Below are 57,671 nucleotides of genomic sequence, written 5' to 3' on the forward strand. Positions count from 1 at the left end.
TTTATTAGTCACGATAGTATATAAATCTCCATTAGAAAATGCTGTTTCATCTATGGAAAGATAGCTTCCAGTATTTTTAGGAAAAAGCAACCATTGTTCAGCATGTGGTTTTTGGTTCCATTGCTTAAAATCACTTAATTAATCTTTGTATTGTCTTACTCCGTAAAAGGTTGCTACAACAGATGTACTTGTAGCATTATTACAGACTGATTTGTTTTAAAAAAGCAGCAAATTCACGAGTAATTCTAGTGCCTTTTGCTACTAATTGCCAATCTCTTATCACTAATTTTTTAGAATTATCATCAATCCAACGCCATCTAATAACATGTAGAAAAACGTTTTTACCTCGAATAGAAAAATCTTGAATAGTGGCTTCTGGAAAAAAGCCTTTAGAACTTAATTTAAGTGTTTTAATTTCTTCTGGAATTGTGTTTAACTCAGTGAAATAGAAATGGAGTTCTTCATTTTTAACTTCGTGTTTGGTAAGTTTAAAATAGTTAACAAGTATTTCTGGTAGTAATAATTTAATAAGCTCAATTGAAGTATCCAAAATAGAAGTAATTTAAAAGTCAAAGTTCTTCCTTTTTATTTTACTCCACAACTTTTTGTGTTGATGCTATTTTGTCTATCTAAATTTATTTAATATTCAGATAATTATTTTGAATTGTTTTTTTTGTTATAAATTGAAATCATGGTAATTTTTTTGTAATCTATGTATTAGATAAAACCAACTAATTGGTTATTTATACTGAAGTAGAAATCTCATATGCTTGATTACACAATATTTTACATTATTATGTGATTTCTCCGTAAAATGTAGAAATTATAAAGTGGTGTATAATGTGCTAATTTCGATTGACTTTTTAGAAATGATGACTAACCTTACTTAATCATTGTTATCTTTAGTAATCTGGTTTTATTTAAATTTTTTAAAGGATTGTATTTAATTATGTTGTGATGTTGAAATAAGTTTAGTCTGATAAAATTTTCTCTTTTATGGGCTTAAGTTGATTTATTCAATAAATTTATGAAATACAAGTAAAAACAAGAGCTATAATGATATTCTAACAGGTGTAAAGGATTCTCCTACTTTGTGTTAATTTTTTAGTTGTATTTTTTTGCGTGAAGGATATTAGTGAAAAGCCCACAGTGAGGTACGAACGAGGACTTGTAATGGATAGCCTGACCATGCTTTTTTTGCATGGGCACGCCATAATTATTTTTGTATTAATGTTTTATTATGTTTTGTTAAATAGTACCCGTTATTAAGATGCTTTATATTTAATATAAAAACGTATATTTGGTTTACCAAATTGGTAAACCAATTAATCTGCACTTATTTTTTATTTATGAAGAAAATAGCCTCAATATTTTTTACTGTTTTAATTTTTATTTGTTTTAAAAGTAATGCGCAAGATATTTTAGTATCAAACATTACGGAGTATAATAATGCTATTAAGACGGTTAAACCTGGTACTGCTATTATTCTTAAAAATGGTATTTGGACTGATGTTGAACTGAATGCTTATGGAAAAGGAACCGCTAATAATGTTATAAATATTAAAGCCGAAACTGCGGGTAAAGTTATAATTAACGGTAATTCTACATTAAATATTTATGGTGAGTATATAATTGTAAGTGGTCTATGGTTTAAAGATGGTCATTCTTCTTTTAAATCGGTTGTGCAGTTTAAAAAAGATTCAAATACATTTGCTAATCATTGTCGTTTTACAAATTCTACAATTTCATATTTTAGGGTAGATACTGGTATAAAAGATCATTGGGTAGATCTTTGGGGTAAAAATAACAGAGTAGATCACAATAATTTTACTGGTAAAACGAGCCCTGGAACTACGTTGGTAGTTTGGTTAAAAGGAGAAGAACACATAGAAAATAATCATAGAATTGATCATAATTTATTTGGTTCTAGAGAGGAATTAGGTACAAATGGTGGTGAAACAATTAGAATTGGTACGAGTACCAATTCTAAAAAATCTTCTAAAACATTAGTAGAAAAAAATGTTTTTGAAAGTTGTAATGGAGAAATAGAAATTATTTCAAACAAATCTGGTGATAACATTTATAGAGACAATTTATTTATTGGTAGCAAGGGAGCTTTAACTTTAAGACATGGTGATAATGCTTTGGTAGAGAGAAATGTTTTTTTAGGAAATGGTGTTTCTAAAACAGGAGGTATTAGAGTTATAAATTCTAATCATATTATTAGAAATAACCTATTTGTAGGTCTAGAAGGTGATGGTTATAGAGGCCCTATTGTTGTTATGAATGGTGTACCAGATTCTCCTTTAAATAGATATGAACAAGTTAAAAATGTAGATATTCAGAATAATACCATTATTAATTCTGGTCCAATTTCTTTTGGTGCAGGAATGGATGCTGAAAGAACATTAGCTCCCATTAATACTAATTTTTCTAATAATTTAATATACAGTACTAAGTTGGGGCGTAATATTTTGTTTGTTGATAGTGTAAAGGGAATTACTTTTAATAATAACTATATAGATGCTTCTACAGCTCAAGTTTTACAAGGTTTTAATACAACAAAAATAGATTGGAATAAAATAGGTTCCCTTTCAATTCCCTCTGTAAATAATAGTGATTTGTTACAGGTTACTAAAAACGATAAAAGTTATGATAAAGACATTACTAATGCTATAAGAGAACTATTTAATGCCGGTGCTTTTAATTTAGATTCTAAAAAATTACCTAAAGCTTTAAAGTTAAGGGCAGGTACTGGGTGGACACCAAAAATAGTTTTACCAATTGTTAAAGCTATAGAAATTAGTGTGGAACCAGGTATAGAAACTTTAAGAAAAGTAATCGAAAAGGCATCAACTGGTTCTATCTTATATTTAAAAGACGGAACATATTTCTTAGAAAAGAAAATTAAAGTATCTAAAAATATTACCATTATCGGGACAAAAAAAGGGACGACTATTATTAAAGCAAAAAACGATTTAGAAAAGCCAATAGATTACCTCTTCAGAATAAATGAAGGTGTTACTTTAAATATAAGTCATATTACTTTAGACGGAGAAAATAGCAATTTAAAGTATGCTATTGTTTCTCCGGATAAACAAGAAAAAGGACTTTATAATTTATTTGCAGACCATATTGTTTTTCAGAATTTTACAAATACCAATGGAGGTAGTGTTTTTAAAGCCTATAATGGTACTAAAGCAGATACTTTGAGTTTTATAAACTCAAGATTCGAAAATAATTATAGGGGTTTAAATCTTTCTTATGATAAAGATTTAATGGGCATATATAATGCTAATACTATTATTTTAGATAATTCTGTTTTTTTAAATATAGAAGAAGCTGCAGTAAATTATATTAGAAAAACACCTAGTTCAGAGATTCCTGGAGGAAATTTATTGATTAAAAATTGCATTTTTAATAAAGTATATAATCAAGAAAAAGGAAAAATTATAAAAGCAGATGGAATTTATAAAGTTGAAATTTTAAACTCTGTTTTTGAAAACAATTATAAAGTAAAAACACCTGTAAGCTTAGTTGGGTCCCATAATTTTATATCTAACTGTTTAATACATAACAGTGGTTTTGTTGAAGTAAATAAAAGAGCTACAAAGAGTAATATTATTTACAAAAATCCTAAATGGAAAGATAATGTTCTTTTTATTCCGAGTGATAAGTCTGAATTATTAAAGAAAAATAATACGATTGATACCATAGGTTTAAAATTATAATTTAGGATTTTATCAACATGAATAAATATTTTTATCTTAAATTAATATTTCTATTAGTTGCATAACTTTCTTTTAGTCAAACGGTTTTAAATGCTGATGGATCTGGTAATGCGTAGGAGTTTATAAATGCCATTTTTGCACTACCAAATAGAAATATTATTGAAACTCCAGGTTGTAATCATACTGCTTTTGGTAATCATATTGATGAAATTTTTGACATAGAATTAAGTCAGTTTGTATTTTGGACACTTCTATCGCTATGATTTCTTTAACTTTAATAAAATTTAGTTTAGATAAACTAGAATTGAGATACACTGTAACAAAAAAAGAAAAAATGTTAAAAACTGTAAATCTACGGTTGTTTAGAGGCAAGTGGATAGCTGTATCAGAAACAATTTATTTTGATAATCTTGGAAGTTATTCAATAGAAATAAAAAATATAGCTACTGATAAAGTCATTTTATTTATCAAAATATACAAACTCCATATTTATTAAAAAGACACTTATAATTAGGTGTCAACAGGTTAAAAAGCAAAAATAAACCATTTATTAATTTACTGCTGGTTTAAGTTTATCAATCTAAATTTTTTAAAATCAAATTAAGTACATATATTTGGTAAACCAATTTGGTTTACCAGTTTATTTTAATGTATATGATTTTAAAAAATATAGTTTTATATTTAATGGTATTATGCTTCTTTTCTTTTATTTCTTGTAATACTAAAGAAAGCACACTATTAGAGCCAGAGGTTATAATTGATAAAGATGAAACAAATTCTATAACTTATGCAGATATAGATTTTACAAACTGGAAAGTAACCTTGCCTGTAGATGCGGATGGTAACGGAAGTCCGGATGAATATAAACCCAACGTTTTAATAAACGGAGGCTACAGAAATATAGATGCAGTAAAACCATATATGTATGATGATACTTCGCATGCGTCAATTGTGTTTTACACATTTCCAAAAACATCTACAGCAAATAGTTCATATTCTAGAACAGAATTAAGAGAATTAATTAAGCCAACAGACTCTAAAGTAAATTGGACTTTAGATACCGGTGGGACTTTAAAAGGTAAACTTAAAATATTAGAAATCTCTAAAGACAATTCTTCTTCTAGAGAATATCACAGAGTAATTGTTATGCAAATTCATGGAATTATTTCTATTGATGACATGAAAAAGCATGGTTTTTCGTCAAACAATGGGCCACCATTAATTAAAATGACTTGGATAGATGGCGACTTGTGGGTATATAAGAAGTCTTTAAAAAATGAAAGTACTTCTGGCGATGATTTGTTAGATGTTTCTAGCGATACTTGGACAGATGAAAAATACAATATGGGAACTGTTGGGTTTAATGAGTTTGAGTTTAGAATTACAGCTACAAAAGGAAAAATAGAATTACAATTAAACAATGAAACGCCTTATATTTATGAAGATCTAAGTTTAGATAAATGGCCTTTCGAAAATTATTACAAAGCAGGCAATTACTTAACAACAACAAATGCGGGTGCATTTTCTAAATTAAAATATTACTCTTTATCAGTATCACATTAAATTCAAAATTATTATGAATAAATTATTTTTAACTATCAGTTTATTTTTAACACTAATTTCTTGTAATGAAAAAGTTACAAACAGTATTTTAGTAAGTAACAATATAGAACTTAAAGAGGCTATCGAAAATGCAAAAGCAGGAGATGATATTGTATTAAAAGAAGGAATTTATAAAGACATAGAAATTAAATTTTATGGTGAAGGAACCAAAGAAAGTCCAATAAGTTTAAGGGCAGAAACAGTAGGTAAAGTTTTTATTGAAGGAGTATCTAACTTAAGAATTGGTGGAAACTATTTAGAAGTAAGTGGTTTGTTTTTTAGAAACGGATATACACCAACTAAAGATGCAATAGCATTTAAAATTAATAATGATACAGTAGCAAATTACAGTAGCGTAACTAATTGTGTAATTCTAGATTACAACCAGTTACAAAGAGATAAAGACGATCTTTGGGTTCAGTTTTATGGTACACACAATAAATTAGCAAACTGTTATATTGCAGGAAAAACAAATGGTGGGCCAACGGTTAGAGTAGATTTAAAAGGAAACCAAAGTATTAGAAATTATCATCAAATTGTAAATAATCATTTTGGACCAAGACCTAGAAAAGGTGGTGCAAGAGGAGAAACTATTCAATTAGGTAGTAGTTTTACTTCTATGTCGCCAAGTAATACAAACATTGCAAACAACTTATTTGAAGAATGTAACGGTGAAGTTGAAATTATTTCTAGTAAAACAAATTTCAATTTAATTAAAAATAATGTCTTTTATAAAAGTGAAGGATCTGTTGTTACACGTCATGGAAATTATGCCACAATTGATGGGAATTATTTTATTGGTGATGGAGAAAATAAACAATTTGGGGGCATTAGAATTGTAAATACAGGGCATACTATTATCAATAATTACTTCTACAATATTATTGGCGAAAACTTTAGAAGTCCGTTAGCAGTTATGAATGGTATACCTAAATCACCATTAAATAGATATAACCAAGTTACAGATGTTGTAGTTGCATACAACACATATATAAACTGTAAATCTCCTTGGCAATTTGGTGTAGGTACAAATATTGCACAAGCTGCTGTGTTACCAAAATCGGAAATACGTTCTGCAAGAGCGCTAAGAACAGTAGTTGCAAATAATGTAATTTATAATAAAGAAGGAGATAAAAATCCTATTATAGAACATGATAAAGCAGACGGTGTAAAATTTAAAGATAATATTATTAACAACCAAGGAGTGGATTATGCAGACTCTAAAAGAATAAAAGCTACAAGTTTCGAATTAACCAAAGTAGCAGAGCAGGTTTACTTACCTAAATTAAAAAGCGATTTAGATATTTATACTGGTTTTGGTTTTAATACCATAACAGAAGATCTTTTTGGTAATTCTAGAAAAAAAGCAAATTCTATTGGAGCAACAGTTCAAGGCGAATTTAAAGATCCATCAATTTTAGATAAAACTAAATATGGTGCAGATTGGTATTCTAATGTTGTAGAAGCTAAAGAAGCAAAAGTTTATGCGGTAAATAATTCTAGCGAATTAATAGCAAAACTTAAAGAAGCAGAAAATGGTGCAGTTTTAGAATTGAAAGAAGGAACTTATGCTATTTCAAAATCTTTAATAATTAATAAAACAATTACAATTCAATCTAAAGAAAGTGAAAAAGCTAAAATTACTTATAGTGGTTTATATGATTCACCATTGTTTGAACTGAATCCTTATGGCCTTTTAAATATTAAAAATATAACGCTTTCTGGAAACGGCAAAAACCACGCTTTTGCAAACCTAAACAAAAACATGTCTAATCATTTTGGGTTAACTGTTTCAGGTTCTCATATTAGTAATTTTAATTATGTATTAAAAGCTTACAAACAAACATTTGCAGAAGAGGTAACTTTTAAAAATTCTACAATTTCTAATTGTGAAAACGGAATAGAACTTTCTGAAGAAATAAACGATAGAGGAGATTATAATACAGAATATTTAACGGTAGATAACTGTACTTTTAATAATGTAAAACAAAACGTTATAGACTATTATAGAGGTGGTTATGATGAATCTACAATTGGTGGAAACCTTTTAGTTTCGAATAGCACATTTACAAACTCTGGCTCTAAAGAGAAAAATAAAATGTTATTAAATCATAGAGGAATTGTAAATGTAAATATTACAAACAATACTTTTAAAAATAACAAAGTTCAGTTTGTATCTATTTTATGGGGAGCAAAAAATAATACAGCGTCCAAAAATACTTTGGTTAATTCCGGGAAAATAAAAACTGAAGAGAATTTAGTAATGAAGCTAATGTATTAATTCTCAAAAATAAAATTCAAAAAATGAAAAAATCGATCCTTATAATAGTTGCACTTTTTACTTTATTCTCTTGTAAAGATGCATCTAAAGAAAATACAAATTCAGGCACTAAAAAGGTAATAGAAACAAAATTTCCAAGTGCTATTATTCCGTTTATGGACAAATGGAAAATTCTTTTAGGAGATGGAACTTATGTAGATAGTTTAACTAACTACCAAAAAGATAATTTCTTTTATGTAGCAACTGAAGAAGAAACAAATTGGGTAGTTTATAAAACTCCTAATTCGGGTATTACTTCTAGAACATCTAGTAATACAAGAACAGAATTGGGGGAAAAAGCACATTGGATTCCAGAAACAGGAGGTAAATTAACAGGAACATTAAAAGTACAACATGTTTCTACTACAGGAAATGCAAATGTTGCGTCTTCTTATGCAGTTGTTGTTGGGCAAATTCATAGTGATGAAGGTCATGAGAATGAGCCTTTAAAAATCTTCTATAAAAAATTTCCTGGGCATACAAAAGGCTCGATTTTTTGGAATTATGAAATTAATACAGAAGGAGATAATTCTGGTAGATGGGATTTTTCTAGAGCAGTTTGGGGTTACGATTTTTCGGTTGTTGGTAAAGACGCAACTACTAATCCTGCAGAACCAAAAGACGGAATTGAGTTAGGAGAAACATTTAGTTATGAAGTAAACGTACACAAAGGTATTATGTATTTAACTTTTAAAAGCGACGGACATGACACTAAAACATTTACAAAAAGTTTGTTGAAATCAGATTTTGCAACAAAATCTAAAATTCCACAACAAGTTATAGATATGTATGCATCTAAAAGAGCTGTAAGTGTAGAAAGAGAAATTGCGTATGCTGGTGAGGTAAATTATTTTAAACAAGGTGCGTACAATCAAGCAAACGGAAAATCTACAAAATCTGAAATTTATGGTGGAGATATAACAAAACAATATGCAAACGGAAGTTATGCAGAGGTTTGGTTTAAAGAAGCAACTGTTGGTAAAAGTACAGCACCAGAAAAAGAACTTTAATATTTCTATTTCAACATCTTATAATAAAATTAAAATTATTCTTTTATGAAAATCATAAATAAATTATCTCTCTTATTACTAGTTTTAACATTCTCTTGTAAAGGGGATATTCAACAAAAAATAGCCAATTCTACTAGTGATTCCAATCAACATCCAAAATTAATTTTAACTAAAAATGGAGTAGAAAAAATTAGAGCTTCTTTGGGTTCTGTTCCAATTTTTGATAAAACTTTAGCTAAAGTTAAAGAAGAAATAGATGCAGAAATTGCCTTAGGAATCGATACGCCAATTCCAAAAGATTATTCTGGTGGTTATACACATGTACGTCATAAACGTAATATGGTTGTTTTACAAAAGGCAGGAGTTTTATATCAGATTTTAGATGATGAAAAATACGCGAAATATGTAAAAGACATGTTAATGCAATATGAGGCAATGTATAAAACATTACCCATTCACCCTAAAACTAGATCATACGCAAGAGGTAAGTTGTTTTGGCAATGTTTAAACGATTCTAATTGGTTGGTTTATGTAAGTCAAGCGTATGATTGTATTTATAATTATTTATCTGAAGAAGAACGTAATAAGTTAGAAACTAATTTATTTAAACCATTTGCAGATTATATTTCTATTGGTAATCCGCAGTTTTACCAAAGAGTTCATAACCACAGTACGTGGGGAAATGCAGCTGTTGGTATGATTGGTTTGGTTATGGATGATCAAGAATTAATAGACAGAGCTTTATACGGAATTAAAGATTTAAAATTAAATTCTGAAGAAAAAGATGACGATGGAGGCTTTTTAAATAAAGATGGTAAAGCTGGATTTTTAGCCAATATAGAAGAACCTTTTTCGCCAGATGGTTATTATAATGAAGGGCCATATTATCAACGTTATGCAATGTATCCTTTTTTAATTTTTGCTGAAGGATTACATAATGTAAAACCAGCATTAAAAATATTTGAATACAAAGAAGGTGTTTTGCTAAAATCTATTAATGCATTATTGAATTTATCTGATGCAAATGGAGATTTCTTCCCTTTAAACGATGGACAAAAAGGTATGTCTTATTATACAAGTGCATTGGTAACAGCAGTAGATATTTCGTATCATTTTGGTGATAAAAACCCTGGTTTATTAAGTATTGCTAAAGACCAAGACCGTGTTTTATTAGATGATTCTGGTTTAGCAGTAGCGCTTGGTATAAAGGAAGGTAAAGCTAAGCCATTCGAAAAAAAATCTATTAATTTATCTGATGGACCAGATGGTACACAAGGTGGTGTTGGTATTTTAAGAAATGAAGATATAGAGCTTGTTTTTAAATATGCAGCACAAGGTTCTAGTCATGGTCATTATGATAAGTTGTCATATTCATTATATGAAAAAGGAGAAGAAGTAATTCAAGATTATGGTTTAGCTCGTTTTGTAAATATCGAACAAAAAGGTGGTGGAAATTATTTGAAGGAAAACAAAACTTGGGCAAAACAAACAATTGCTCATAATACTGTTACCCAAAATGAAACCTCTCATTTTAATGCGAAGTATGAAATAGGAAGTCAGCATCATTCTGTTTTAAATTATTTTTCTTCAGAAAGTAAAAACATTAAAGTTGTAAGTGCAAAAGAAACGAACGCGTATCCTGGAACAACGATGTTACGTACTATGGCAATTATTAAAGACGAAAATTTTGAAAAACCTTATGTTTTAGATATTATGAAAATAGTTTCTAATAAAGCGAATCAGTACGATTTTCCGTATTATTTCTTAGGGCAAGTATTAAATACAAGTTTTGAGTATAAAATACCAACAACCTTAAAACCTTTAGGTTCTAAAAACGGATATCAACATTTATATCTAGAAGGTACAGCAAAAGTTTTAGAAGAGAATAGTAAATTATCTTGGTTAAATAAAGGTAAATTCTATACGTTAACATCTGTTACTAATAAAGCAGATGAATTACTTTTTACAAGAATTGGTGCTAATGACCCAGAATTTAATTTAAGAAGAGAAGCAGCGTTAATGGTTAGGAGAAAAAACACCAAAAACACAATTTTTGTTTCTAGTATAGAAACACATGGTAGTTATAGTCCTGTTTCAGAGTCTGCCACAAATTCAAAAAGTAATATAAAAGAATTAAAAGTAGTTTTAGATACTGATGCTTATACTGCGGTTTCAGTACGTAATTTAAAAGGTGTTACTAAGTTGTTTATAACAGCAAATACAAATGCTTCTAAAGAAACAAAACATAAAATAAAAATTAACAATAAGAATTATGAGTGGTCTGGTTCTTATTATTTCAAATAAACTAATCATAAAATAAAATGGAAAAAATGAATAGATTCAGTGAAAAATATGTCATTGCAAAAGAATTAAAATGGGAAGAACTTGGTGGAGGAGTATCAAGAAAGTTTTTAGGTTACGATAATCAAATAATGATGGTGAGCGTAAAATTTGAGAAAGGGGCATTAGGTGCACCACATCAACATTTTCATACACAAGCTACATATTGTGTGTCTGGTAAATTTGAATTTGAAATAAATGGAGAAAAGCAAATTGTAGAAGCAGGAGATGGAGTATACATTGAACCTAATTTACTACATAGTGCAATTTGTTTAGAAGAAGGGCAGTTAATTGATACATTTAGCCCAGTAAGAGAAGATTTTTTAAGTGGAGGAGAAGTGTCTTACTTTGGAGATAAGTAGTAAAAAGCAAGTCATTAAGAGAGGTTGAAAAGTTTTTTTTATCTGATAAATAAAGTCTTGTTTACATTTTTACGTAAGCTTTACATGGAATAGTATGTTTAAAAGTTGCGCCTTTAGCATTGTAATAGAGTGTTTTATGAAATAATTACCAAACTATTTTTTTTATTCAAAAAAAAACATATCTTTGGTAAACCAATTTGGTAAACCAGTTTGGTTTTACAAAATGAAACTATTTGTTTTAGGGATTCTGTAGAGCAATTAACCTTTAAGTTTTAAGTATAGCAGTATTTAGCCTTAAAGAAGTTCTATTAGATATCTCTAAAATTAAATATTTCAGTTAACAGATTAATTCAAAACAATTCAAAACAATTAACTATGAACTTAAAAATTAAGTTAGTATTTATTGCAATGCTTCTTTTAAGTGTAACCAATTATGCGCAAGAAAGTGTTACAGTAAAAGGAAATGTTACCTCCAAGACAGATGGTGAACCTATTTTAGGTGCCAACATTATTATTGTTGGGACAGCAACAGGAACAAGTACCGATTTTGATGGTAATTACCAAGTAAAAGTAAAACCTGGTCAAGTATTAGAATTTTCTTACTTAGGGTTTACATCAAAAAAAATTACTTTCACAAATCAAAAAGTAATCAATGCTTCATTAACAGAAGACGCTAGTGTGTTAGACGAAATTGTAGTTGTTGGTTATGGTACGCAAAGAAAAAGTCACTTAACAGGAGCTATTTCTAAAGTTAAAAATGAAAAATTAGATCAAATTGCAGTAGCAAGAGTAGATGATGCTTTGGTTGGGCAAGTTTCTGGTGTTAATATTCAGGCAACAGAAGGAGAGGCTGGTTCTGCACCAACAATTAGAATTAGAGGAACAGGTTCTATTACAGGTAACTCTGGTCCATTAGTAGTTGTAGATGGTATTGTGGTAGATTCTGATTTTTTAGGATCTATGGATATGAATGATGTTGAGTCTTTTGAAGTGTTAAAAGATGCAGCATCTGGAGCAATTTACGGTTCTAGAGGTGGTAATGGTGTAATTATGATTACGACTAAAAGTGGTAAATCTGGAAAAACAAAATACTCTTATGGTACTTTTACAGGGTATAAGACTGCTAGAAAAAGTAGTGCTTACAATGGTACTGTTGCTCAAAGTGCATTAGATGAATTAAATTATACTTATGGTTTAACAGATAAAACAAAGTATAAACAATTATTAGGAGACCAAACAGATTGGCAAGATGTTATATTTGATGGAGGTGCAATTACAAATCATGCATTTAGTGTACGTGGTGGTAATGAAAAACTAAAGTTTAGTGCAGCGATTAATTATTTACATGATGAAGGAGTTCTTTTAACTGATGACTATAAAAAATATAGTTTTAATGGTAAATTAGAATATAAGGTAAATAAGAAATTATCTATTGGAGCACGTTTTAATCCTTCTTTTAATGAAAGAAGAAGGTTTGATGGTTCTACACACGATATTTTAAGACAACCCTCTTGGTTACCTGTTTACTTAACAGCAGACAATATTAAGTTTGTAAATAGATTTAGAGATAGCGGAAAATATAAAGATGCTAAAATTGGAGATTATGCGCAACAACGTATGTTTGATGATTATGATTTAGATGCAGGAACACCAAGTACAGGTAGTGGTACAGATATTAGTAATACATCTAATACAAACCCAGCCGCTAAAATATTAGAAAGAGATAGAAGAGATTTTAAATTAAAGCTTTTTGGAAGTTTATATGCTAACTATAAAATTAATGAAGATTTAAGTTTAAGAACGTCAGTTTCTGGAGATTATTCAAGAACAAGAACATCTAGATATCAAGGAGTATTATCTAGTAGAAATGGTGCAAGTGCATCTAGGTTAGATAGTACAATGCAAAAATCATATCATATTGTTGTAGATAATATTTTATCATACAGTAAAGATTTGGGAAACCATACAATTGGTGCCGTTCTAGGTGTTACTGCAGAGCAAACTAAATTAGAGTTCGAAAGTGTACAAGGGTCTATTTTTGCAGATGATTCTAAACAATACATTAATGCTGCAGAGAGTATTACAGATAGAAATCAATATGATTATGAAAACACATTGTTATCATTCTTTACAAGAGTAAATTATGCTTATGATGATAAATATTTAGCTTCTGCAAGTTATAGAAGAGATGGTAGTTCTGTTTTTGGACCTAACAATAAATATGGAAACTTTGTAGCTTTATCTGGTGGTTGGAATATTCATAAAGAAGATTTCTTAAAAAACAGTAAAGTTGTAAATAGATTAAAATTAAGAATGAGTTATGGTGTTACAGGTAATAATGATTTTAGAACAGGAAATCGTGTTGTAGATAACTATCCTTATTTAGCTATTTTAGATAATACTACAACGGGTGTTTCTGGCGGAAACTCTGCTTTAGTTGTAAACCCACTTAATATTGCAAACCCAGATTTAAAATGGGAAAGACAAGTAGAAATTAACCCAGGTTTAGAGTTTGGTTTGTTTAACAATATTGTTTCTGGTTCTGTAGATTATTACTCTAGAACATCAGATCAATTATTATTGTACAACCCAATATCTTCTACAACAGGTTTTACAAATGCCTTAGTAAATTTAGGTGAGGTAGAAAACAGTGGTATAGAAATAGAACTTAGAACAAGAAATATAACAAAAGAAAACTTTAAGTGGTCTACTACTTTTATTGGATCTAAAAATAAAAATAATCTAAATAATTTTGCAGATTCTAATGGGCAAATTCAGAATATTGACTCTAAAAGAGCTTCTGAGTGGATTAATTTAGAAGGAAACCCAATATCATCTTTCTATGGATGGGTTGTAGAAAGAGACATTCCAAGAGAATTTCTTAGTAACCCTTTTCATCCAATTAATGCAGAATCGCAAGATGTGTATGTAAAAGATTTAAACGGTGATGGTTTAATTGATGATGATGATAAAACAATATTAGGAAATCCGTATCCAGATTTTGTTTGGAGTTTAACAAATGAATTTAAAATTGGTGCTGTAGATTTAAGTTTTATGTTTCAAGCAAGTCATGGAGCAGAAATTAGAAACATGGGAGATCAATATATTTTTAATCACTTTAACAGTGGTCAAGATTTTATTTCTAGTACTCCGAATCAAGAGTTTATCAAAGAAAAAATATTTACAAGTGATATTATTCAAGATGCATCTTACTTAGCATTAAGAAATGTAAATGTTGGTTATACGTTTAATAACCAAGTTTTAGAGAAACTTAAAATGTCTAAATTAAGAGTTTACCTTTCTGGTCAAAACTTAATGTATTTAACAGCTAGTGATTATACAGGTTTTAATCCAGAATCGGTAGACAATACTTCTGCTACTACTTATGGGTATCAAAGAGCAGGTTCTCCAGTATACAGTACAGTAACTTTAGGATTAAATTTAGAATTTTAAGAAAAATGAATTTAAAAATAGAAAATATTATGAAACAAATTAAAATTTTAATTTTACTAGTAATAGCGGTGTTTGTTTCTTCTTGTGAAGATACTTTCTTAACACCAGACTTAACAACAGGTATTAGTTCAGAAACTTTTTTTACAACAGAAGCAGAAGTAGAAAGTGCTGTTGTAAACATGTATGATGGTATACAAGGTTTTAATGCTTCAAAAGATACAGATTCTGGTTTAAACCATGCAATTCAGGTAGAATTCTATGTAACAGAAATGCGTAGTGATAATACAAGAACTAAAAGTCAAGAAGGAGAAGCAGCTCAGTTTGAGTTTTATACGATAGCTTCTACCAACGGTATTGTTGCAGATTATTACAGAAGTTATTACAATGTAATTTATAGAGCTAATTTAGTTTTAGCCAATTTAGAAACTGCAGGAAGTAAAAGTGCACAGTTTGAAGCAGAAGCAAAATTTGTAAGAGCTTACGCATATTTTAATTTAGTGCGTTTATTTGGAGACGTTCCATTAATAGATAAAGTAATTGCACCCTTAGACAAAACAACCTCTTTTACAAGAGTAGCTAGTAGTATTACTTATGATTTAATTGTAAGTGATTTACAAACTGCCATTTCTAATTTAGATGATACTTATAAAGACAGAGCGTCTAAAGCAGGTGCCGAAGGGTTGTTGGCAAAAGTGTTTTTAACATTAGGTAGATATGGAGAAGCACAAGTATTATTAGAGTCAATTATGAATCCATCTAGAGGGTTTGGTTTAGAATCTAACTTTAAAGACATCTTTTATAACGAAGGAAACAAAGAAACAATATTTGCTATTGGTTTTTTACCGGGAGTAAATGACGATAGTCAAAATTTTTCTGCAGAATGGTTAAACTCTGTAGGTAGAGGAAGTGGTGTAAATTATGTAACAGAAGATGCAAGAACCATTTTAGATGCTTTAGGAGGTAATAGAACGGCATTATCTTATAGGCAAGATGTAGAGCAACCTACACAATACCAGGTAGTAAAATATTTACCTAATGGAGATGTAGATTTAGAAATCCCTGTTACATCTCCAGATCCTACATCTGCAGGTAATGATTGGATTGTTTTAAGATATGCAGATGTTTTATTAATGCATGTAGAAGCTATTTTAGCAAACAGTGCATCTACAACTAGTACAACAGCAATTACATCATTTAATCAAATAAGAAGTAGAGCTGGTTTTACGGGTTCAGATTTAATAGCAACAGATGGTACTGGTAGTATTAGTAAACAAGAATTATTAGATGAAAGAAGAGTTGAATTGGCTTTTGAAAACCATAGATTTTTCGATTTAGTAAGAATGGGAGCAGCACAAACTGTTTTAAGTGATTTTGCATCAGCTACAGGTGGAAGCTTTAGTTCTAACGATCTTTTATTACCAATTCCTCAGATAGAAATAGGTTTAAGTCCAGAAGTAAACGGAGAGAGTTTATTAAAGCAAAACCCAGGTTATTAATCTAATTAATAGATAAGTATTATGAAACAAATAATAAAAAATATAGAAAACAATATTTCTAAACTAGGAATATTAGCATTACTAATTTCTTTAGGAATAATGTTCTCTTGTGAAGACAATACTTTACCAGAAACAGGTTCAATAGCAGATTTAACAGCACCACAATCTAGTTTTTCTTTTACACAAGGAGTAGGACCAGATGAAGAATGGAAAGACTATACCTTTTCTAATCAGTCACAAAGTTCAACAACTTATTCTTGGGCTTTTGGAGACGGTGATACATCAACAGAAATAGAACCAGCGCATACATTTGCAGGAGAAGGTACTTATACAGTTACTTTAACGGCAAAAGATGGTTTAGAAGTTATGAGTACGTCTTCTCAAGAAATTACAGTTATTAAACCATTAGTAGTTGTTGCAATTACACCAGAAATTTCTGGAGCAGATTTTGAAGATATTGCAGAGGTTTGTGGTACTGGAGATAGTAGAGATTGTTGGAGATTAAGTGGAGCAGCAATCCATAAAACAACTAGTGATGGAGAAAGTGATACAAGAGGAGTAAAATACCCTTCAGGAAATGGAGATAACAGAGTTACATATCAAGCATTTTCTGTTTCGCCAAACACTAAATATGCTTTAACAGTTCGTTATGCTTTACAAGCAGATGGAGATGCAATTAGAGCAAGTGTAATTGATGGTCAGTTGTCTAACTTTAGTGAATTTGCATCAGCAACACTTTTAAGTCAAGAATCTGGCACTACAAATGATGGAAAAGGAAATTTTAATACGATTACAGTAAGTTTTGAAACCGGAGCAAATACAGATATTTCTATCTTATTTGATCATGATGGAAACACAAAAGATTCTTATTTAGATAATGCAGCTGTAAAACCAGAATAATTAAAAAGTTGCACACATTATTGATGTTTTTTAATAATGTGTGTAAATTTTTAATGGCACTAAATTTATGTCTATTTTAATAATTCAACGATAGAAACTTAATTCGTATAAAAGTTAACGAATACCAATTAGAAGTGTAATATTTTAATTTGGTAAAACAATTAGTTTTTATATATTTATACTATCAAGCTGGTTAACCAGTTTTGAGTTAAAATCGAGAATATGAAATTAGAAGTGCTTACTAAAAATGAAAATCAAAAAGTTCAAAACCTAATAATTATAGGTATTAAGGATTTGATTAATTACAAAAATTTAGAGCCTGGAGATAAGTTACCCTCTGAGAGAATGCTTTCAGAAAAATTTAAAGTAAGTAGAAGTAACGTAAGAGAGGCAATACATCGTTTAGAATTTTATGGATTATTAAAGTCTAGACCACAAAGCGGAACTTTTGTAGCCGATATTGGTGTTACTGCTTTAAATGGAATGATTGAAGATATAATAAGATTAGACGAGCCAGATTTTAAATCTCTTGTTGAAACTAGAATATTATTAGAATTAAAAACGGCAAGATTAGCAGCGTTAAGAAGAACTGATGATGATTTACTAAATTTAAGTGAAGCACTTTTAGCGTATAAGAATAAAGTATTAGAAGGTGAAGAAGCTGTACAAGAAGATTTGTTATTTCATTTAGCAATTGCAAAAGCAAGTGGTAATAGTACAATGAATACATTTATGCTAATTATTACTCCAGAGATTATTACTAATTTTAAGAAACATCATGTATGTGATGCAGGTTTAGCACAAAGAGGTATCAGTGATCATCAAGCTATTTTTGATGCTATTAAAGAGAAAAATCCGCAATTAGCAAAACAAAAAATGAAGGAACATTTTAAAGAACTTTACAGTTATTGCTATAATATAGATTAGATTCATTTATTATTAAGGGTTTGTAAACTAGCTGTTTAAATATTTATTTAAAGATAAATGATTAAATAGTAGGATTTTAGTATAAAAGCGTTAATTTTGGTTTACCAATTTGGTAAACCAGATGTAAAGAGGTATTAATCTTAAAATAATTAAACATGAAAATAAAAGGATTACGCTGGTGGGTTGTAGGTCTTGTTGCTTTGGCAGCAGTTATAAATTATATTGATAGGCAAGCTTTTGGTGCTCTTTGGCCTGATATTGCAAATGATTTATTTCCAGAGATGGATAAAGATGGCCACAAGGCTATATACGGTACAATATCTACTGTCTTTATACTATCATATGCAGGAGGGCAAGCCCTTTTTGGTAAGATTTTTGACTGGATGGGAACTAGAATAGGTTTTGCCCTTTCTATTGGAGTTTGGTCTATTGCTACTGCTTTACATGCTTTTGCACAAGGAATGTTAAGTTTCTCAATCTTTAGGTCTATACTAGGAATTGCAGAAGCCGGAAATTGGCCCGGTGCAGCAAAAGCGAATGCAGAATGGTTTCCAACTAAAGAGCGAGCATTAGCTCAGGGAATCTTTAATTCAGGGGCAGCTATTGGAGGTATTGTAGCTTATCCAGTTATTGGTTTATTATCTGCTTATTATGATTGGAAAGCGATATTTATTGTTGTTGCAGTACTTGGTTTTTTATGGTTGTTGCCTTGGTTGTTTATTGTAAAGTCAGACCCAAAATCTCACCCTTGGTTGTCAGAAGATGAAAGAAAGTATATTCTATCTGGACAAGAAAATCAAGATATTGATGGAGATGGAAATTATGATGAAGGATATACTCCTACCACAGGAGAACTATTAAAACGTAAAGAGAGTTGGGGAGTAATAATTGCATCTGCTGCAATTGATCCTATCTGGTGGCTTTTTATTGTTTGGATTCCAATTTATCTGTCAGAAGTTTTTGGTCTAAACATTAAAGAAATTGCATTTTCTGCTTGGGTACCTTATGTTGGAGCTATGGTTGGAGCAATATTTGGAGGATTACTTGCCAAAAATAGACTTACAGCAGGATGGTCTGTAGATAAGACGAGAAAAATGACTATAACTTTAGGTTGTTTAATTATGATTCCTTGCTTCTTCTTATTAAAAGCACCTGGATCTGCATTTAATGCAGTAATTATTATGGCCGTTTTACTTTTCGGATTTCAAGTAGCAATCGGAAATATACAAACGATTCCTAGTGATCTTTATAGTGGGAAAATTGTTGGTACACTTTCAGGATTTGCGGGTATGGCTGCTAAACTTGGTGCAGCTGGACTTACTCTTTTAGTAACATTTGTAACTACTGGAGGTAATTATACACCTGCATTTTTAATAGGTGGAACATTAGCTATAATTGCATTAACAGCTGTTTGGGTATTAATACCCAAAATAGAGCCATTAAAATCAAAAAATTAAGAATAATAATAACGAATTATATTAAAACTATATAAAATGAGTAAATTAGAAGAAAAAGTAGCCATAATTACAGGAGCTACAGGTGGAATTGGTTTTGCAGTTGCAAAAAGATTAGGGAAAGATGGGTACACTGTAATTTTAAACGGTATCGATGATAAAGCTGGTGCAGAAAGACTTAAAGAATTAACGACAGAAGGTATTACTGCAGAGTATTACGGTTTTGATGTTACTAAAGAAGATGAGGTAACAGCAAACATCACCAAAATTGGTGAAAAGTATGGTAAGATAGATGTACTTGTAAACAATGCAGGTGGTTTAGGTGGAAGATCTAGATTTGAAGAAATGACAACAGAATTTTACAGATTTGTAATGGCTTTAAACCTTGATTCTGCATTTTTTGCATCTAGAGCAGCAATTCCTTTTTTAAAGAAAAGTGAAAATGCTTCAATTATTAACTATACTTCTAACGCTGCTTGGAATGCAGGTGGACCAGGAGCTGGTATCTACGGTACATCTAAAGCAGGAGTTCATGCAATTACTAGAGCATTAGCAAAAGATTTAGCAGAATACGGAATTAGAGTAAATGCAGTATCTCCGGGTACAATTGATACTCCTTTCCATGCTCAAATAAAATCTACTAAGCCAGAAGTTTTTGCTTCTTGGGCAAATAATATTATGTTAGGAAGATTAGGTCAACCAGAAGATGTTGCTGGTGTTGTTGCTTTTTTAGCAAGTAAAGAAGCTGCTTTTATTACAGCAGAAACTATTCAAATTGGAGGTGGACAAGCATTAGGTATCTAAGTGAAGGTTTTATTTATAGCTATTAAAAACCGTTTAGTAATTTTTACAAAACGGTTTTTCTTTTTTAAAATTATTAGTTTTATTATAGTTGATTAAAGTAGGCTTTCACTTCTAACTAGTTAAACATAAAAAAAGCCTTTAGAAAATAAATTCTAAAGGCATTTTTAATTATAATATAGAAGTTTTTACAACTTAAAAGCTTCTTTAATAGTGTCTACGTAATCTAATTTTTCCCAAGTAAAAGTTTCAACTTCTTCAGAAGTAGTTTCTCCCATTGGGTTTGTAAATGTAACGGTCTTAACTTCTGGAGTTCTACCCATGTGACCATAAGCAGCAGTTTCAGAATAAATAGGGCTTCTTAATTTTAAACGTTTTTCTATAAAATAAGGACGCATATCAAAAAGAGACTCTACTTTTTTACTGATTTCTCCATCAGTTAAATCAACAGTAGCTGTGCCATACGTTTCAACATTTATACTTGTTGGTTTTGCAACACCAATTGCATAAGAAACTTGTACCAAAACTTCTTTACAAAGTCCGGCAGCAACTAAATTTTTAGCAATATGTCTTGTAGCATATGCTCCAGATCTATCAACTTTAGAAGGATCTTTTCCAGAGAAAGCACCACCACCATGAGCTCCTTTTCCTCCGTACGTGTCAACAATAATTTTTCTACCAGTTAAACCAGTATCACCGTGAGGTCCACCAATTACAAAAACACCTGTTGGGTTAATGTGATAGGTAATATTGTCTGTAAATAATTTCTGAAGATGCGCAGGTAATTTTGCAACCACTCTAGGAATTAAAATTTCAACAATATCTTTTTTAATTTTTGCTAACATCACATCATCAGACTTGTCAAAATCATCATGTTGTGTAGAAATTACAATAGCATCAATTCTCTGCGGTACATTATCATCAGAATACTCAATAGTAACTTGAGATTTAGCATCTGGACGTAAATAAGGAATATCTTTATTTTCTCTACGTAAAGCAGCTAATTCAATTAATAATCTATGAGAAAGTTCTAACGCCAAAGGCATGTAGTTTTCAGTTTCATCAGTAGCATAACCAAACATCATTCCTTGGTCTCCTGCTCCTTGTTCTTCTGGGTTTGCTCTATCAACACCTTGGTTAATATCTGGAGATTGTTCGTGGATTGCAGATAAAACTCCACAAGAGTTTCCATCAAACATATAAGCTCCTTTAGTATAACCAATTTTGTTAATTACATCTCTAGCAATTTTCTGTACATCTAAATACGTTTTAGATTTTACTTCTCCTGCTAAAAATACTTGACCTGTTGTAACCATGGTCTCGCAAGCAACTTTACTAGATTTGTCGAATGCTAAAAAGTTATCGATTAAAGCATCAGAAATTTGATCGGCAATTTTGTCTGGGTGTCCTTCAGAAACACTTTCTGAGGTAAATAAATATGACATAATAAATCTTTTTTAATATTAAAAATTGATTTTTTTTAAACGTGTTCTTCCTATTGGAAATCAAGAAAAATAAAAAGAGATTGCATGAGTCGCTAAAAGTAGTAGAATATTACTGCTTTAGCATTTTTTGTTTCAGCAGATATAAATATCAGCGTCAGAGGTTGCAATCAGTTCAAATTTTTCCTCTAAAATTCTTTGCAAAGTTACAGCTTAAATTCTAATAACATAATTTTTAAGCATAATATTTCATTATGGTATCATCAATAAAACAAACTTCATTGTTTGTTATTTGTTTGATACTTATTAAACAAGGGGTTTTAATGTGATATTTATATTTCTAAAAAATAAATTGGTTTTTTCTTGGTTATTAAATTTTTCTAAACATATATTTGCATTCAGAAAGTTCAATAACTTATCGAAATGTTATCAAGAAAGGTGGAGGGAAAGACCCGTTGAAACCTTAGCAACCCTTTTCGTGAGGAAAAGAAGGTGCTAAATTCTACTTAATTTCAGATTCATTTATCAGAAATTGGATAGATAACCCATAAACAAGTACACTTCCGTGTATTTGTAAAATTCTTAATAACATTTTTCTAGTAAGTACATCAAATTTTTGATGCATTCGACTTTTGGTTTAATCTCAAATTGGTTCAAAATATTTTTATATTTTGTGTCTTTTGAAAATGTCATTCCTGTGAAAACAGGAACCTAAATTAACTCAAAAAAAATAGAAAAATGAGTACGCACAAATTAGCAACAAACGCACTACATGCAGGGCATGATGTAACAAAAAATGGAGGGACAAGAGCGGTTCCTATTTACCAAACATCATCATACGTTTTTAACAATTCAGAACATGCTGCAAATCTTTTTTCATTAAAAGAATTAGGTTTTATTTATACCCGTTTAAATAACCCAACCAACCAAATTTTACAAGATCGTTTAGCGGCTGTAGAAGGCGGAATTGGAGCCGTAGTTTTTGCCTCTGGTACAGGAGCAATTGCAACGGGTTTATTAACGCTTTTAAAAGCAGGAGATCATATTGTAGCTTCAAGTAGCTTATACGGTGGAACCTACAATTTATTAAGTGTAACTTTACCAAGATTAGGTATTACAACTACGTTTGTAGATGCTGATAATCCAGATAACTTTGCGGCTGCAGTTCAAGAGAACACAAGAGCATTTTTTGTAGAATCTTTAGGAAACCCGAAATTAGATGTGTTAGATTTAGAGGCAATTGCTGAACATGCAAAAGCAGCAGAAGTTCCTTTTATAGTTGATAATACAGTAGCAACACCGGCATTATTAAATCCTATTAAACATGGAGCAAATCTTGTAATTCATTCGTTAACAAAATATATTGGCGGACAAGGAACTTCTTTAGGAGGTGCAATTATAGATGCAGGAACTTTTAACTGGGCAAACGGAAAATTCCCTGAATTTACAGAGCCTTCTGCAGGGTATCATGGTTTAAAATATCATGAAGCTCTAGGTGCAGCAGCCTTTACTTTTAAATTAATTTTAGAAGGTTTACGTGATTTCGGTGCAGCTTTAAGTCCTACAAATGCATTTAATATTATTCAAGGTTTAGAGACTTTACCAGTTAGAATTAAGCAACATTCAGAAAATGCATTGGCTTTGGCAACTTGGTTAGAAGCGCAAGAAGAGGTTACTTGGGTAAACTATCCTGGTTTAGAAAGTAATAAATACAAAACGTTAGCAGATAAGTATTTGCCAAAAGGACAAAGTGGTTTGGTAACTTTTGGAGTAAAAGGTGGTTTTGAAGCAGCAAAAACAATTGCAGATACTACAAAATTATTCTCTTTATTAGCAAATATTGGTGATACAAAATCATTAATAATTCACCCAGCAAGTACAACGCATCAACAATTAGGTGAAGCAGCACAAGCAAGCGCAGGTGTAAGTCAAGATTTAATTAGATTGTCTGTTGGTATTGAAGATTTAGAAGATTTAAAAGCAGATTTAACAGCCGCTTTTTCAAAAATATAATGAGTGTGTCTGTTCAAGCGCAGTCGAGAACTATTATTATTTTTCGACTGCGCTTAAATAGAGAATAATTTAAAATTCAGTAAATAACTTGGAACATCCATTACAACATATCAAAATAAAAGATTTTACTACAGAATCAGGTGTCTTAATTTCAGAAATGAATTTGAGTTACCAAGTTTTTGGTCAAGATTTAGGGACAGCTCCTATCATTTTGGTAAACCATGCACTTACCGGTAACTCTTATGTTGCAGGTAAAGAAGGCTGGTGGCAAGATATTGTTGGAGATGAAAAGGCGATTAATACTAAAACCTATACCATTTTATCCTTTAATATTCCTGGTAATGGTTTCGATGGAATTTTAATTGATAACTATAAAGATTTTATAGCAAGAGATGTTGCAAGAATCTTTCTTCAAGGTTTATCAATATTAAAAATTGAGACTTTATTTGCATTAATTGCAGGTTCTTTAGGAGGTGGAATTGCATGGGAAATGATGGTGTTAAATAACAATTTTACACAACATTTTCTACCAATTGCAACCGATTGGAAATCTACAGATTGGTTAATTGCCAATTGTCAAATTCAAGAACAATTTTTGGTAAATTCTAGCAATCCTGTGCACGATGCAAGAATGCACGCTATGTTGTGTTACAGAACGCCAGAAAGTTTTAAAGAACGTTTTCATCGATCTAAAAAAGAAGATTCAGATATTTTTGATGTAGAAAGTTGGTTGTTGCATCACGGAAAATCATTGCAAGAACGATATCAATTATCTTCTTATAAGTTAATGAATCAATTATTAAAAACGATTGATGTTACTGTTGGAGGAAAAAGAGCTATTGAGATTTTAGATAAAATTAATGCCAATATTCATATTATAGGTGTGGATTCAGATTTGTTTTTTACTGCGGAAGAAAACAGAGAAACTCATAAAAAGTTAGCATTAACAAAAGATAATGTTACCTATAATGAAATAAATTCTGTGCATGGTCATGATGCTTTTTTGATGGAGTATGACCAGTTACAAAAAATTATTGAGCCTATTTTTAATAAAGATTATAGAGAAAAGAAGATGAAAGTTTTAAAATTTGGAGGAAAATCTTTAGCCAATGGTGAAGGATTAGAAAATGCAATAGAAATTATTGCAAGTAAATATAAAGCCGGAATAAAAGTAACTGTTGTAGCCTCTGCAAGAGGGAATTCTACAAACGAACTAGAAGCTATTTTAGATAAGGCAGCATCAAAGAAGGAGTATAAAACCAAGTTTGAAAAGTTTAAAGCATATCAATTAGAACCAAATAGTTCTGTAGACTTTTCTCAAGAATTTTCTAAATTAGAAACCATTTTTGAAGGTGTTTCTTTATTGGGAGATTATAGTCATAAAATTAAAGATGAGGTTTTAGCACAAGGCGAATTACTATCTGTAAAAATGGTGGCAAGTTTGTTAGAAAAACAGCAAATATCTTCAAATGCAGTAGATTCTAGATCATTAATAATTACAGATGAAAACTTTGGGAATGCACAACCTATTCCTGCGGTTTCTAAAGAAAATGTAATTACATATTTTAAAGAAAATAACGATACTATAAATGTTGTTTCTGGTTTTATTGCAGCTAATAAAAAAGGAGAAACTACTACTTTAGGTAGAAACGGAAGTAATTATACTGCGGCTTTGTTAGCAAATTATTTAGATGCAGACGAATTACAGAATTATACACATGTAAGCGGAATTTTTACAGCAAATCCAGATTTGGTTGCAGATGCTAAAAAGATTGAACAATTATCGTTCTCAGAAGCGAATGAAATGGCCAATTTTGGAGCAACTATTTTACATGCAAAAACCATTATTCCGTTATTAGAGAAAAATATCAATCTTAGAATTTTAAATACATTTCATAAAGAAGATAAAGGAACTTTAATTACATCAGAATCTTCATCAGCAAAAGGAATAAAATCAATTGCTACCATAGATAATGTTGCTTTACTAAATTTTGAAGGTAGGGGTTTATTGGGTAAAGTTGGTGTTGATGCACGTATTTTTAAGGTTTTAAGTGATCGTAACATTAGTGTAAGTATCATTGCACAAGGTTCATCAGAAAGAGGAATCGGTTTTATTATTGATGCAGATAGAGCAGTTGAAGCGGTTGCATCGTTAGAAAAAGAATTCGAAAATGATTTTTATTCACAAGATGTACATCAGATTTCTATTGTAAATAATGTAGCGGTAATTTCTATTATCGGTCAAGATTTAAGCGAATTTCATCATCCTTATAATGCATTAATCAAAAACCAAATAGTACCACTTTTATTCAATAACACGGTTACGGGTAAAAACGTGAGTTTGGTGGTTAAAAAAACCGAATTACACAAAGCCGTAAATGTAATTCATGGTCAAGTTTTTGGAGTTACTAAAAAAATAAACATTGCCGTTTTTGGTAAAGGTTTGGTTGGTGGAACTTTAATTGATCAAATTATAGAAAATACACAATCTGTTTTAGAGCGAAGAAAAATTCAGTTAAATGTTTTTGCAGTAGCAAACTCTAAAAAAGTGTTGTTGAATAAAAATGGAGTTTCTAAAGATTGGAAACAAAATTTATTAGAAAATGGAGAAGAAAATGTAACTGTTAATGATATTATCGCATTTGCAAATGCAAACCATTTTGAGAATTTAATTGCGGTAGATAATACCGCAAGTGTCAATTTTGTAAGTAATTACATTCCGTTTATAGAAGCTGGTTTCGATTTAGTTTCTTGTAATAAAATAGCCAATACATTATCGTTCGATTTTTACAAAGAAGTAAGAGCGAAGTTAAAAGAATATAAAAAACAATATCTGTACGAAACGAATGTTGGTGCAGGTTTACCATTAATTGATACGATTCGTTTATTACATGAATCAGGAGAGAATATCACCAAAATTAGAGGGGTGTTTTCTGGAAGTTTGAGTTATTTATTCAATACTTTTTCTGCGGAAAATGTTCCTTTTTCTAAAACGTTGCAAGAAGCAATTGATAAAGGATTTACAGAGCCAGATCCTCGTGAAGATTTAGGAGGAAATGATGTTGCTAGAAAATTATTAATTTTAGCAAGAGAATTAGAATTAGAAAATGAATTTGATGAGGTTGAAATTAAAAATTTAATTCCAGAGAATTTAAGAGAAGGTTCTGCAACCGATTTCTTAGGGAAATTAGAATTACTGAATGACGAATATCAAAAAATAAAAGAAAACCAAGAACCAAATCATGTTTTACGTTATATTGGTGAATTAAGTGGAGATTTATCTCAAAATAAAGGGAAATTAGAAGTGAAATTAGTTTCTACGGATAAAAGTACTCCTTTAGGTTCTTTAAAAGGTTCTGATGCAATTTTTGAAATTTACACAGAATCTTACGGAGAACAACCAATTGTAATTCAAGGAGCAGGAGCGGGAGCAAGTGTAACTGCAAGAGGTGTTTTTGGAGACATTTTAAGATTAGCAAAACATAATAACTAAATAGTAGGCAGTTTTCAGTTGACAGTATTTCAGTCAATCACGATTAAATAAAAAAGAAACAAGAGATCAAAAAGAGACAAGAATCAAGACATAAAAATAAGAATTATCATTTTGTCTTGATTCTTGATTCTAAAAAGCGATATCGGTCTAACAATCTAATAAAAACAATGAGCAAACATTTCGAAACACAAGCAATAAGAAATCAAACAGAAAGAAGTCAGTTTTCTGAACATTCTACACCTTTATATTTAACCTCTAGTTTTGTTTTTGACGATGCAGAAGATATGCGAGCATCCTTCGCAGAAGAAAAAGAACGTAATTTATACAGTCGTTTTACAAACCCAAACACCACAGAATTTGTAGATAAAATTGTGGTTATGGAAGGTGCAGAGGCAGGTTATGCTTTTGCAACAGGAATGTCTGCTATATTTTCATCATTTGCAGCTTTGTTAAATGCTGGAGATCATGTAGTTTCTTGTCGTTCTGTTTTTGGGTCTACACACAGTATGTTTACCAAATTTTTACCAAAATGGAATATAGAAACTTCTTATTTTAAGGTTGATGAAGTAGATTTAATAGAAAGCTTAATTAAAGAAAATACAAAGATTCTTTATATAGAAACGCCAACAAACCCAGCTGTAGATATTTTAGATTTAGATTTGATTGGTAAAATTGCAAAAAAGCACAACCTTATTTTTATTGTTGATAATTGCTTTGCAACACCATATATACAACAACCTATAAAATTCGGAGCAGATTTGGTAATTCATTCTGCAACAAAATTAATAGACGGACAAGGAAGAGTTTTAGGAGGGGTAACGGTTGGTAGAGCAGATTTAATGCGAGAAATTTACCTTTTTGCAAGAAATACTGGTCCGGCAATGTCACCGTTTAACGCTTGGGTATTGTCTAAAAGTTTAGAAACGTTGTCTATAAGAGTAGACAAGCATTGTGAAAATGCTTTAAAAGTTGCTGAGTTTTTAGAAGGAAATGAAAATGTTGAGTTTGTAAAATATCCATTTTTAAAGTCTCATCCACAATATGAAGTTGCTAAGAATCAGATGAAATTAGGAGGAAGTATTGTTGCTTTCGAGATTAAAGGAGGTATTGAGGCCGGAAGAAATTTTTTAGACAAAATAAAAATGTGTTCATTATCTGCTAATTTAGGAGATACAAGAACTATTGTAACACATCCATCTTCTACTACTCACGGACGTTTATCTGAAGAAGATAGATTAGAAGTTGGTATTACAAATGGTTTGGTACGTGTTTCTGTAGGCTTAGAACATGCAGAAGATATTATAGCCGATTTAAAACAAGCGTTAGCACTATAATAAAAAGATTGAATAAATATTAAACACGAATTATAGAAGTTCTATTTCTATACTTCGTGTTTTTTTATGCGCTTTTTAAAAATAGAATAAGATTTTAATAGCTTTTAGGGATAATTATTATCTATTCGTTTGATGCGTTAAAAAATAGATAAAAAAAGTAAAGTTTCTAAATGGATTTTATTTTAATTTGTGTCTTTTATTTTTATTAAAATAATAGATTGAAAAAAGACAAAATAAAATTCCAATAATCCAGTAATATCTATTATTTATATCATTATTAAAAGGAATAGCATCAGTATTTCCTATAATATAAAAACTGCCCCAATAAAAAGGGTTTGTGTAAAATGCCTCAGTCGTTTTTAGATAATTTAATTTTGCTTGTTGTAGAGCTTTAGGTTTAGTCATTCCTTTTTTTAGGTTAGAATAAAAAAATTTCATTAATTCGGGTGTAGTTTTATCAGAAACTTTCCATCTACTTAATAACAGACTTTTAGCTCCTGCGTATTGAAAAGCATTTCCTAAGCTCATTAAGCCTTCTCCATTAGCAATTTTACCTATTCCTGTATCACAAGCACTTAATACTACAAGATCTGCAGGAATGTTTAACGCAAAAAGTTCATGATTGTATAAAATATTATCCTCTATAGAATCTTTACTTTCTGTAAAGTATAATCTAGATTCTTGTGGATGCTCATCATCTACTTCCCCATGTAATGCTAAGTGTAGTATATTGTATTTATCAGCATTTTTTTTAAAATTTGCTTCCGCAGCTTCCGAATCATAAAAATATTGACCATCTATAATTTTAGAGATCGCTTTTAGTTCTTTTCTGGTTCCTGGTAGATCCTCTTTTAGAGTTGTTATTTGTTTAATATTCGTTTCATTTGAAAACGAAAAAGCGAGACATTCTTTTCTTATTTTAGATTGTTTCTTATTATTTATAGGATTAAATAATAGGTCTATTGTGTTAGCATACGATATTGTGTATTTTTTTAGTAAATAAAATAAATTTCTAGTATTTTCTTTCTTAGCTTCTTTAGTTAGTAATAAATCGAAATTTAGGTACCATAAAGATCCATCTGGTATAATAATTAAATTATCTCCAATTAGTTTATCTTTTATTGGTTTTATAAGTTCTTTATACAAACTGCTAGCTGTTTTTTTATAATCTTCTATATTTTCTGAAGTAATAGTATTTCTAAAATAATCTATTTTTTTAGACAACTCAGACACTTTAAATTCTTTTATTGAAATATTCTTTTTTGAAATTGTAAAAGCGTATGTTCTATCTTCAGTTGTAAAAAATTCTAGGATTGTAGTATTTTTATTTATTTTTTTCTGAATATCAGTAATAGATAATTTTTTGTTTTTATGGCTTAGTTGATAATATTTAGGATACTCTTTTTCAAGTATTTTAATTAGAGAATCGTTTTTTTGATTTATAGCAAATAATTCATCTTCAAAATGTTTAATTATTTCTGAATCTGTACTGTTTTTAGATCGTTCAGAAACTATTTGTGATTGATAATAGGCACGATTAGATCTTATGTTTTTTTCAACTTCTAAAAGAGTATCTGGTATCCCCGAAAATTTTTTAGAAGATGCATCATTTAATAAATCTTTTAAAGTGTTTGATTTACTCTTTTCTGAAAAATACCAGGCATCTTCTAAATACTTGTTTTCTTTTGTGTTTTTATATTTCAATAAATGTGATGCAATAGCATCTGCATAAATTGCTTTTGCTTGTTTTGATAGCAACAATTTATCTTGATGATTATTAAAAGATTGACGGATGTAGTCTATGATAATATCTGCCTGGTAATATAATTGTATACTTTGGTTTAAATTGTTGTTTTCTTTAGTTTGTAAATAGTATAAATTTAGCGTTTGAGCTTTTTTGTGTACTATATTTAATGCCAATTGATAATCATAATAAGTATCGTTAATCTTCTTAGAATTCGCCTTTAAAGCTTTATTAAAAAAGTTTAAAGCTAATTGGTATTCTTTTATGTTTTGATGAATAATTCCTATTCTAAAATAAAAATTAGAGGTAAGAATGTGGTTAACTCCATAGTTGTTTTGTATTATTTCTAGACCTTTTTTATAGTATTTTAAAGCACTATTATAATCTTCTTTTTTATTATAAAAGTTGGCAAGTAGTTTATATGAATTTGCTGTAATAGGGTTGTTGTTTCCAAATATATCTTTGTTAATTTTTAAAGCAATTTTAAGATACTTTAATGCTTCTGCATATTCTTTTTTAGAAGATAAGTTATACCCAATAATTTGGTAACTATTAGAAACCTTGGGGTGTTTTTCTCCGTAAACGTTTATATAATTATTTAATGCTCTTTTTTCAAAAATTATGCCATTTTCAAAATCTGCTTTATTAGTGTAAATACTAGCAATACCACTAATTATGTCGCTTGTTATAGGGTGGTTTTCTTTGTAGTAATTAAGACTAATATTTAAACTCTTATTAAAATATTGTAATGCTTTATTGTCTTCTCCTTTACTACGATAAACGATGGCTATAAATTGGTAGGTAGATGTTAGAAATCTTTCTCCTTTTTTATTATTTAAAATTGGAATGGCTTTAAATAAGTAGTCAAGCCCTTCGTCAAACCTTTGTAATTCAATTAATGTTATAGCAATATTGTTCATATTAGTACCTATATGTAAAATATTACCTTTGTTTTTTTTCTTTATTTCTAAACTTTTTTTAAAATATTTTAAAGCTAAATTTAATTTTCTTGTTTGTGTATATATGGTTCCAATATTATTGTAGTTACTAGATATCTCTTTGTTTTTTTTGTGAAGAATATTAATTTTTAAAGCTTTTTTAAAATAGGAAATAGCTAATTCAAATTTTCCTTTTTTATTATATGTAGCGCCAATACTGTTGTAGGATAATGCTAACTTAGGATGGTTTTTAGGAAATATTTTTTGTCTAATAACTAGACTTTTGTTTAAATAATAAATAGTTTTATCTAAATCTAATATTCCGTAATAATAGAACCCTATGTTGTGGTAAGTATCTGCCGCTTGTTCACTTTCTTTAGGTAGGTATAGGGACGTAAGTTCTAAGGCTGTTTTTGCATACGATAAAGAGGACTCTAATTTTCTATTATACCTGTTAATTTGAGATAATCGGTTATAACAATCAACAGTTCTTTTCCATGCGCTGTTTTTTTTATAAATGGGTAATGCTTTTTTATAAAAAATATTGGCCTTGTTGTAGTTTTTTGTTTTTTGTAATGAATCTGCTTTGTTGTAATACTTAGAAGCTATTAAAGTATCATTTTTTATTTGAGAAAATATTTTTGAAGTAAAAATGAGAATAATCAATACTCCCCAAATAATTTTGTTTTTATACATTATTTAAAATATTAAAGGGGGAGTATGTTGTATTTGCTAGTTGTGTTGTATAACTAGTGTTCTAATAGTTGTAATTCTTTTATGTTGTTGTTAGGTAGTTTTAAAAACTTGCTGGCTGCTTTAATGTTTCCTTGTTCAAGATAAATAAGCCCTTGATACCAATTAGCAACCTTAGACTTTTTACCTGTATGATAATTAGAAAGTGTATCTAATGTTTTTAATGCAATATCTATTTTATTTTTTTTGTAGTAAGAAAGTCCTCTAAGCAATAAAACATCTTCATAATACAAAGTAGCTGTTTTGTAATTACTTAATTGATGAATAGTAGATTGATAATCTTTTTTGTTATAGGTTTTAAAAGCTATTGTAATTTTGTCCTTTATAGAGTCTTTGCTAGCACTACGAGTAATATTTTGGTCCAGACCAATTTTTTTATCCCAAGCATTGGCTAAGAGTTTATTTAAATCTGGTTCTTGTAATGTATTGTTAAATACCCAAAATGAAAATAAGAGTGCAAATCCTGCAGCAATAGCTCCTATCCATTTCCAATCGGTTTTTTTGGTAGATTTTATCGTTTTATCAGTCTTTAAAATTGCTTTCCATTTATCTGTTTTAGCTTGTTTATCATCATCCAGATAACGTTCATTTACTATATGATTAGCTTCTTTGTAGGTCTCTAATTTTTCACGAAACTCTACATCATTCAATAACCTTTGTTCTAGCTCTTTTAATTCGTCATCAGAAAGAGCTAAGTCAAAAAAACGCGTAATTAAGTCGATGTCTTTTTCTTGAATCATGATTTTAAGAATTATTTTTTTTCAAATTAGTTAAAGCCTCAAAAACTTTTTTGACTAGTTTTTTTTTACAATTATATTTCGCCTGTACTAAAGCCTGGTAATTGGCATAGCCCATTTCTTGCTGTAAATCTTTTAATTTTATATTCTTATCTAACTCTGTTTCAATAAGTTTTTTGCATTTATCGCATAATTTATTAATAGCAATAGATAAAGCTTTGTGTTTTAGTAAATTACTGTTTTCTATGTCTTCTTTATTTTGTGCTGTATCTAAATTATCATCATTAGATTTAGTAAGGATGTATGTGTTGTTGTTATCTAAAAGCACCTTACTCCATGGTTGTCTTTTTTTATGTATCCATGCATTTCTACACATCATATAAATATAGCCTGTACTATTATGAGGTAACTTTTCTTGTTTAATAACAAAACGTTCCCAAAATTTATGCATAGATGTTACAAAAATTTCTTGTGCATCATCATTAGAGTTAGTAAGGGCAGTTAGTTTGGGTAGTAGTTTTTTGAAAGTATCTTCAAAAAACCTATTAAATAGAAGTTCATTTCCATTAATAGCACTACCAATTATTTTTTTGAGATTAATTTCTGTCATATAAGAACTGCAATGATACTAAAAATAGATACATGTCATTCTAGGTTTTTTATAATTATGAGAAAAATAAAAAAAAACTTGTTATTATTATTTTAATCTGCATCATAGATATAGAAAGCTATGCTAGTAGATTAAGTTTCTGTATAAATTGAAACTGATTTATAAACATTGTGTTCTAAAAAGCGGTAGCCGAAAAGCTTATATGAATAGAGTAGGTGAAATTAAATAATTAAATGATTATGACAAAATTAGATTTAAAAAAAACAACAGAAGTTAAAGGAGGAAAACAAGGGCCATCAGACAGAAGATGTGACAGATTAGCACGTAGAGGTATAAATGGTTCTGATAGAGCTTGGGATACTTTCCTTAGAATCTGTTAAGAGAAACATATCTTATTCTAAAATTAGATAATAAGAAAGCTATTTATTCGTTGTGATAAATAGCTTTTTTAGAACTTATTTTTTCTGATAAAATAATAATAAAGCTTTTAAAAAGGCGTACTAAAAGCGGTAGCCGAAAAGCTTATATGAATAGAGTAGGTGAAATTAAATGATTATGACAAAATTAGATTTAAAAAAAACAACAGAAGTTAAAGGAGGGAAACAAGGGCCATCAGACAGAAGATGTGACAGATTGTACCGTAGAGGGATGAATGGTTCCGTAAGCGCTATTGATAGATTCCTTAGAATCTGTTAAGAGAAACATGTTTTAAAATTAGATAATAAGAAAGCTGTTTATTCGTTGTAATAAATAGCTTTTTTTAAAATCAAATTATGAAAAAAATTATACTTATTTTTCAATTATTTTTTATTTCCATATTATATGGGCAAGATCCTATAAAAGGGGTTATTCTAAATACAGAAACAAATACTCCTGTTGTAAATGCTAACATATATTTTAACAACACATCAATAGGGACTATATCTAATGAAGATGGAGCGTTTGTATTGAGAATCTCTGAGAAACTTAGCAACAAGACTCTTATGTTTTCTTCATTAGGATTTGAAACTCAAGAAATAGAGGTTTTAAAATTAAAAAGACATAGCGATATAATAATAAAGCTAAAGCCTATCAATGTGCTTCTTGATGAGGTGATAATCACTACAAGTAAAACCAAGCTAGATGGGTTTCAAATTGTTGAAAAAGCGTTTGAGAACTACGAGACCAATCTTCCTATAGAACCTTATGTAGCAAAAGGATTTATAAGGCACACAGAAAAAACAGAAAAAGAATACAAATGGCTTGTTGAGGGCGCATTTGAAATGTATGACCCAGGCTTTGATGAAAAAAGAGGAGTAAAAATTAATGTACTAGAAAATAGAAAATCTTTAGACAACAGGGTTTTAGATACAGCATATATGGTGAGAACTTATTTACGTGATGTTAACAATTCTAGCTTCAGAAAAAATTATAAAATAGCTAAAGATTACAAAGCTATTTCTCCAATAGAATTAGATAAAGCTTTTGTTTTCTATGATAACCATTATACATCTGGCTATAATAAAGAAATGGGACTAATAGAAAAACTGCTATCTACAGATATAAATAAAATTCGCTACTTTAATAAAAATGAAGCTTCGTTTAGTAAAAAGAACTTAAAGCTATATAAGTTTAAAATAGATACCGTTTTAGGGTATGGAGACGAAAGAGTTTACAAAATAAAATTCTCTAAATTAAATAAAAAATCAAGTAGGTTAGATGTTGGGTATTTATTTGTGCAGAATAAAAGTTATGCTATAACAGAAGTAGAGTATTCTGTATTGTTAGCAAAACCTCATCATCGACGAAAAGTCACAGGTCAAAAAATGCTATACGCTACAAATATTAAATTTAAAGAATATAACGAAAAAATGTATCCCTTCTATATATCTCACAAAACATTTAAAACAAACAATCTTCGTTTGTTAAGAAATATAGAAAATAATAAAAAAGAAGTTCCATCAATTGGTCATATATCTCATCAAGAAATTTTATTCTCAGAAATAATAAATCAAAAGAATGCAATTTCTAAAATAACTTCAAATCTTAAGCTTTGGAATGATAATTTATTCCTTAAAAAAAAGTATAACCCTTCTTTTTGGGATAATTATAATATTTTTTTAGAGAGTAAAGAGCAACAAAAGCAAGTAAAGGATTTAGAACAAAAAATGAATTTAAAAGAACAATTCTTAAACAATAATTAATATTTTAATGAAAAAATTTTTAAACAGTAATCTTTTTTTAATAGCACTAATAATCATTATTATCTGCTATATTATTTCGTTTATATCAACAGATGTGGTATTAAGCGATGAGGTTTATAATAAATATTTGAACGAGAAATTTGAAACAAAGTATAATGATTTTAAAGATTTGGACTTAGATTTATCTGATTTCGAAGATGAACTTCAAGAGTTTGAACAAAACGCAGCAGAAACAAATACTTACGGGTGGGATTATCTTTATATTGATTTAATAGCAATATTAGTGCCTATGTTAATTGTTGTTTTTGGTTTTAGTGGTACGTTCTTAATTTTATTATTGTTTCATAAAAGGCTTCATATTATAAAATTTTCTCACTTATTAAAAGCATCTTTTCTAAGTTATGTTTTATTTTATTTCACTGAAATTATATCTGCAATATATTTTTTAATTTTTAACAATAGTTATCAGTTAAATGATATTCAATCTTTTTCAAGTAAGTTTACTTTTAGTACTTTTTTTGTTAAAGAAGAAACATCTACTTGGTTGTGGAAAATAGTTTCGCAAACAGATTTTGTGTTTTTCTTATTCCCTTTATTTGTTGTATTACTTATAAAAGTATTTTATGCCAACTTTAAATTAAGTCTATTGCTAAGGTATTCTTATATAAGTTACTTAATTGTATTTGTTTTTTATAACACCGTATTTTGGTACCTTTTTGACCTTTTTTAATGATGAGAAAAATAATAATTAGTATAATAGTTCTTGGTTTGTCTGCAATTATTTTTGTAGTTGCCCACAAGGCTTTAAGCATAAAAGAAATAGAAAAAGAAAAAACAACTTTTACTAAAAGTAATAGTACTAAACTTCCTTTATTTGAGTTTTTTACACTTGATTCAATTCCTTATTCTAGATATAGTTTAAAGAAAGATAAGAGTTTGGTTTTGGTTTATTTTGATCCGGATTGTGGTCTTTGTAATAAATCTGGTAAGGTTTTTGGTTCCTTTAAGAAGTTTCACGAAAAGTCTCAGGTTTTGTTCGTTTCTTATAGTTCAAAAGATAAAATTGAGGCTTATAAAAAGCGACATAATTTAAACCTTGTTCCAAACATTAAATTTTTACAGTGTAGTTCTGAAGATTTTTATGCACTCTTTAAAGAATCTATTACACCTACATATTTTATTTATAATACAAAGCAGGAACTTATCAAAAAAATTAATGATGATGTGCCAGTAAAAACTATTTTAAGATATATTAAAGCGGCACAAGTTGATGAACAAGTATAAGAAATATGTTGTTTTGCAACATGACCAAAAAGATTGTGGTTGTGCCTGTTTAAAGATGGCACTCCGTTACTACGGAGGTGATGCAAACTTAGAGTATCTTAAAGAAATTAGCGGAACAAACTCTGAAGGCACCTCATTGTTAGGTTTAATTCAGGCTTCAGAAAAAGTAGGTTTGTTGTCAGAGGCTTATCAAGCTAGTATTGAAGATATAAAAAAAATAAAAGAACCATTTTTTCTTCATGTTGAACTTAATGGCTTTTTACATTATTTAATTTGTTTTGATTATCATGAAAAAAAGGGGTTTACAGTTGTAGATCCAGGCATTGGTTTGGTAACGTATTCTGAAGAAGATTTATTGGAAATCTGGAAAGATGGTTATATCCTTATCGTTAAGAAAGAAAAGGGTGGTGTTTCGTTAAAAACGTCAGGTAAAGGATATTTGAACTGGGTTTTAAATATGATGAAAAAAGACGCGTCATATTATATTTCTGCTGTGTTTTTAGGGATTGTTATTGCGTTACTAAATATGACTACTTTAGTTTTTACAGAAAAACTAATAGATGTTGTATTGCCTTCCAGAAGTTTGTCGTTACTATTTAAAACACTAGCTATATGGTTTGTCTTGCTTTTAATAACAATAGTACTAAATTATGTTCGGTCTATTGTTTTAATTCAACAAGCTTACAATTTTAACGTTCGTGTTTTTCGTTTCTTTTTTAAGCGATTATTAAAAATGCCTAAGGTATTTTTTGATAGTAAAAGACAAGGAGATATGATTGCTAGGATGAATGATACAGAACGTATTCAACAAAATATTAAAACAATTATAGCCGATTCTTTTATTCAGTTTTTTATGATAATTGTAGCAGTAGGTTTTTTAATTTATTATTCAGTAGAAGTTGCATTAATAGTCTTAGCCTCTTTTCCTATCCTTTACCTTTGTTCTTGGCTTTTTAATAAGAAAATAAAGAAACTTCAACATAAAATGTTTAATGATTATGCTCAGACAGAGTCTAATTATATCGATACAATAAGTGGAATAGAAACTATAAAAGTATTTAATAAAGAAAGTTTTTACTTTAAAAAAAATGCAAGCTTTTATAAGTCTTTTCAGAATTCAATATTAAGTCTATTTAAATATGAAATCAATCAAGGTACTTTAATTGAAATTTGTAGTACAATTATTAGTGCTTCAGGAATTGCATATGCTGTTTTGTTAGTTTTTAATAGAGTTTTAGAGGTTGGAGATTTAATAGCTATCATTTCATTAATATTTATGATTATTGAAGGAATGAAAGGTATTGTTCAGCTTAACTTTGAAATTTTTGAAAGTAAAATAGCTATTGAGCGTATGTTTGATTTTGTAGAGAGAAGTGATGAAATTGATGAAAAGAAAGTAAGCTCTAATTCTAAAATAATTGAAGATATACAGACCATTTCTATCAATAATTTATCTTTTTCTTACCCAGGACAAGATTTTCTAATTACTGCAGCTAATTTAACCTTAAATAAAGGACAAATAACTTTTCTTAAAGGCCAAAGTGGAAGCGGAAAAAGCACCTTGTCTCAACTCTTATTAAAGTTCTATAAGCAGAATATAGGTACTATTACAGTAAATAATAACTATTTACTTGAGTCTATAGAAACAAATCAATGGAGAAGTCAAATAGCCTATGTGCCTCAAAATATTAAAATTTTTAATGAAAATATTTTATATAACATATCTTTAAATGATAAAAAAGATGATAATGAGGTTATGGATTTTTGCAGAAATGAGCTAAAAATTGAAAATATTTTTTCAAAATTTAAAGACTCTTATTGGACAGTTTTAGGAGAGGAAGGTGTAACGCCTTCTGGAGGGGAGAAACAGATTATAGCTATAGCTAGGGCTTTGTTTTTTAAGCCGAAAGTTTTAATTTTAGATGAAGCAACAGCTTCAATGGATAGCGCTACTCAAAATCGAATCTTAGAAATTCTAGATGTGATTAAAAAGGATATGATAATTCTTTTTATTACTCATAATGAAGAATTATCTTCTAATAATTTAGCAAACACTTATTTGTTAAAGGATAAAATAATTTCACTAAAATAGGCTTAAAATGTTTAGAACACCTGAGATTTTAAGTGCTATCTATAAAAATAAAGATAAAAGCATTATTGCTGGCATTACAGTGGCATGGGGAATTATGTTGTTAATTTTGTTAGTAGGTACTGGTCAAGGCCTTCAAAATGGCGTTAAAAAAATTTTCTCGGATTACACGGTTAAAACAATTGAAGTCTTTTCTGGTGAAGCTTCTATATCAGACATTAGTGTAAATAAAGGAGATTTAATTACTTTTAATATTTTAGATATCAAAAAAATATCTTCTACTTTTAACTATATAGAGAATATATCACCAGTAGTTGATGTTAAAATACCAGTAATTACTTCAGAAAGAAAAAGTATTAATCGATTTTCTCTAAAAGGTGTTAATGAAAAATATTTCAATATAAAAACACTTAAATTAAATAAAGGAAGAGTTTTTAATACTAGAGATCGTAGTAGGAAAAATATTATTTTAGGTTATGAAATTGCAAAAAATCTCTTCAATAATATTAATTGTGTAGGTAGAATTGTTTTTTTAAATAATGTTGGTTATAAAATTATAGGTGTTATTGAAAAAGATAACTTATTTAATAACTCAGGTTACAATGCTTATATCCATTATGAAAACGCATTAAATATAAGCTCTCAAAGAAGTTTTAATGAATTTATTTTATCGTTAAAAAGTAAAGTTAATACAGAAGAATTTCAAAAAACACTTAAAGTATATTTATCAATAAAAAAAGGAATAAACCCCAAAGATAAAACAGCTTTCTTTTTTAATAATATCGAAAATACATTAAAAACGTTCAATACTTTATTTAATGCTATAAATCTGTTTTTATGGTTTATCGGAATTTCTTTTTTAATAAGTGGCATGTTAAGTATTTTTAATATAATGACTGTTATTGTTAAAGATAGAATAGGGGAGTTTGGTATACGAAAAGCTTTAGGAGCTACACCAAATTCAATTCAGATTATGGTTTTAATAGAATCTTTAATAATTACGGTGGTTTCTGGAGTTATAGGCTTAATTGTTGGGTTCTTTTTAATATATCTTATCAATTTATATATAGAAATTAGTGGTGGAAATAACGAGTTTCTAATTTTAGATATTAACAAGTATGTTATTTTATCAGCAATATTTTTATTAACAGTGTCAGGATGTATTGCCGGTATAATACCTGCAAGAAAAGCTTCAGAAATTTTACCAATAGAAGCATTAAGAACTTTAAACAATTAATACGTAGATGAATAAAGGAATCATTTTTTTTATAATACTATTAATAGGGGCTGGGTTTGCCGTTATTACTTTTAAAAACACACAAAAAACAATTCCTAACGAAGCTCCTAAATATAGAGATATTAGTAAAACAAATTTCTTTTTGGGTAAATTTAAACCTTATGAAATGGTATTGGTTCAGCCAGAAATATCTGGCATTATTGATTCAATTTATATAAAGAGTGGAGACAAAGTATCTGTAGGAGATAAAATTGCAAAATTAAGAATTGTTCCAATTCCTGAAGAATTAGAAAGAACAAAAAAGGCTTTAAGAATTGCAAATACAGACTTAAAGCAAAAAATAATCAATCATAATAGAAATACTAATTTATTTAATAAAGGAGTAATATCAAGAATGGAATTTGAAAATACAGCATTAGAACTTAATTTTGCTAAAATCGAAAATTCTAATGCTCAAAATAACTACAATATTTCTCAAAAAGGGTTTTCTAAAAATGTTAATGCATCACCAAATATTGTAAAAGCAACTATTAATGGAGAGGTTTTAAATGTATTAGTAAAAAAAGGAGTAAACGTAACAAAAAGAAACACGTATAATGATGGTAATACGATTGCTACAATAGTTAACACTAGTAGTTTTATGTATGAATTTGAGATTACAGAGTCAGATATTTCTCATATTAAGATCGGAGATACTTTTAGTGTTTCTATAAAGGCTCTAAATAATAAATTGGTAAATGCAAGGGTTAATGAGCTAATTCCTTTAATTAAGAAAGATGAAAGTTTTTATTATTTAGTAAGTGCTATTGTTTTAGATACTATCTCTACTCTTAAACCTGGTTTTACTGGTTTAGCAGAATTTACGCTTCAACATAAAGAAGATGTATTAAGTGTTAAAGAGAAAAATATAATTTTTAGAAATAGAAAGTCATTTATAGAACTTATTGGTGAAAATGATGTTATCGAAACTGTTGAGGTAAAAGTTGGTATTTCAGATGGTGTTTACACAGAAGTTTTGTCAAAACTAAAAAAATCAGATAAAATCAAAATTCAGTAATTAAAAATAATAAAGCGCCTTTTTATAGTTGATACAAGTATAAATGGCATTAAAATATTAAAATATTGAATTTCTATTTCTATAATTCGTGTTTTTTTTACTCTAAAAGAGTGTCCTACTATTTTACTATAGTAATCACTTTTATTTACGTATTTTTGTTTTATGCTATCTAAAAAAACAAAATACGGTATTAAAGCGCTAACATATCTAGCAAGGCAAAAGGATAAAACACCTGTTTCTATTGCAATAATATCAGAAAGTGAAAACATTTCTTTAAAGTTTTTAGAAAGTATTTTGTTAACACTTCGTAAAAACGGATTATTAGCCTCTAAAAAAGGAAAAGGTGGTGGTTACTACCTTTTAATGGAGCCTAAAGATATCCAGATGACAACTATTATGCGGGTTCTAGAAGGGCCTATTGCTATGATTCCTTGCGTTAGTTTAAACTTCTATGAAAAGTGTGCAGATTGCCCAGACGAAAACCTTTGTGCAGTTAATAAATTAATGATTCAGGTTAGAGATAGTTCACTTCAAATTTTTAAAAACACTACATTATCAGATCTTTGTAGCTGTAATTAATAGCTATTTTTCTCTTAAACTGATATAAAATATTTTAGCACTATAACCTTGTAGTAGTGAAATATCCTTAAATTTTTCACCTTTTTTTTATTAATCTACTAATTCTGTAGGGTTTTAGAAATTATTAACAATTTTTCTCGACCTATTAGAAAGTTTTGAAGTATGTTTGCATACCCTACTAAAGTAGTAGGATAATTATTTGAATTAATTTTTTTTATGATTTTAGACCAAATCATTTTTAGCAAAAAAGCACAGAGTAAAGGTTTTGAAGAAGATAAGTCTTCAGAAAAACCTTTACGAAGTGTGCTAAAAGCATTAAGCTGGAGAGTTGTTGGTACTGTAGATACTTTAGTGGTATCTTATTATGTAACCGGTGAGTTTACATTGGCAGCATCAATTGCTTCGGTAGATTTTTTAACAAAATTAGTTTTATACTTCTTTCACGAGCGAGTATGGAATAAAGTAAAATGGGGAAAATAATGAGTTTAAACTTAGCACAAGTTAACGAAGAATTAAAAGGTAAAAGTCCAGCAGAAATAATAGCTTGGGCTATTTCTTTTGCCAAAAATCCTGTAATAACAACAAACTTCAGACCATATGAAGTAGCTATTTTAAAAGCAGTTACAGATGTACAAAAAGATATTAAAGTAATTTGGTGCGATACCGGTTACAATACGATGCAGACGTACAAACATGCAGAAGAAATTATAGGAAAACTGAATTTAAACATTCATTTATATACACCAAAACAAACGGCAGCTCATAGAAACGTTGTTTTAGGAGTGCCTTCTGTAGAAGATCCTAAACATGTTTTGTTTACAGAGCAAGTTAAGTTAGAGCCTTTTTCTAGAGCTATGAAAGAACATCAACCAGATGTTTGGTTTACAAACTTAAGAAAAGGTCAAACTGCATTTAGAAACAGTATAGATATTGTTTCTCAAAGTAAAGACGGTGTCGTAAAAGTGAGTCCGTTTTATAATTGGACAGATGAAGAGTTAGATGCTTATTTAGTAGAACAAAATCTACCAAATGAGTTTACCTATTTCGATCCAACAAAAGTAGAAAGTAACCGCGAATGTGGTTTACATTCATAAAATATTTAAGACCGCTTCGCTGTTAGAACCAAGAACCAAGACAAAATTATTATGAGTAACAATATAATACAAGTAGATGCTTTAGAAAGTGAAGCAATTTTTATATTTAGAGAAGTAGTAGCGCAGTTCGAAAAACCTGTTTTATTATTCTCTGGTGGAAAAGACAGTATAACTTTAGTGCGTTTGGCACAAAAAGCATTCTATCCAGCAAAAATTCCTTTCCCTTTAATGCATATCGATACAGGTCATAACTTTCCTGAAACAATAGAATTTAGAGATCGTTTAGCAAAAGAATTAGGTGTCGAGTTAATTGTAAGAAATGTACAAGACAATATAGATTCTGGTAGAGTAAAAGAAGAAACTGGTAGATATGCAAGTAGAAATATGTTGCAAACAGAAACGTTGTTAGACGCTATTGAGGAGTTTGGTTTTGATGCATGTATTGGTGGAGCAAGAAGAGATGAAGAAAAAGCAAGAGCAAAAGAAAGAATCTTTTCTGTAAGAGATGATTTTGGTCAGTGGGATGAGAAAAACCAACGTCCAGAGGTATTCGATATGTTAAACGGACGAATAGATTTAGGTCAGAATGTACGTGTTTTTCCAATTTCTAATTGGACAGAATTAGACGTTTGGTCTTATATAGAACAAGAAAACATCGAAATTCCTTCAATCTATTTTGCACACAAAAGAAATATTTTTGTGAGAGACGGAATGATTTGGTCTGCAGATGATGAAGTTGTTTTTAGAGATAAAGAAGAAGTAGTAGAAGAAAGAATGGTTCGTTTTAGAACTGTAGGAGATATGAGTTGTACGGCAGCAGTTTTATCCGACGCAGTCGATATTGCAAAAGTTGTAGAAGAAATTAGAGATTCTTCCATTTCAGAAAGAGGCGCAAGAATAGATGATAAACGATCTGAAGCAGCAATGGAGAAACGTAAACAACAAGGGTATTTTTAGAATACTTTGGGCGTTTTAACAGGCTTTCCACTATATCTTTTTTTGAAAAAAAATCAAAAAAAGGATGTCGTTTCAATCCCTAACGCAACTATTTGCAAACACCTTACAAAATTTAATCGCTTTGTAAGTATTAAAAATGAATACAAATTAAGCTAAAAGCCAAAGGCTAATAGCGAACAGCTCATAAGAATGAAAGTACTAAAAATAGCAACAGCAGGAAGTGTAGATGATGGTAAGAGTACCTTAATTGGTCGTATTTTATACGATACAAAATCATTGACAGACGATAAGTTAGAAGCGATAGAAGAAAAAAGTAGACAACGTGGTTTTGACTATTTAGATTTCTCTTTAGCAACCGATGGTTTAGTTGCAGAACGCGAACAAGGAATTACTATTGATGTTGCACATATTTATTTTTCTACACCTTCAAAAAGTTTCATTATTGCAGATACTCCAGGGCATATTGAATATACAAGAAACATGGTTACTGGTGCATCAACGGCACAAGCTTCTATTGTTTTAATTGATGCAAGAAACGGAGTTATAGAGCAAACTTACAGACACTTTTTTATCAATAATTTATTGAGAATTAAAGATGTAGTAATTGCTATAAATAAAATGGATTTAGTAGATTTTTCTGAAGAAAAATACAATACCATTAAAGCAGAGATTGAATATTTAGCAAGTAAAAGTGAATATAAAGGTCAGAATTTAACGTTTATACCAATGTCTGCTTTACAAGGAGATAATGTTGTAAATAGATCTGAAAATACGCCTTGGTATAAAGGAGAAACTTTAATGGATCACTTAGAAAAATTAGATATAGAAGATATTGATGATGCTTCTCAAACTCGTTTTCCTGTGCAAACAGTAATCAGACCAAAAACAGAAGAATATCATGATTTTAGAGGCTATGCAGGTAAAATTTATGGAGGAGATTTATCTGTAGGAGATGAAATTGCTGTTTTACCTTCACAAACAAAATCTAAAATTAAGGCAATAAATTTTTTCGACAAAGAATTTAAAACTGCAAAAAGAGGAAGTTCTGTTACTATTACTTTAGAAGATAATGTAAATGTAAGTAGAGGAGATATGTTGGTAAAAGTAAATGAAGAGCCAACCATTGCAAAACAATTAAATGCTACAATCTGTTGGATGGATAAAGATCCTTTAAAGGCTTCTCAAAAATATTATATCAAACATGGTGTAAATGATGCGCAAGCAAAAATTACACAATTGTCTAGTATTATAAAGACTGATTTTTCTGGAATTGAAGAAAATCCATCAGAATTGGTATTAAATCAAATAGGAAACATACAATTAAAGTTAAGCAAACCTTTGTTGGTAGATTCTTATAAAGATAATAAATCTAATGGATCTTTTATTTTGATTGATCCAAAAACGAACAATACAGTAGGTGTTGGTTTCATCAATTAGATAGAATTAAGAGTAAAGTACAAAGTAAAACAAAGTAGAATTTTAAGGTATTAAGAATTACTTGATACTTTTACAAACTACTAAATACTAGAAAAAATGCAAAGTTTTAGAACCGAAATAGAGAATCCAGTTGTAGAAAGAGATATTATTGAATTAGCAGATAAAATTGCAGCATTTAATAATTTAGAAATAGACGAAGAAAAATTTAGAAGTTTACGTTTAGCAAGAGGTGTTTACGGTCAGCGTCAAGAAGGCGTACAAATGATTCGTATTAAATTGCCTTATGGTAAAGTGATGAGTAATCAATTACGAAGAATTTCTGAGGTTTCAGATGAGTATTCTAGAGGTAGGTTGCATATTACAACGCGTCAAGATATTCAAATTCACTATGTAGATTTACAAAGAACGCCAGAATTATGGGCAGAATTAGAAAAAGATGATGTTACGTTGCGTGAAGCTTGTGGTAATGTGGTAAGAAATGTAACTGCTTCAGAAACAGCAGGTATTGATGTTGATGAGCCTTTTGATGTTTCTCCGTATGCAGATGCTTTGTATAAATTCTTTTTACGTAACCCTATTTGTCAAGAAATGGGACGTAAATTCAAGGTTTCTTTTTCTTCTACAGATGCAGATACGGGATTATCTTATTTACATGATTTAGGATTTATTGCTAAAATTGAAAACGGAGTAAGAGGTTTTAAAGTGATGGTTGCAGGAGGATTAGGTTCTCAGCCAAGACATGCAGAAACTTTATATGAGTTTTTACCATCAGATAAAATTATTCCAGTAATGGAAGGTGTTTTAAGAGTTTTTGATCGTTATGGTGAACGTAAAAGTAGAGCCAAAGCAAGAATGAAATTCTTATTAAAAGACATCGGTTTAGAAGCTTTTAAAGAATTAGTAGCACAAGAACAAAAGGCTATCGAATTAAAATCAGTTGCTATTGATGCAGATGGTTATGTTGCGTCAACTCCAGTTTCTGTTGAAGCACCAGAAGCAGTTATAAAAGACCAAGCAGCATTTGAGTTATGGAAATCTACCAACTTAATTCCTCAAAAGCAAGCAGGTTATGTTGCAATCGGAATTAAAGTTTTATTAGGAGATTTTTATACAGATAAAGCTCGTTTATTAGCAGATTTAGTTGATGCATATGCAGCAGGTGAAGTTCGTTTAACCTTGCGTCAAAATATTGTTATTCCTTTTGTAAAAGAAGATTTAGTTCCTTATTTCTATCAAGAATTAGAGAAATTAGGTTTTGTAGCAGCAGGTTATAATAAAGCGGTAGATATTACAGCTTGTCCAGGTACAGATACATGTAACTTAGGTATTGCAAGTAGTACAGGTATTGCAGACGAATTAGAGCGCGTTATAAAAGCAGAATATCCTCAGTATTTAAAAAACGAAGATCTAGTTATAAAAATTAGTGGTTGTATGAATGCTTGTGGGCAGCACAATATGGCAAACATTGGTTTTCAAGGAATGACGGTTAGAACTCCAGATAAATTAGTGGCGCCAGCGTTACAAGTTTTATTAGGTGGAGGAAATTTAGGAAACGGAAATGCATTATTTGCAGATAAAGTAGTAAAAGTGCCAAGTAAAAGAGGTCCAGAAGCATTGCGTAGAATTTTTAATGATTTTGAAGCAAATGCTAAGGGAAAATCTTTTGTAGACTATTATAAAGTGACAGGAGAACGTTATTTTTATGATTTATTAAACGATTTGCAAGATGTTACTAATTTAACTCAAGAAGATTTTATCGATTGGGGAGAAGAAGAGAAATATCTAAAAGAAATTGGTATTGGAGAATGTGCAGGTGTTGTAATCGATTTAATTGCGACTTTATTTTTAGAAAGTGATGAGAAAATTGAAAATGCAAACGAAGCTTTTGAAAACGGAGTGTATTCTGGTGCAATTTATTATGCATATCAGTCTATTGTAAATTCAGCAAAAGCATCTTTGTTAGCCGCAGATAAGAAAACAAATACGCATGCAAGTATTATTTCTCAATTTGACACTGAATTTATTTCATCAGAAAAAATAGATTTAGGAGGTTCTTTTGCAGATTTAATTTATCAAATTAATAAGTTTGCTCCAACAGAAGAATTTGCAAAGAAGTATATTAGCGATGCAAATACGTTTTTACAGAAAGTAAGAGCTTATAGAAATGCTGAAACTGCAATTGCAGAGTAAGTTATAAAAGAATAAAATGAGTTTTAAAACACCAAAGTTAACTGTAGTAGGTGCAGGCCCTGGCGATATAGATTTAATTACAGTAAAAGCCATTAAGGTTTTAAAAATGGCCGATGTAGTTTTATATGATGCTTTGGTGAATGAAGACTTGTTAGCATATATAAACCCAGAAGCTGAACAAATTTTTGTTGGAAAACGTAGAGGGTGTTATAAATATCAGCAAGAGCAAATTAATGAGTTGATTGTTACACGTGCAAAAGCAAGCGGACATGTAGTTCGTTTAAAAGGTGGCGATCCGTTTATTTTTGGAAGAGGAGCAGAAGAAATGGAGTATGCTGCAAGTTTTGGTTTAGAAACAGCAATGGTTCCAGGTATTTCTTCTTCTTTAGCAGTAGCTGCTTATCAAAATATACCGTTAACAAAACGTGGTAGCGCAGAAAGTTTTTGGGTAATTACAGGAACTACAAAAGACCATAAAATTTCTAATGATATTGAGTTGGCTGCAAAGTCTAACGCAACTGTAGTTGTTTTAATGGGCATGAGTAAGTTGCCTCAGATTGTAAAATTGTTTCAAGCAGAAGGTAAAAATAATTTACCTGTTGCAATTATTCAAAGAGGAACCACATCTGAAGAAAAAGTAGGAATTGGAACTGTAGATACCATAGAAAAAATTGTTGCGGATAATGATTTAAAAAATCCTGCAATTATTGTTTTGGGTGAAGTTGTAAAACATCGTGAAACAATTTCAGACGTTCAACAACAATTTGCAAACGAATTAAAAGGATAGATTTATGGGGAAAAATAATTTATATCCTATTTTTTTAAAAACAAAAAATCTTCAAGTTTTAATCATTGGAGGTGGTTTTGTGGCAGAAGAAAAATTAACTTTTTTGTTAAAATCGAGTCCAGATGCAAATGTAACAATAGTCTCTCCTATGTTTAGAGAAGGCACAACTGCATTAGCAAAGAAGGGAAACGTAAAACTGATTAAAGAAAAATATAATAAACGGTATTTAAAAGGAAAGCATATTGTTGTGGCAACAACAGAGTTTCCTAAAGTAAACGAAAAGGTTTATAAACATTGTAGAAAGAGAAGCATATTGGTAAATGTTGCTGATAATCCTCCTTTTTGTGATTTTTATATGGGCGGCATTGTAACGAAAGGAAATGTAAAAGTAGCCATTTCTACCAATGGTCAATCACCAACAACAGCCAAAAGATTACGTCAGTTTTTTGAGGATGTAATTCCCGAAAATGTAGATGACTTGGTGCAGAATTTAAACGAGTTTAGAAAAACAATAAAAGGAGATTTCGAAGAAAAAGTGGAAACATTAAACGAATTCACCAAAGGATTAATAGAGAAAAAAGAATCTTAAGATGATTACAACAGACATACTTATTATTGGAGCAGGACCAACAGGGTTATTTACAGTTTTTGAAGCTGGTTTATTAAAATTAAAATGTCATTTAATTGATGCGTTGCCTCAACCAGGAGGGCAGTGTTCTGAGATTTATCCGAAGAAACCAATTTATGATATTCCTGCATATCCAGAAATTTTAGCTGGAGATTTAACACATAAATTAATAGAGCAAACAAAGCAATTTAAGCCCGGTTTTACCTTAGGTGAAAGAGCAGAAACAATAGACAAGCAAGATGATGGTACTTTTATTGTTACTACAAATAAAGGAACAAAACACCATGCTAAAATTGTTGCAATTGCTGGTGGTTTAGGTTCTTTTGAGCCAAGAAAACCATTGATACCTAACATCGCAGATTTTGAAGATAAAGGTGTTGAATACATTATTAAAGAACCAGAATTTTACAGAGATAAAAAAGTAGTAATTTCAGGTGGTGGAGATTCTGCTTTAGATTGGGCCGTTTTCTTATCTGATGTAGCATCAGAAGTAACTTTAATTCACAGAAGAAATGAATTTAGAGGTGCTTTAGATTCTGTAGAAAAAGTACAAGAATTAAAGAATTTAGGTAAAATTAGAATGATAACTCCTGCGGAAGTAAAAGGAATTATCGGTACAGATAAAGTAACGGGAGTTGCTGTAGAGAAAAAAGGAGAAGATGCTTTTATTGTAGATACAGATCATTTTATTCCGTTATTTGGATTATCACCAAAATTAGGGCCTATTGCAAACTGGGGATTAGAGATAGAGAAAAATGCAATTAAAGTAAATAATGCGTTAGATTATCAAACAAATATTCCTGGAATCTATGCTATTGGAGATGTAAACACATATCCTGGTAAATTAAAGTTAATTCTTTGTGGTTTTCACGAAGCAACTTTAATGTGTCAGAGTGCTTATCAAAGAATTTTTCCAGATAAGAAATACGTTATGAAATATACTACAGTTGGTGGTGTAGAAGGGTTTGATGGAACAAGAAAAGATGCACCGAAAGCTGTTGTAAAAGCGATTGAGTAATTTTTACTACAAGTTTTAAAAAACCTTATAAGTATAAAATTGTTAGGTTTACTTAATTTAGTAGACAATTAATAAAGAGAATAAGAAAGACCTTAAAGGTTTTAAAAACCTTTGAGGTCTAACCAAACAAATTTATTACTTTTGACTTTGGTAAAAAATGTAAAATGAGCGTAGATATAAATATAAAAATAACTGATAGAAATGGTGTAATGCATGAAATTGTAGCACCTACAGACATGGCAATGAACCTTATGGAGGTTGTTCGTTCTTACGAATTAGCAGAAGAAGGTACCATAGGTATTTGTGGCGGTATGGCCATGTGTGCTTCTTGTCAGTGTTATGTAAATTCAGATACCGAATTACCAGAAATGTCAGATGATGAAGATGCTATGTTAGCAGAAGCATTTAATGTAGAAGACAATAGTAGATTGGGCTGTCAGATACAAATGACCCCAGCAATGGAAGGGTTAGAGGTTACTTTAGCACCAGAAATGTAAAAGGCTATAATGAAAGAAACAGCACAAATAGTTACGTTTAAAAACTACAGCATGTGTTTAAGAGATGCGGTAGAAGTTTTTACTAAACAGTTAATTAATAACTTGTTTGATGAACTCCATTTGTCTGAAAGTGGCCAAGAAACAAGATTAAAATTTTTAAAAATTCTAGAAAGATTATCCGTTGAAAACGGAGAGAATTTGTGGAATGATTTTGAAAATTCTTTTGTTACTATTCGTCAAAAATTAGATTTAGATGCTGCTGCTGCAGAAAAAAATGATCCTGCTGCTAAAAGTTTAGAAGAAATTTATTTAGCATATCCAGGGTTTTATGCCATTGCAGTGTATCGCTTAAGTCACCAATTATTAAATTTAGGAATCCCTGTTTTTCCAAGAATAATGAGTGAGTTTGCACACAGCAAAACTGGTACAGAGATTCATCCAGGAGCACAAATAGGAGCTTCTTTTCATATAGATCACGGAACAGGAACTGTAATAGGAGAATCTGCTATTATAAAAGATAATGTACAGATTTTTCAGGGAGTAACTTTAGGAGGAATTCAGGTAAAGAAAAGTTTAGCATCAACAAAAAGGCATCCCACTATAGAGAGTGGTGTTGTTATTTATGCAAACGCTACTATTTTAGGAGGAGATGTTGTAATAGGAAAAAACTCTGTAATTGGAGCCAATGTTTGTATTATGGAATCCGTTCCAGAAAATTCGGTGGTAACAGTACAATCAGAAAATAATATTTTTCAAAAAAGAAATTAGAATGAAAACCAAGAGTATCATAGATTTTGTTGGAAATACACCACTTGTAGAAGTGCAAAATATCTTAAAGAAAGAAGGTGTTACTTTATTATTAAAACTAGAAGGAAATAATCCAGGAGGAAGTGTAAAAGATAGAGCAGCCTACTATATGATTTCTGAAGCAATTAAAAGAAAAAACATAAAGAAAGGTGATACTTTAGTAGAAGCAACAAGTGGAAACACGGGTATTGCATTGGCTTTAATGGCAAAAGTTTTAGGTGTAAATATGGTGCTTACAATGCCAGAAAACTCTACCATAGAACGTGTTAAAACAATGCGCGCATACGGAGCAAAAGTAATTTTAACTCCTGCAGATAAAGGTATTGAAGGAGCAATTGATTATGCTTTAAAGTTAAAATATAAAAAAGGATACTTTCGTTTAAATCAGTTTGATAATTTTGACAATCCGAAAGCACATTTTAATACAACAGGACCAGAAATTTGGAGAGATACAGAAGGAGAAGTTACTCATTTTGTTTCTGCCATGGGAACTACAGGTACCATTACTGGCGTTTCTGATTATTTAAAATCACAAAACGAAAATATTACCATTATTGGAGCGCAGCCAACAGAAGGAGCTAAAATACCTGGAATTAGAAAATGGTCTGAAGAATATATGCCCGCTATTTTTAAACCTAAAAAAATAGATCAAATATTTGAAGTAAGTGAAGAAGAGGCAAAAGAAATGACGGTTCGTTTGGCAAAAGAAGAAGGCATTTTTGCAGGAATGAGTAGTGGAGGATCTGTTGCTACCGCGTTAAAAGTAGCAAAATCAATAGATAAAGGTGTTATTGTTGCTATTATTTGTGATAGAGGAGATCGTTACTTATCATCAGATATCTACGAATAAATTATTAAAACAAGAAAAAAGTTCGTTACTTTGTAACGTAATTTAGTTCATTTATTAAATATTGTTATCAAGAAAGGTTGAGGGATTAGACCCGAGGAAGCCTTGGCAACCCTTTATCTTTAAAGAAGGTGCTAATTTCTACTGATTCTTTCTGAACTAGGTTCAGAACCTTTCAGAGAGATAACGGAAAAAGTATCAATTCTTCTTTTCCTGATAACACAAAAATTAATTTTCAGGAATGTCAAATATATACAAAGCTTTACAAGAAAGAATTTTGGTTTTAGATGGTGCTATGGGTACTATGCTACAAGCCTATAAATTCACGGAAGAAGATTTTAGGGGAGAACGTTTTAAAGACTATCCATCACCTTTACAAGGTAATAATGACTTGTTGTCAATAACGCAACCAGAAGCAATAAAAACCATTCATGGTAAATATTTTGAAGCTGGTGCAGATATTATAGAAACCAATACTTTTTCTGGAACTACTATTGCAATGGCAGATTATCAGATGGAAAATTTAGTGTACGAACTAAATTATCAATCTGCAAAAATTGCTAAAGAAGTTGCAAATGAGTTTACAGCAAAAGAACCACACAAACCTCGTTTTGTAGCAGGTTCTATTGGCCCAACAAACAGAACTGCAAGTATGTCTCCAGATGTAAATGATCCGGGTTATAGAGCAGTTACTTTTGATGAATTAAGAATTGCCTATAAACAACAAGTAGAAGCTTTATTAGATGGTGGTGCGGACTTATTGTTAGTAGAAACGGTGTTTGATACTCTAAATGCCAAAGCAGCATTATTTGCTATTGAAGAAGTAAAAGACGAGCGTAGTATTGATGTTCCAATTATGTTAAGTGGTACCATTACAGATGCTTCAGGTAGAACTTTATCTGGGCAAACTGCAGAAGCTTTTTTAATTTCTGTATCTCACATTCCTTTATTATCTGTAGGGTTTAATTGTGCCTTAGGAGCCAATTTATTACAACCTCATTTACAGGCTATTGCAAACAAAACGGACTTTGCTATTTCTGCCCATCCAAATGCAGGATTGCCAAATGCTTTTGGTGAGTACGACGAAACTGCAGAAGAAATGGGCGAGCAGATAGAAGAATATTTAAAGAAAGATTTAATCAATATTATCGGTGGATGTTGTGGAACATCACCTGAGCATATTAGAGAGATAGCAAGGATTTCGGGAAAATATAAGCCAAGAAATTTTGTAGTTATTCCAAGTAGAATAGAAAAAACTGTATAAATTAATAGACTTTACAAGCTTTTAAAACCAGTAAAGTATTATCATAATAAAAAAATCGATTATTTCTGTAGAGTCAGAAATTTCGTTATAAGTTAGAAGGAATAATGATACTAGAAGTTGCTACATTAAATATTAAAAAAGGTCTTTCAGATGCTTTTGAAAATCATTTTAAGAAGGCAGAAAAGATTATTTCTTCTATGAAAGGATATAACTCTCATCAATTAAAGAAATGTATTGAAGAAGAAGATAAATATATCTTATTAGTGAATTGGGAAACTCTAGAAGACCATGAAATTGGATTTAGAAAGTCTGATGAATATCAACAATGGAAAGAATTATTACATCATTTTTATGAACCTTTTCCAACAGTAGAACATTATAAATAATGAAAATAAAACAAACTAAATATATGAGATTGTCTGGTTTAGAACCTTTAATTCTAAACGAAAACAGCAATTTTATAAATGTTGGAGAACGTACAAATGTTGCGGGTTCTCGTAAGTTTTTAAGATTGATAAAAAACGAGCAATTTGATGAAGCTTTAGATATTGCTAGACACCAAGTAGATGGAGGAGCACAAATTATAGATATTAATTTTGATGACGGTTTAATTGACGGGAAACAAGCCATGGTTCGTTTCTTAAATTTAATTGCTGCAGAACCAGATATTTGTAGAGTGCCAATTATGATTGATAGCTCTAAATGGGAAATCATAGAAGCAGGTTTACAAGTTGTTCAAGGAAAATGCGTTGTAAACTCAATTTCACTTAAAGAAGGAAAAGAAAAATTTATTTGGGAAGCAAAACAAATAAAACGATATGGTGCTGCTGTAATTGTCATGGCTTTTGATGCAGAAGGACAAGCAGACAACTATGACCGTAGAATAGAAATTGCTAAAAAATCGTATGATATTTTAGTAGATGAAGTTGGTTTTCCTAGTGAAGATATAATTTTCGATTTAAATATATTTCCTGTTGCTACAGGAATGGATGAGCACAGAAGAAATGCCATCGATTTTATTGAAGCTACACGTTGGGTAAGAGAAAACTTAACCAACGCAAGTGTTAGTGGAGGTGTAAGTAATGTGTCGTTTTCTTTTAGGGGAAATGACGGAGTTAGAGAAGCTATGCATTCTGTATTTTTATATTATGCTATTCAGGCAGGTATGAATATGGGAATTGTAAACCCTGCACTTTTAGAAGTATATGACAATATTCCGAAAGATTTATTAGAGCGCGTAGAAGATGTGATTCTAGATAGAAGAGAAGATGCAACGGAACGTTTATTAGATTTTGCTGATACTGTAAAAGGTTCTAAAGTAGAAAAAACGGTAGATTTATCTTGGAGAGAAAACCCTTTACAAGATAGAATTACACATGCTTTGGTAAAAGGAATAGATGCTTTTATTATTGAAGATATAGAAACAGCAAGACAAGAAGCAACCTCACCAATTGAAGTGATTGAAGGTCATTTAATGATTGGTATGAATGTGGTTGGAGATTTATTTGGAGCAGGAAAAATGTTTTTACCGCAAGTAGTAAAATCTGCTCGTGTAATGAAAAAAGCAGTTGGTTACTTAAATCCCTTTATTGAAGCCGAAAAAGGAGACAAGCAAGAGCCTGTTGGTAAAATATTAATGGCAACTGTAAAAGGGGACGTGCATGATATTGGTAAAAATATTGTGAGTGTTGTTTTAGCATGTAATAATTACGAAATTGTAGATTTAGGCGTAATGGTTCCGCCAGAAAAAATTATTGAAATGGCTATTAGCGAGCGTGTAGATGCTATTGGTTTGTCTGGTTTAATTACACCGTCGTTAGATGAAATGGTGTATTTGGCAAAAGAAATGCAACGTCAGAATTTTGTATTGCCATTGTTAATTGGTGGTGCAACAACCTCTAAAGCGCATACTGCTGTTAAGATTGATACACAATATAAAAATGCGGTTGTGCATGTAAATGATGCTTCTAGAGCAGTAACTGTTGTAGGTGATTTATTAAATAAGAAAACATCACATGAGTACGTTGCCAAAATGAAAAAAGATTATGATGAATTTAGAACCAAGTTTTTAAAACGAGGGAAAGAAAAATCATACATTTCATTAAAGGAAGCACGTAAGCGTAAATATAAAATAGATTGGAAAACGTCTGAGATTGTAAAACCTAATGAATTAGGTATTCAGACTTTAGAACAATTAAGTTTAAAAGAATTATTACCTTTTATAGATTGGAGTCCGTTTTTTAGAAGTTGGGATTTACATGGTAAGTTTCCAGCTATTTTAAAGGATGAGGTTGTTGGTGAGCAAGCTACTATTATGTATGATGAAGCTCAGGCAATGATTAAAGAAATTATTGCGAAACAATTGTTAAAACCAAAAGCTGTTTTTGGTTTGTTTGAGGCAAATACTATAAATGATGATGATATTGCTGTAAAGAAAAAAGGAGGAGAAGAATTTATTTTTAGAACTTTACGTCAGCAATTAAAAAAGAGAGAAGGAATTCCGAATCATGCGTTATCAGATTTTATTGCACCAAAAGAAACTGGTAGAACAGATTATATAGGATCATTTTGTGTAGGTATTTTTGGAGCACAAGAATTAGCAGAAAGTTATAAGGCAAAAGAAGACGATTACAATGCAATTATGGCACAAGCAATTGCAGACCGTTTTGCAGAAGCAATGGCAGAATACTTGCATAAACAAGTTAGAACTAGACATTGGGGTTCTGATACAGATGAAGGTTTAACAAACGATGATCTAATAAAAGAAAGTTACAAAGGGATACGTCCTGCACCAGGATATCCTGCATGTCCAGATCATTTAGAAAAAGAAACCATTTGGGAATTGCTTAAAGTGGAAGAAAATATAGGTGTTACTTTAACAGAAAGTATGGCAATGTGGCCAGCTGCAGCAGTATCTGGTTATTATTTTGCAAACAAAGAATCTAAGTATTTTGGTCTGGGTAAAATTACCGATGATCAAGTAACAGATTATTCAACAAGAAAAGGAATTACAAAGGAGAAAGCTAGAAAATGGTTGCATCCAACACTTGCTGAAGAATAAAAGTTCACCTGAACTTTTACAAAAGGAAGGAAAGGATTATACTATTGTGAGACCCTTCAGGTTTTTAAAACCTGAAGGGTCTAAAAGAAGAGTTTTATAATAGGTAAGAAAAAGGTTTTAAACCCTTCCAGGATTAATCTTACAAAATGAGTATATATGGAATTTATAGAATTACATTTAGGAAGTTATGTTATTTCTCATGGTTTTGATAAAAACAATAAGGAGAAAATGACTCCAATTGCTGCAGAGAAGTTTGGAAAGAAGTTAATTGCAGTTTCTAGAATTAAATCTTTAAGCGAAAAATATATTTTGACTGATTATGTAGATGGAAGATGGATTTATTGGGAATACAAAGAAGATTTCGAAGATGTAAAAAAGCAGCTAAAGAGCCCATCCTAACTTTCCCGAAGGGAAGGAACACTCAGATGGAATCTAATAGGTTAGAAAGAGTGTTGGTAAAAATAAATTTAGATAAAGCAAAGATTTGTTTTTTACTGTAGAATTGGCACAGGCTTTAGCCTGTGTTAAAATTAATGAATAGAATATTGGCTTTAGCCAAACGTTAAAAGGTAGAAAGTATTCAGAAAAAAGAATTATTAACAGCGCTATTTTAACGCAAGAGTAAGTTTTGCGTTAGCGCTTGAAACCTTTCGACTATGCTCAAGACAGGCTCTATCCTTTTTGCTTTTTCGGCAAAAAGATATAGTCTTTCGGCTCAGCTCAAGATAAATTACAAGCGCCACCCTTGTGGTAACGCCAAAAGATAAAATAAATATTAATACAAAATAACCCGCAACAGTTTTCCTCCTTCGGAGGGATTAAGGGAGGCTAATGAAAGTTACAGATCACATTAAAAAAGCAAACGGAAAAACATTATTTTCTTTTGAGGTAATTCCGCCACAAAAAGGAAAAAATATTCAAGATTTATATAACAATATAGATCCTTTAATGGAATTTAATCCACCTTTTATAGATGTAACAACTTCTAGAGAAGAATATGTTTATGTAGACAAAGGAAACGGACTTTTAGATAAGAGAATTACTAGAATGCGCCCAGGGACGGTAGGTATTTGTGCGTCTATTATGCATAAATATAAGGTAGATGCAATTCCGCATTTATTGTGTGGAGGTTTCACCAAAGAAGAAACAGAATATGTTTTGGTAGATTGTCATTATTTAGGGTTGGATAATGTGG

Annotated in this window: 45 protein-coding genes and 2 riboswitches (1 of these 47 running past the window's edge); of the genes, 40 read left to right on the forward strand and 5 right to left on the reverse strand. The window is 30.1% G+C overall.

Translation table 11 applies throughout. The features are described 5' to 3' along the window. Positions 1 to 199: 199 nt before the first annotated feature. On the reverse strand, positions 200 to 550 hold the full coding sequence (locus tag GQS58_RS13740) for a transposase (RefSeq protein WP_166386876.1): 351 nt from the start codon (positions 548 to 550) through the stop codon (positions 200 to 202). Positions 551 to 1,349: 799 nt separating this feature from the next. Between GQS58_RS13740 and GQS58_RS13745 the strand changes: the two genes are divergently transcribed. The 12 genes from GQS58_RS13745 (at position 1,350) to GQS58_RS13800 (ending at position 20,399) form a co-directional block, all read left to right on the forward strand. After that, positions 1,350 to 3,731 carry a polysaccharide lyase 6 family protein gene (locus GQS58_RS13745; protein ID WP_166386878.1) on the forward strand — a complete coding sequence of 794 codons (2,382 nt, stop codon included), beginning with the start codon at positions 1,350 to 1,352 and terminating at the stop codon, positions 3,729 to 3,731. A 654-nt stretch (positions 3,732 to 4,385) separates the two neighbouring features. Beyond that, positions 4,386 to 5,294, forward strand: a complete 909-nt coding sequence (locus GQS58_RS13750; protein ID WP_240914626.1) for a polysaccharide lyase family 7 protein — start codon at positions 4,386 to 4,388, stop codon at positions 5,292 to 5,294. Between the two features lie 13 nt (positions 5,295 to 5,307). Further along, positions 5,308 to 7,614 (forward strand): chondroitinase-B domain-containing protein, encoded by a 2,307-nt coding sequence (locus tag GQS58_RS13755; protein ID WP_166386882.1) that lies wholly within the window; start codon positions 5,308 to 5,310, stop codon positions 7,612 to 7,614. A 23-nt stretch (positions 7,615 to 7,637) separates the two neighbouring features. Beyond that, positions 7,638 to 8,663 carry a polysaccharide lyase family 7 protein gene (locus GQS58_RS13760; protein WP_166386884.1) on the forward strand — a complete coding sequence of 342 codons (1,026 nt, stop codon included), beginning with the start codon at positions 7,638 to 7,640 and terminating at the stop codon, positions 8,661 to 8,663. Between the two features lie 45 nt (positions 8,664 to 8,708). Beyond that, positions 8,709 to 10,967 carry an alginate lyase family protein gene (locus GQS58_RS13765; RefSeq protein WP_166386886.1) on the forward strand — a complete coding sequence of 753 codons (2,259 nt, stop codon included), beginning with the start codon at positions 8,709 to 8,711 and terminating at the stop codon, positions 10,965 to 10,967. A gap of 26 nt (positions 10,968 to 10,993) precedes the next feature. Continuing rightward, positions 10,994 to 11,365 (forward strand): cupin domain-containing protein, encoded by a 372-nt coding sequence (locus tag GQS58_RS13770; RefSeq protein WP_166386888.1) that lies wholly within the window; start codon positions 10,994 to 10,996, stop codon positions 11,363 to 11,365. Positions 11,366 to 11,740: 375 nt separating this feature from the next. Continuing rightward, on the forward strand, positions 11,741 to 14,818 hold the full coding sequence (locus GQS58_RS13775) for a SusC/RagA family TonB-linked outer membrane protein (protein WP_166386890.1): 3,078 nt from the start codon (positions 11,741 to 11,743) through the stop codon (positions 14,816 to 14,818). Between the two features lie 29 nt (positions 14,819 to 14,847). Further along, the gene (locus GQS58_RS13780; RefSeq protein ID WP_166386893.1) at positions 14,848 to 16,314 is read left to right on the forward strand and encodes a RagB/SusD family nutrient uptake outer membrane protein; all 1,467 of its coding nucleotides are present in this window, start codon (positions 14,848 to 14,850) and stop codon (positions 16,312 to 16,314) included. A 21-nt stretch (positions 16,315 to 16,335) separates the two neighbouring features. Then, the gene (locus GQS58_RS13785) at positions 16,336 to 17,214 is read left to right on the forward strand and encodes a PKD domain-containing protein (protein ID WP_166386895.1); all 879 of its coding nucleotides are present in this window, start codon (positions 16,336 to 16,338) and stop codon (positions 17,212 to 17,214) included. A gap of 222 nt (positions 17,215 to 17,436) precedes the next feature. Continuing rightward, positions 17,437 to 18,141, forward strand: a complete 705-nt coding sequence (locus GQS58_RS13790; RefSeq protein WP_166386897.1) for a FadR/GntR family transcriptional regulator — start codon at positions 17,437 to 17,439, stop codon at positions 18,139 to 18,141. Between the two features lie 155 nt (positions 18,142 to 18,296). Next, complete coding sequence (locus GQS58_RS13795) at positions 18,297 to 19,598, forward strand: MFS transporter (RefSeq protein ID WP_166386899.1); 1,302 nt, start codon at positions 18,297 to 18,299, stop codon at positions 19,596 to 19,598. Positions 19,599 to 19,634: 36 nt separating this feature from the next. Beyond that, positions 19,635 to 20,399, forward strand: coding sequence for an SDR family NAD(P)-dependent oxidoreductase (locus GQS58_RS13800; RefSeq protein WP_166386901.1), 765 nt, complete (start codon positions 19,635 to 19,637; stop codon positions 20,397 to 20,399). Positions 20,400 to 20,584: 185 nt separating this feature from the next. Here GQS58_RS13800 and metK read toward each other — a convergent pair whose 3' ends face one another. Continuing rightward, positions 20,585 to 21,841: a methionine adenosyltransferase gene (gene metK, locus GQS58_RS13805; protein ID WP_166386903.1), complete on the reverse strand. Its 1,257-nt coding sequence runs from the start codon at positions 21,839 to 21,841 to the stop codon at positions 20,585 to 20,587. Positions 21,842 to 22,261: 420 nt separating this feature from the next. Continuing rightward, positions 22,262 to 22,385: riboswitch (SAM riboswitch) on the forward strand. 191 nt (positions 22,386 to 22,576) lie between these two features. Here metK and GQS58_RS13810 point away from each other — a divergent pair. The 3 genes from GQS58_RS13810 to GQS58_RS13820 all read left to right on the forward strand — a co-directional run bounded on the left by GQS58_RS13810 (position 22,577) and on the right by GQS58_RS13820 (position 28,678). Then, positions 22,577 to 23,851: an O-acetylhomoserine aminocarboxypropyltransferase/cysteine synthase family protein gene (locus GQS58_RS13810; RefSeq protein ID WP_166386905.1), complete on the forward strand. Its 1,275-nt coding sequence runs from the start codon at positions 22,577 to 22,579 to the stop codon at positions 23,849 to 23,851. A gap of 88 nt (positions 23,852 to 23,939) precedes the next feature. Next, a complete protein-coding gene (gene thrA / locus GQS58_RS13815; RefSeq protein WP_166386907.1) occupies positions 23,940 to 27,344 on the forward strand; it encodes a bifunctional aspartate kinase/homoserine dehydrogenase I in 3,405 nt (1,134 codons plus the stop codon). 167 nt (positions 27,345 to 27,511) lie between these two features. After that, positions 27,512 to 28,678, forward strand: a complete 1,167-nt coding sequence (locus GQS58_RS13820) for a trans-sulfuration enzyme family protein (protein ID WP_166386909.1) — start codon at positions 27,512 to 27,514, stop codon at positions 28,676 to 28,678. Between the two features lie 177 nt (positions 28,679 to 28,855). Here GQS58_RS13820 and GQS58_RS13825 read toward each other — a convergent pair whose 3' ends face one another. Genes GQS58_RS13825 through GQS58_RS13835 form a run of 3 tightly spaced genes read right to left on the reverse strand, consistent with a single transcriptional unit; the run spans position 28,856 to position 33,460 of the window. Continuing rightward, a complete protein-coding gene (locus GQS58_RS13825) occupies positions 28,856 to 32,056 on the reverse strand; it encodes a CHAT domain-containing protein (RefSeq protein WP_166386911.1) in 3,201 nt (1,066 codons plus the stop codon). A gap of 53 nt (positions 32,057 to 32,109) precedes the next feature. Then, positions 32,110 to 32,853 (reverse strand): tetratricopeptide repeat protein, encoded by a 744-nt coding sequence (locus tag GQS58_RS13830; RefSeq protein ID WP_166386913.1) that lies wholly within the window; start codon positions 32,851 to 32,853, stop codon positions 32,110 to 32,112. Positions 32,854 to 32,857: 4 nt separating this feature from the next. Beyond that, a complete protein-coding gene (locus GQS58_RS13835; protein ID WP_166386915.1) occupies positions 32,858 to 33,460 on the reverse strand; it encodes a hypothetical protein in 603 nt (200 codons plus the stop codon). A gap of 239 nt (positions 33,461 to 33,699) precedes the next feature. On the opposite strand from GQS58_RS13835, the gene GQS58_RS13840 reads away from it, so the two are divergent. From GQS58_RS13840 to metF, 25 genes are all read left to right on the forward strand, one after another. Continuing rightward, a complete protein-coding gene (locus GQS58_RS13840) occupies positions 33,700 to 33,840 on the forward strand; it encodes a hypothetical protein (RefSeq protein ID WP_166386917.1) in 141 nt (46 codons plus the stop codon). A gap of 175 nt (positions 33,841 to 34,015) precedes the next feature. Continuing rightward, positions 34,016 to 34,156, forward strand: a complete 141-nt coding sequence (locus GQS58_RS13845; RefSeq protein WP_166386919.1) for a hypothetical protein — start codon at positions 34,016 to 34,018, stop codon at positions 34,154 to 34,156. A 77-nt stretch (positions 34,157 to 34,233) separates the two neighbouring features. Then, the gene (locus GQS58_RS13850; protein ID WP_166386921.1) at positions 34,234 to 35,643 is read left to right on the forward strand and encodes a carboxypeptidase-like regulatory domain-containing protein; all 1,410 of its coding nucleotides are present in this window, start codon (positions 34,234 to 34,236) and stop codon (positions 35,641 to 35,643) included. A 7-nt stretch (positions 35,644 to 35,650) separates the two neighbouring features. Beyond that, positions 35,651 to 36,373: a hypothetical protein gene (locus GQS58_RS13855; protein WP_166386923.1), complete on the forward strand. Its 723-nt coding sequence runs from the start codon at positions 35,651 to 35,653 to the stop codon at positions 36,371 to 36,373. Next, on the forward strand, positions 36,373 to 36,927 hold the full coding sequence (locus GQS58_RS13860) for a peroxiredoxin family protein (RefSeq protein ID WP_205860440.1): 555 nt from the start codon (positions 36,373 to 36,375) through the stop codon (positions 36,925 to 36,927). Before GQS58_RS13855 ends, GQS58_RS13860 begins: the two co-directional genes overlap by 1 nt. After that, the gene (locus GQS58_RS13865) at positions 36,914 to 39,019 is read left to right on the forward strand and encodes a peptidase domain-containing ABC transporter (RefSeq protein WP_166386927.1); all 2,106 of its coding nucleotides are present in this window, start codon (positions 36,914 to 36,916) and stop codon (positions 39,017 to 39,019) included. The genes GQS58_RS13860 and GQS58_RS13865 overlap by 14 nt, the downstream gene beginning before the upstream one ends. A gap of 7 nt (positions 39,020 to 39,026) precedes the next feature. Then, a complete protein-coding gene (locus GQS58_RS13870; protein WP_166386929.1) occupies positions 39,027 to 40,253 on the forward strand; it encodes an ABC transporter permease in 1,227 nt (408 codons plus the stop codon). Positions 40,254 to 40,260: 7 nt separating this feature from the next. After that, positions 40,261 to 41,310: an efflux RND transporter periplasmic adaptor subunit gene (locus GQS58_RS13875; protein ID WP_166386931.1), complete on the forward strand. Its 1,050-nt coding sequence runs from the start codon at positions 40,261 to 40,263 to the stop codon at positions 41,308 to 41,310. A 162-nt stretch (positions 41,311 to 41,472) separates the two neighbouring features. Continuing rightward, positions 41,473 to 41,889, forward strand: coding sequence for an RrF2 family transcriptional regulator (locus tag GQS58_RS13880; protein WP_166386933.1), 417 nt, complete (start codon positions 41,473 to 41,475; stop codon positions 41,887 to 41,889). A 216-nt stretch (positions 41,890 to 42,105) separates the two neighbouring features. Continuing rightward, a complete protein-coding gene (locus tag GQS58_RS13885; protein WP_166386935.1) occupies positions 42,106 to 42,369 on the forward strand; it encodes a DUF2061 domain-containing protein in 264 nt (87 codons plus the stop codon). Beyond that, on the forward strand, positions 42,369 to 42,983 hold the full coding sequence (locus tag GQS58_RS13890) for a phosphoadenosine phosphosulfate reductase family protein (RefSeq protein ID WP_166386937.1): 615 nt from the start codon (positions 42,369 to 42,371) through the stop codon (positions 42,981 to 42,983). The genes GQS58_RS13885 and GQS58_RS13890 overlap by 1 nt, the downstream gene beginning before the upstream one ends. 51 nt (positions 42,984 to 43,034) lie before the next feature. After that, positions 43,035 to 43,940 carry a sulfate adenylyltransferase subunit CysD gene (gene cysD, locus GQS58_RS13895; protein WP_166386939.1) on the forward strand — a complete coding sequence of 302 codons (906 nt, stop codon included), beginning with the start codon at positions 43,035 to 43,037 and terminating at the stop codon, positions 43,938 to 43,940. A gap of 189 nt (positions 43,941 to 44,129) precedes the next feature. Then, a complete protein-coding gene (locus tag GQS58_RS13900; protein WP_166386941.1) occupies positions 44,130 to 45,377 on the forward strand; it encodes a sulfate adenylyltransferase subunit 1 in 1,248 nt (415 codons plus the stop codon). Between the two features lie 96 nt (positions 45,378 to 45,473). Then, entirely contained in the window at positions 45,474 to 47,567 is a 2,094-nt protein-coding gene (locus GQS58_RS13905; RefSeq protein ID WP_166386943.1) for a HEPN domain-containing protein, read from the forward strand. 16 nt (positions 47,568 to 47,583) lie between these two features. Further along, complete coding sequence (gene cobA, locus GQS58_RS13910; RefSeq protein WP_166386945.1) at positions 47,584 to 48,354, forward strand: uroporphyrinogen-III C-methyltransferase; 771 nt, start codon at positions 47,584 to 47,586, stop codon at positions 48,352 to 48,354. Between the two features lie 4 nt (positions 48,355 to 48,358). Then, on the forward strand, positions 48,359 to 48,943 hold the full coding sequence (locus GQS58_RS13915; protein ID WP_166386947.1) for a bifunctional precorrin-2 dehydrogenase/sirohydrochlorin ferrochelatase: 585 nt from the start codon (positions 48,359 to 48,361) through the stop codon (positions 48,941 to 48,943). Between the two features lies 1 nt (position 48,944). Continuing rightward, positions 48,945 to 50,000, forward strand: coding sequence for an NAD(P)/FAD-dependent oxidoreductase (locus GQS58_RS13920; protein WP_166386949.1), 1,056 nt, complete (start codon positions 48,945 to 48,947; stop codon positions 49,998 to 50,000). Between the two features lie 164 nt (positions 50,001 to 50,164). Then, positions 50,165 to 50,497 (forward strand): 2Fe-2S iron-sulfur cluster-binding protein, encoded by a 333-nt coding sequence (locus GQS58_RS13925; RefSeq protein ID WP_166386951.1) that lies wholly within the window; start codon positions 50,165 to 50,167, stop codon positions 50,495 to 50,497. A 9-nt stretch (positions 50,498 to 50,506) separates the two neighbouring features. Continuing rightward, positions 50,507 to 51,265, forward strand: a complete 759-nt coding sequence (gene epsC / locus GQS58_RS13930; protein WP_166386953.1) for a serine O-acetyltransferase EpsC — start codon at positions 50,507 to 50,509, stop codon at positions 51,263 to 51,265. Position 51,266: 1 nt separating this feature from the next. After that, positions 51,267 to 52,154, forward strand: coding sequence for a cysteine synthase CysM (gene cysM / locus GQS58_RS13935; protein ID WP_166386955.1), 888 nt, complete (start codon positions 51,267 to 51,269; stop codon positions 52,152 to 52,154). A gap of 61 nt (positions 52,155 to 52,215) precedes the next feature. After that, positions 52,216 to 52,341: riboswitch (SAM riboswitch) on the forward strand. Positions 52,342 to 52,392: 51 nt separating this feature from the next. Then, positions 52,393 to 53,415, forward strand: coding sequence for a homocysteine S-methyltransferase family protein (locus GQS58_RS13940; protein ID WP_166386957.1), 1,023 nt, complete (start codon positions 52,393 to 52,395; stop codon positions 53,413 to 53,415). A 104-nt stretch (positions 53,416 to 53,519) separates the two neighbouring features. Then, positions 53,520 to 53,801 carry an antibiotic biosynthesis monooxygenase family protein gene (locus tag GQS58_RS13945; protein WP_166386959.1) on the forward strand — a complete coding sequence of 94 codons (282 nt, stop codon included), beginning with the start codon at positions 53,520 to 53,522 and terminating at the stop codon, positions 53,799 to 53,801. Next, positions 53,801 to 56,476 (forward strand): methionine synthase, encoded by a 2,676-nt coding sequence (metH, locus tag GQS58_RS13950; RefSeq protein ID WP_166386961.1) that lies wholly within the window; start codon positions 53,801 to 53,803, stop codon positions 56,474 to 56,476. The genes GQS58_RS13945 and metH overlap by 1 nt, the downstream gene beginning before the upstream one ends. 156 nt (positions 56,477 to 56,632) lie before the next feature. Further along, positions 56,633 to 56,875 carry a hypothetical protein gene (locus GQS58_RS13955; protein WP_166386963.1) on the forward strand — a complete coding sequence of 81 codons (243 nt, stop codon included), beginning with the start codon at positions 56,633 to 56,635 and terminating at the stop codon, positions 56,873 to 56,875. 432 nt (positions 56,876 to 57,307) lie between these two features. Continuing rightward, positions 57,308 to 57,671: the 5' end (the start) of a methylenetetrahydrofolate reductase [NAD(P)H] gene (gene metF / locus GQS58_RS13960; RefSeq protein WP_166386965.1), read on the forward strand. 593 nt of this gene lie beyond the right edge of the window; only the first 364 of its 957 coding nucleotides appear in the window; the start codon lies at positions 57,308 to 57,310; its stop codon lies beyond the right edge, outside the window.

The organism is Polaribacter sp. 11A2H, assembly GCF_011379025.1.
In the GTDB taxonomy this organism is placed as follows: Bacteria; Bacteroidota; Bacteroidia; order Flavobacteriales; family Flavobacteriaceae; genus Polaribacter.

Bases quoted from the DNA above. Each gene is read 5' to 3' on its own strand.
- GQS58_RS13770 (WP_166386888.1), top strand. From the start codon at position 10,994: ATGAATAGATTCAGTGAAAAATATGTCATTGCAAAAGAATTAAAATGG.
- metK (WP_166386903.1), bottom strand. From the start codon at position 21,841: ATGTCATATTTATTTACCTCAGAAAGTGTTTCTGAAGGACACCCAGAC.
- GQS58_RS13810 (WP_166386905.1), top strand. From the start codon at position 22,577: ATGAGTACGCACAAATTAGCAACAAACGCACTACATGCAGGGCATGAT.
- GQS58_RS13925 (WP_166386951.1), top strand. From the start codon at position 50,165: ATGAGCGTAGATATAAATATAAAAATAACTGATAGAAATGGTGTAATG.
- GQS58_RS13955 (WP_166386963.1), top strand. From the start codon at position 56,633: ATGGAATTTATAGAATTACATTTAGGAAGTTATGTTATTTCTCATGGT.
- GQS58_RS13840 (WP_166386917.1), top strand. From the start codon at position 33,700: ATGACAAAATTAGATTTAAAAAAAACAACAGAAGTTAAAGGAGGAAAA.
- GQS58_RS13835 (WP_166386915.1), bottom strand. From the start codon at position 33,460: ATGACAGAAATTAATCTCAAAAAAATAATTGGTAGTGCTATTAATGGA.
- metH (WP_166386961.1), top strand. From the start codon at position 53,801: ATGAAAATAAAACAAACTAAATATATGAGATTGTCTGGTTTAGAACCT.
- GQS58_RS13750 (WP_240914626.1), top strand. From the start codon at position 4,386: ATGATTTTAAAAAATATAGTTTTATATTTAATGGTATTATGCTTCTTT.
- GQS58_RS13795 (WP_166386899.1), top strand. From the start codon at position 18,297: ATGAAAATAAAAGGATTACGCTGGTGGGTTGTAGGTCTTGTTGCTTTG.
- GQS58_RS13745 (WP_166386878.1), top strand. From the start codon at position 1,350: ATGAAGAAAATAGCCTCAATATTTTTTACTGTTTTAATTTTTATTTGT.
- GQS58_RS13905 (WP_166386943.1), top strand. From the start codon at position 45,474: ATGCAAAGTTTTAGAACCGAAATAGAGAATCCAGTTGTAGAAAGAGAT.
- GQS58_RS13780 (WP_166386893.1), top strand. From the start codon at position 14,848: ATGAAACAAATTAAAATTTTAATTTTACTAGTAATAGCGGTGTTTGTT.
- GQS58_RS13900 (WP_166386941.1), top strand. From the start codon at position 44,130: ATGAAAGTACTAAAAATAGCAACAGCAGGAAGTGTAGATGATGGTAAG.
- GQS58_RS13940 (WP_166386957.1), top strand. From the start codon at position 52,393: ATGTCAAATATATACAAAGCTTTACAAGAAAGAATTTTGGTTTTAGAT.
- GQS58_RS13755 (WP_166386882.1), top strand. From the start codon at position 5,308: ATGAATAAATTATTTTTAACTATCAGTTTATTTTTAACACTAATTTCT.
- GQS58_RS13860 (WP_205860440.1), top strand. From the start codon at position 36,373: ATGATGAGAAAAATAATAATTAGTATAATAGTTCTTGGTTTGTCTGCA.
- GQS58_RS13760 (WP_166386884.1), top strand. From the start codon at position 7,638: ATGAAAAAATCGATCCTTATAATAGTTGCACTTTTTACTTTATTCTCT.
- GQS58_RS13825 (WP_166386911.1), bottom strand. From the start codon at position 32,056: ATGTATAAAAACAAAATTATTTGGGGAGTATTGATTATTCTCATTTTT.
- GQS58_RS13765 (WP_166386886.1), top strand. From the start codon at position 8,709: ATGAAAATCATAAATAAATTATCTCTCTTATTACTAGTTTTAACATTC.
- cysM (WP_166386955.1), top strand. From the start codon at position 51,267: ATGAAAACCAAGAGTATCATAGATTTTGTTGGAAATACACCACTTGTA.
- cobA (WP_166386945.1), top strand. From the start codon at position 47,584: ATGAGTTTTAAAACACCAAAGTTAACTGTAGTAGGTGCAGGCCCTGGC.
- GQS58_RS13890 (WP_166386937.1), top strand. From the start codon at position 42,369: ATGAGTTTAAACTTAGCACAAGTTAACGAAGAATTAAAAGGTAAAAGT.
- GQS58_RS13855 (WP_166386923.1), top strand. From the start codon at position 35,651: ATGAAAAAATTTTTAAACAGTAATCTTTTTTTAATAGCACTAATAATC.
- GQS58_RS13820 (WP_166386909.1), top strand. From the start codon at position 27,512: ATGAGCAAACATTTCGAAACACAAGCAATAAGAAATCAAACAGAAAGA.
- GQS58_RS13790 (WP_166386897.1), top strand. From the start codon at position 17,437: ATGAAATTAGAAGTGCTTACTAAAAATGAAAATCAAAAAGTTCAAAAC.
- GQS58_RS13945 (WP_166386959.1), top strand. From the start codon at position 53,520: ATGATACTAGAAGTTGCTACATTAAATATTAAAAAAGGTCTTTCAGAT.
- GQS58_RS13915 (WP_166386947.1), top strand. From the start codon at position 48,359: ATGGGGAAAAATAATTTATATCCTATTTTTTTAAAAACAAAAAATCTT.
- GQS58_RS13775 (WP_166386890.1), top strand. From the start codon at position 11,741: ATGAACTTAAAAATTAAGTTAGTATTTATTGCAATGCTTCTTTTAAGT.
- GQS58_RS13880 (WP_166386933.1), top strand. From the start codon at position 41,473: ATGCTATCTAAAAAAACAAAATACGGTATTAAAGCGCTAACATATCTA.
- GQS58_RS13885 (WP_166386935.1), top strand. From the start codon at position 42,106: ATGATTTTAGACCAAATCATTTTTAGCAAAAAAGCACAGAGTAAAGGT.
- GQS58_RS13870 (WP_166386929.1), top strand. From the start codon at position 39,027: ATGTTTAGAACACCTGAGATTTTAAGTGCTATCTATAAAAATAAAGAT.
- epsC (WP_166386953.1), top strand. From the start codon at position 50,507: ATGAAAGAAACAGCACAAATAGTTACGTTTAAAAACTACAGCATGTGT.
- cysD (WP_166386939.1), top strand. From the start codon at position 43,035: ATGAGTAACAATATAATACAAGTAGATGCTTTAGAAAGTGAAGCAATT.
- GQS58_RS13845 (WP_166386919.1), top strand. From the start codon at position 34,016: ATGACAAAATTAGATTTAAAAAAAACAACAGAAGTTAAAGGAGGGAAA.
- GQS58_RS13920 (WP_166386949.1), top strand. From the start codon at position 48,945: ATGATTACAACAGACATACTTATTATTGGAGCAGGACCAACAGGGTTA.
- GQS58_RS13865 (WP_166386927.1), top strand. From the start codon at position 36,914: ATGAACAAGTATAAGAAATATGTTGTTTTGCAACATGACCAAAAAGAT.
- GQS58_RS13875 (WP_166386931.1), top strand. From the start codon at position 40,261: ATGAATAAAGGAATCATTTTTTTTATAATACTATTAATAGGGGCTGGG.
- GQS58_RS13785 (WP_166386895.1), top strand. From the start codon at position 16,336: ATGAAACAAATAATAAAAAATATAGAAAACAATATTTCTAAACTAGGA.
- GQS58_RS13850 (WP_166386921.1), top strand. From the start codon at position 34,234: ATGAAAAAAATTATACTTATTTTTCAATTATTTTTTATTTCCATATTA.
- GQS58_RS13830 (WP_166386913.1), bottom strand. From the start codon at position 32,853: ATGATTCAAGAAAAAGACATCGACTTAATTACGCGTTTTTTTGACTTA.
- GQS58_RS13800 (WP_166386901.1), top strand. From the start codon at position 19,635: ATGAGTAAATTAGAAGAAAAAGTAGCCATAATTACAGGAGCTACAGGT.